Source organism: Paenibacillus hodogayensis (assembly GCF_039536325.1).
In the GTDB taxonomy this organism is placed as follows: Bacteria; Bacillota; Bacilli; order Paenibacillales; family NBRC-103111; genus Paenibacillus_AB; species Paenibacillus_AB hodogayensis.
This window is the reverse complement of record NZ_BAAAYO010000002.1, coordinates 403,226-460,896: the sequence shown is the minus strand read 5'-3', so window position 1 is coordinate 460,896 and position 57,671 is coordinate 403,226. Positions and strand designations below refer to the sequence as shown.

The window sequence follows — 57,671 nt, the reverse complement described above, 5'->3', positions numbered from 1 at the left end:
AGCTAGCTCCATACTAGGGGATAAAGAGCTTCGCGTAAAGATAAATATGGGTGGCGAAAATCGCTCCCCGGATGCGCTCGAGCACTGCTGCACATCATGAGAAAAACCCGGCAAATTATGGTATTGCAATCAGGCGGGAACACCTTTATAATCGGTCTTGTAGAAAAGCTTACACGAGTAAGTTTATTTTATAAAAGGGAGTGTTGGCCTTGAGAAAGTTACAGGTTCCATTGTTAGGGCTTTGCATGGTGGCGGCTTTGTCTCTTGCCGGCTGCGGAAACGAGAAGGTTCAAACCACCCCGTCTCCGAACGACAAGTCCGCGGCACCGAACGACAAGCCGCCGCCCAAGATCAGCAGCGATCCGGTCAAGCTGACGCTTTCGACAAGCGGGGTCGGACTCGATCAGAAGATCGGGGATATGCTGGTCGAGCACGTCAAGAAGAAATACCCGAACATTACGCTGGAGATTATGCCGCCGGGCAAGGACAATACCGTCGAAGGCATGGTCGCCGGCGGCACGACCCCCGACATCATGTTCACGTACAGCGGCAACATCAACGCGCTTAGAGCGATGAATGTGCTGTACGATTTGACGCCGCTCGTCAAATCGCAGATGATCGATTTGAGCCGCATCGAGCCCGGCCATATTGCGGACGTAAAAGTAAGAAGCGCGGAGAAGGACGAATTGTACGGAATTCCGTTTCTGACCGATTTTCACGGGCTGTACTACAATAAAGATCTGTTCGACAAGTTCGGCGTTCCTTACCCGCAGGACGGGATGGTTTGGGACGACGCCCTGAACGTAGCCCGCAAAGTAACCCGGATGGACGGCGGCACGCAGTACCGGGGACTTGAATCGCAAAACTCCATCTGGGTTACCCAAGGGTTGTCCCTGTTTCCTGTGGATGCGGCTACGAATAAGGCGACCGTTATTAACGACCAGTATAAACTGGCCTTCGAGCTGCTTAAGTCCATCTACTCGATTCCCGGCAACCAGCAGATCGCGAAGCCGGCGAAAAACCAGTTCATTCAAGACCGGACGCTGGCGATGCTGCTGGACTTGAACAGCGTCATCGCGCTGCAGGACCCCAAAAACCTAGACTTGAACTGGGATATGGCGCAATACCCGAGTTTTCCGGATAAACCGAATATTCACGGCGGCATCAGCGTACGGGTGCTTATGATCTCGGCCATCAGCAAGCATAAGGAACAGGCGATGCAGGTGCTCGACGTCGCTTCGTCCGAAGAGTTCCAGACCGCGATGAGCAGGCAGGCGACCATGCCGATTTTGAAGAGCGACGCCGTCAAGCAAGTGTTCGGGGCAGACTACCCGGCGTTGAAAAACAAAAGACTGCAAAGTATTTTTAAAAGCAAGCCAGCCCAGACGACTACCGTCGCTTCCATCTATAAAGCGAAAGCCGAGGCAATCGTCTTGAACAAAATTAACGAATACATTAAAGGCAATGTGGATGTGAATACGGCTTTACAGCAGGCGGACGAGGAAATCAACAAGATGGTCGAAACGGAACGAATCAAATGAACACGCTTACAAAATCGAACAGTTCGGGGTGATTCCAGATGCTTCCTATCCGGATCGACTGCCATTATGCAGGCGGCAATATTCGCATCGTTTCTGCGGAGGAAGGGCTCATTCGATTGGAGCAAGATATTCGGGATACGACGGAATGGTGGTTTTACTGGAACTTCCGCGCGACTGTCGTGTCCCGAAGCGAGCAGGAGACCGTGTTCGAGTTTGTGAACGGAGAAGTCGTCGGCCCATGGGGCCCGGCAGTAAGCGACGACGGCATAAGCTGGAGCTGGCTCGGAAGCGATTCGCTGCTGTCGCGCACGACGTTCCGGTTCCGGTTTACAGAGACGATGAAGCAGGTTTACTTTGCCTTCTCTTTGCCGTATCAGGAGCATCATTTCGAACGGTTCTATTCGGGCATTGCCGCCGATCCCCGGGTGCGCCGCGATGTCTTGACGCAGTCCGAGCAGCTGCGCAGCGTGCCGCTGCTTCGGGTCGGCAGCCCGAGCGCGAGCCAACATATTCTTGTGACCTGCCGGCACCATGCTTGCGAATCGACACCCTCCTATTTAATGGAAGGATTGCTGAACTATTACTTGGCGCAGCCCGAATCGCAGGTATTGAACGAGTACTTGTTTCACTATATTCCGTTCGTGGATATCGATGGGGTGGAGAACGGCGATCAGGGCAAGTCGAGGTCTCCGCACGATCATAACCGCGATTATACCGAAGCGCCCGTTTACCGCTCCACGACGGCTATTATCGAGTATGCGCGGCAGTTGCGGCCGACGGCGGGTATCGATCTGCACGGGCCTTACAAGTGGGGGGGCCGCAACGACGTTCCTTTCCTTGTCAAACAAGACCCGCCGGTGCAGGGAGAGATCGAAAGATTGAGCCTACATCTCGAGCGGATCACCGCGGCGCGTTCGACTCCCGACGCCATCCGGCATCGCTCTGCCGACGATATCGATATGGGAGTGGAATGGAACCAGCCTCACGGCAAAAATGCCAGCGCCGCCTTTCGGAGAGCCGGCGCCAGGTTAGCGTTTACTCTGGAGTTCCCTTATTTCGGTAAAGGGGAAATCGCGATTACCATCGAAAACAGCCGGCAATTCGGAGAGGATACGGCAAAGGCGCTTGAAGCCTACCTGCTGGAATCTCCATAACCGTCGCCGCCGGGCCGCCGCCGAACGACGGCTTACGGACAGGTGGAAGGCCGGATAATGAGGTCGGCATCAAGGGCGACCGCCGCCTCCTCCGGGGCATCTATGTGCTGAACGAGCAGATCGATGGCTTGTACGGCAACCTGCTTCCGGGGGTAGTCGATCACCGTAATGCCAGGCGTCGTCTGCGACGTCATCAGAATATTCTCGCAGCCGGCAACCGCCAGCTCCTGCGGAACCTGCATGCCGACCTCCCGAGCCGCGCTCAGCAAGCCTGCGGCCATCAAGTCGGAGGCGGCTGCGATGGCGGTATATTCGTTCCGCGCGGGGGAGGCGAGGCGCAGCTTCATCGTCTCGAATGCGGATTCCAGCCTCCCGTCTCCCTTCAGCGTCTGCTCCGGCAAGAACGGTAAACCGGCCTCCTTCATTGCTTGTTGAAAGGTATCCTCGCGTACGTTCAAATAGTGGTCCGGCATGTCCACGCCGATAAACCCGATCCGCGTATGTCCCTTTTCCTTCAAATGTCCAATCAATTTGCGCATCGCCTCCGTCCAGTCGATGTCGACGTACGGAACGGGCGATTCGCCGCCGGCCGGCTTCATAATGGAGACGACCGGGAGGTTCAGTCTGTCCAACTGTTCAAGAGATTCGGGCTTCAGCCGCTGGCCGAGCAGGACGACGCCGTCGGCGCGGCCGGCGGTAAACCGGACGAATTCGTCTTCCGTCTCGGGCGAATACGTCTGGAATACAATATAGTAACCGTGCTCGCGCGCCCGGGCTTCCAGATGCAACAAAATCCCGGCCTCGAACGAGTTGCCGAGATAGTTGACGAGAACCGCAAGCTGGTTCGTCTTTTTTGTTTTCAAGCTTCGCGCCACAAAATTCGGCTGGTAGCCGAGCTCCTTGATCGCCTCTAGCACTTTTTGCCGCGTCGCCTCGCCGACCCCGCTTTTGTTGTTCACCACGTAAGAAACGGCGGCAACGGATACACCGGCGTGCTCTGCAACTTGTTTGCGCGTAATCATATCCGGTCTCCTCGATAACGTTCTTTCGAGTAAGAATATCGTATATCCTTGCTGAAATCAATCGCTCGGGCCGCCGGATTAGCGCAGGAAAGCGGCAGGAAAGCCGGCGCTTGTTGCATCTTTTCGCCATTTTGCATATAATACGTTACATATATCCAAAAATGCGTTGACGGAGAAAAGTAAGCAGTGCCTCCTTACAGGGAGGGAGCGCCATGGATTGAGAGCGCTCCTAACGGAACAGGCTGCCGAAGTTCGCTCCCGAGCAGTCTCTTGAAACCGGAAACGCCGGACCGGCAAGCCTTCGGGCCCCGTCTCGTCCCCGCCCCGGCAAGTAGAGAGAACCGGTTCCGAGCCGTTAACTTTCGGCAAAGCGAAGACTGTCTTGCCATCGCTCGTTTCGCCTGAGGCGAAGCGGATTTTCCAACGTTCGTTCAACGGACGGATGCGGGGAGGACGTCTTAACAAGGGTGGTACCGCGGCACATTCGTCCCTTATCGGGAGGAGGGTGCCTTTTTTGCGTTGTGGGCTGGAAATCGAAGCAGGAGGGATTACGATGAAGGAACGTCTGCTTGCGCTTCAAGCGGAAGCGCTGCAAGAGCTGGAGCGGGTGGAGAACGCCCAGCAGCTGAACGACCTGCGGGTCAAATATTTGGGCAAAAAAGGACCGCTTACCGAAATTTTGCGCGGCATGGGCGCATTGAGCGCGGAGGAGCGTCCGGTCATCGGCCAGGTAGCCAACGATGTGCGCGCCGCGATCGAGTCCGTGATCGAGGCGAAGCAGAACGGCTACGCGCAGGCCGAGACGGAAAACCGGCTGAAGGCGGAGACGATCGACGTGACGCTTCCGGGCCGTCCCGCGTCTCACGGCGCGATTCATCCGCTGAACAAGGTCATTCAGGAGATCGAGGATATTTTTATCGGCATGGGCTATACGGTGGCGGAAGGACCGGAGGTCGAGAAAGACTACTACAACTTCGAAGCGCTCAATTTGCCGAGAAATCATCCGGCCCGCGACATGCAGGACTCGTTCTACATTACCGAGGAGCTGCTCATGCGGACGCATACGTCGCCGGTACAGGTTCGGACGATGGAGAAGAAGCAGGGCGAAGTGCCGGTCAAGATCATCTGCCCGGGCCGTGTGTACCGCCGGGACGACGACGACGCGACGCATTCGCATGTATTCACGCAGATCGAAGGACTGGTCATCGACCGCCATATCCGTATGAGCGATCTGAAAGGGACCTTGCTGCAATTCGTGCAGGAAATGTTCGGCAAGCAGACAAGCATCCGCATGCGCCCAAGCTTCTTTCCGTTCACGGAGCCCAGCGCCGAGGTCGACGTTTCCTGTATGATGTGCGGCGGCAAAGGCTGCCGGACGTGCAAGCATACCGGCTGGCTGGAAATTCTCGGGTCCGGGATGGTGCATCCCCGCGTGCTGGAAATGTCTGGCTATGATCCGGCCGAATACAGCGGATTCGCTTTCGGCATGGGCGTGGAGCGGATTGCCATGCTGAAGTACGGCATTGACGACATCCGTCATTTTTATACGAACGACGTGCGGTTTCTGAAGCAGTTTGCGCATATTTAACGCGAGAAAGGAAGTGAGCGGGACGTGAAGGTCTCTTATCAATGGTTGTCGCAATACATCGATCTGAAAGGCTATACCGCCTCCGAGCTGGCGGAGAAGCTGACCCGCAGCGGGATTGAAGTGGACGTCGTGGAAAAACGCAACAAAGGCGTTACCCAGGTGGTCGTGGGCTTCGTTAAAGCGCGCGAGAAGCACCCCGATGCCGACAAGCTGAACGTCTGCACCGTCGATGCCGGTCAAGGCGAGGACCTGCAAATCGTATGCGGAGCGCCCAATGTGGCGGCCGGGCAGAAGGTGCCTGTAGCACTCGTCGGAGCGGAATTGCCCGGAGGGTTGAAAATCAAACGGGCCAAGCTGCGCGGCGTTGAATCGATGGGCATGATCTGTTCCGCCAAGGAGCTGGGCCTGAACGACAAGCTGCTGCCCAAGGAGCAGCAGGAAGGGATCCTCGTCCTTCCGGAGGACACGGCTGTGGGGGCTTCCATATTGGACGTGCTGGGCATCGACGACGAGGTGCTGGAGCTGGATTTGACGCCCAACCGTTCGGATTGCTTGAGTATGATCGGAACGGCCTACGAGATGGCCGCGATTCTCGGCCGCGATGTGCTGCTGCCGGAGGACGAGGTTGCCCTGCATCCATCGCAGACGAAAGCGGCCGATCATCTGAGCGTCACGATCAGCGCGCCCGGACAGTGCAGCATCTATGCGGCGAGACGCATCTCCGGCGTGAAGGTCGGTCCGTCCCCGTTATGGCTGCAAAATCGTCTGATGGCTGCGGGCGTTCGTCCGATCAACAATATCGTCGACGTTACCAATTTCGTTATGCTCGAATACGGACAGCCTTTGCATGCTTTTGATGCCGATCGGCTTGCGGGCGGACGAATCGACGTACGGCTCGCGGAAGAAGGCGAGAAGCTGGTGACGCTCGACGATGCGGAGCGGACGTTGGAGCCGCATATGCTGCTCATTACGGATGCGGAGAAGCCGATCGCGTTGGCCGGCGTGATGGGGGGGGCCAACTCGGAGGTCACAGCCGAGACGACGACGATCGTGCTCGAGTCGGCCAAGTTCGACGGGGGCACGGTGCGCAAAGCTTCGCGGCAGCTCGGTCTGCGTTCGGAAGCTTCGCTTCGCTTCGAGAAGGAAGTGAACGCCGATGCGGTCATTCCGGCTCTCGACCGCGCCGCATCGCTGATCGCCAAGCTGGCCGGAGGCGGCATTAACGAGGGGATCGTGGAGAGCGTAACGCAGAGAGCCGAGCCCGCCGTCATCGCGGTTACGACGGACAAGATCAACCGTTACCTGGGCACCGAGCTGTCTTCGCTGGAGATCAAGGTCATTTTGAGCCGATTGCATTTCCCTTACGAAGACAAGACAGGCGGCGAATGGCTCGTTCATGTGCCGCTCCGCCGGGGAGATATTACGCGCGATGTCGATCTGATCGAAGAAATCGCCCGGTTGTACGGCTACGACAATATTCCGGTAACCCCGATTCTCGGCGCGACGACGCCAGGCTCGCTGACCCGCGAGCAGTCTATCCGCCGCACGCTGCGCGGGCTGCTGACGGAATCCGGTCTGAACGAGGTCGTGACCTATTCGTTCACGCATCCGGACCAGATTGCCGGCTTCCGCGGCATGTATCCCGAGGCGAAGCCGATCGCGCTGTCGATGCCGATGAGCGAGGAGCGCAGCGTGCTGCGGACGAGTCTGGTGCCGCATTTGCTGGACACGGCTTTGTACAACCGCAACCGCAATCAGGACGATGTAGCTATCTTTGAAATAGGCAAAGTGTTTGTAACTTCGGAAGAACCGGTGACGGCGCTGCCTCAGGAAAAGCTGATGCTCGGCATCGTCTGGACCGGCAAAAGGACGTCCGAGCACTGGGCAGGCAAGCCGGAGAAGGTCGATTTCTACGATGTGAAGGGCATTTTCGAGAAAGTGACGAGCGTGCTGGGCGTAGCCGACGTCCGTTATTCGGCCGCGGGTCCGGAAGGGTTCCACCCCGGGCGTACCGCCGCCATCTCGTTAGGCGAAGGCGTCATCGGCCGTCTGGGCCAGCTGCATCCCGCTTTGCAGCAAGCGAAGGATCTTGAGGATACGTATGTGCTGGAGGTCGAGCTGGAGCCGTTGCTTGAGCAAGCCAGCTTCCGCATCGAATACAAGCCGCTGCCGAAATATCCGGCGAGCGGACGGGACATGGCGGTCGTGGTGGACACGGGCGTGCCGGTCGGCGATATTCGCCGTGTAGCCGAGGAGACCGCGGGCTCGCTGCTCGAATCGATTGAAGTCTTCGATATTTATACGGGCGAAAGGCTGGGCAGCGGCAAGAAGAGCGTCGCGTTCGCCCTCGTCTACCGTCATCCCGAGCGGACGCTGACGGACGAAGAGGTTGCGGGACTGCACGGAAAAGTCGTCGCCGCGCTTGAACAAACATTCGCCGCAGAGTTGCGCAAATAGAAGGAAAAAAGACCGGTCACATCGAATGTATTAGGCGATGGAGCCGGTCTTTTTGGTTATAAGAGCCCATGCTGCGAAATATGGACGAGATTCGACAGCAAACGTTTTTTTTCGTGGGAATACGCCGCCGGAGCCTTCCAAAGTTACGACATGTTCCGCGAGTCGGAATGGAAAGGAAGTGCTGATATGAGCAACGGAGATAAAATAAAAGTTACAGTCGACATATATGGCATGGAATACAAATTGATGGGTTCTTCCAGCGCGGGGTACACGAAGCAGGTGGCCGAGTACGTCAACGACCAGATGCTGCAGACGGCCAAGCTGTTCCCGAGGCTGGATACGCCGCGTTTGGCTGTGCTGGCGTCGGTCAATATGGCCGATGAGTTTTTCAAGATGAAGGATCAGATCAGCCAAGTGCAGCAGCAACTGCAGAGAGGGCGCGAGCTGGAAGTGCTCCAAGCCCAACTGGAGGAACGGCTGAAGCTGCTCCAGCAATCGGCGGAGGAGGAAATTGCCCGTCATCATGAGCGCGAGAGGATGCTGGAGGACGAGGCCGAGCGCACGCGCGAACAGCTGGGGCTAAGACAGCAGGAGCTGGAAGCGGAACGCAGCAGCCGGGAGGAGCAGGATGCCCGGCATACCGAGGAGCATAGCAAGCAGCGGGAAGCATATGAGCAGCTCGAGCAGGAGAAAAACCGCGAAGAAACGGAACGGAAGCGTCTGGAAGCGGCCAGAACGGCGCTCGAGCAGCAGCATAAGCAGCTGCAGCAGCAAAGCGCGCAGGTTAAGGAGAGCAATCGCCAGTTGGAAGCGGCCCACGCCCAACTGCGTAAGGTTCATGCCGAGCTGCAGGAGGCGAACGGCAAGCAGCAGGAAGCGCACAAGCTTCAGCTTGAGCAACAGCAGGCTTCGGCCAAGGCGTCCGTGGAAGAGGAGCGGCGCAAAGCCCAACAAGCATTGGAGGAAGAAAAGCGCAAAGCCCGGCAGGCGCTGGAGGAGGAGCAAAGCAACAGCGCCCGGATTCTGGAGGAGGAACGCAGCGAGAAGACGCGCTTGCTGGAAGAAGAACGGCTTTTGTGGCAGCGGTCGCTGGAGGAAAACCGGATCAAGGCCGAGCAGGCGTTGGAGGCCGTCGAGCTTTCCAAGGAACGCGCTCTGGAAGAAGAACGGCTGGAACGGGCGTTGCTGGAAGAGGACTACTCGCTTCGGGTGAAGAAGCTGGAAGAGGATAGCCATAAGCAGCTGCAAAGCATCGCTCGTCTGGAATCGCTGCTGCAGCAGTCCGAACAGCTGCGTATCGATACGGAAGCACAGCTGAAGGAAACGGAGCAGCGCCGGAGCGAGACGGAAGCGCAGCTGAAGGAAACGGAGCAGCGCCGGAGCGAGACGGAAGCGCAGCTGAAGGAAACGGAGCAGCGCCGCAGCGAGACGGAAGCGCAGCTGAAGGAAACGGAGCAGCGCCGGAGCGAGACGGAAGCGCAGCTGAGGGAAACAGAGCAGCGTCGCAGCGAGACGGAAGCGCAGCTGAGGGAAACAGAGCAGCGTCGCAGCGAGACGGAAGCGCAGCTGAAGGAAACGGAGCAGCGCCGGGGCGAGACGGAAGCGCAGTTGAAGGAAACGGAGCAGCGCCGGAGCGAGACGGAAGCGCAGCTGAAGGAAACGGAGCAGCGCCGGGGTGAGACGGAAGCGCAGCTGAAAGAAACGGAGCAGCGCCGGAGCGAGACGGAAGCGCAGCTGAAAGCGGTGGAGTTACAGCGCCTTGAAACGGCAACGCTTTTGGAAGAAATGGAGCAGCAGTGGACGCAGAGCGAGACCCAGCTGAAAGAAACGGAGCAGCGCCGCAACGAGTTGGAATCGCAATTGAAGGAAACGGAGCAGCGCCGAAGCGAGACGGAAGCGCAGCTGAAGGAAACAGAACAACGCCGCAGTGAGACGGAAGCGCGGCTAAAAGCGGTGGAGTTACAGCGCCTTGAAACGGCAACGCTTTTGGAAGAAATGGAGCAGCAGTGGACGCAGAGCGAGACGCAGCTGAAGGAAACGGAGCAGCGCCGCAACGAGTTGGAATCGCAATTGAAGGAAACGGAGCAACGTCGCAGCGAAACGGAAGCGCAGCTGAAAGAAACGGAGCAGCGTCGCAGCGAGACGGAAGCGCGGCTGAAGGAAACGGAGCAGCGTCGCAGCGAGACGGAAGCTCGGCTGAAGGAAACGGAGCAGCGCCGCAACGAGTTGGAATCGCAATTGAAGGAAACGGAGCAGCGTCGCAGCGAGACGGAAGCGCAGCTGAAGGAAACGGAGCAGCGCCGAAGCGAGACGGAATCGCAGTTGAAGGAAACCGAGCAGCGCCGCAACGAGCTGGAAGCTCTGTTAAAGGAGCTGGAGCGTCAGCGGATCGAAGCGGCTACACTGTTGGAAGAAATGGAACAACAGTGGACGGAGACGGAGGTTCGTTTGCAGCATAAGGAACGGCAGCACGGCGAAACAGAAGCGCAGCTCAAAGGCACGGAGCAGCGCTGCCTGGAGACGGAGACGCAACTGCGGGAGACGGAGCAGCAGTGCAGCAAAGCGGAGGCGCTGTTAAAGGAGACCGAACAACGCTGTGCTGACACGGAAGGTCGCTTGAGGGGAGCCGAGCAGCAATACAGAACGACCTCGGATATGTTGAAAGAAACGGAGCAGCAGTTGCTGGCAACCAAGACGCTTCTGGACGAGAAGACTCAGCAGTATGCCGAAGAGCTGGGAGCGGAACAGTCCAGGCGTCAAGAGGCTGAACGGCTGCATGCCGAACAGCTGAACAGACTGGAGCAAGCGTACCGCGATCTGGAAGATTCCAACCGCAAGCTGGCCGAAGCCGCAAGTGTGCAAGAAGAGAACTGCAATCGTCTGACCAAAGAAAACCAATTGTTGGACAAAAGCAACCGCCAGCTGGGAGAATCCAATGTCCAACTGATCGAGGAATTCCGCCAGCTTCAGGCGGCTCATACGCAGTTGGTCGAGGCGCACGCTCGGGTGCAATCGGGTCTTGAACTGAAACGGAAGCAATTGAAGGATCAAGAAGGCAAGCTGCGTCTGGAGATTGGCTCCCGCCAAGAGGCCCATAGACGAAAGATCGAGGAGCTGCGTACGAAGGCAAGGCAAACCATCGAAGCGGAACGCCGACAGGCGGAAGAAGTATTGGAAGCCGAGCGCCGACAGGCGGCAGAGGCGCTGGAACTGGAGAAACGCCAAGCGGCAGAAGCGTTGGAAGCGGAACGGCGCCAAGGGGTAGAGGCACTCGCGTCCGAACGCGACCGTCTGGAGAAACTGGTGCAAGAGGCGTCCGAAGAAGCAGAGCGCAAGTCGGAGCATTCGATCGAAGCCGAGCGCCGACAGGCAGCAGAAGCGCTGGAGCTGGAGAGACGTCAAGCGGCAGAAGCATTGGAGGCAGAGCGTCGCCAAGCGGCAGAGGCACTCGCGGCTGAACGCGCCTATCTGGAGAAGCTGGTGCGAGAGGCGTCCGAAGAAGCAGAGCGCAAGTCGGAGCAGTTGATCGAAGCCGAACGCCGACAGGCGGCAGAAGCGCTGGAGCTGGAGAAACGCCAAGCGGCAGAAGCGTTGGAGGCAGAGCGTCGCCGAGCGGCAGAGGCTCTAGCGACCGAGCGTGCCCGTCTGGAGAAGCAGCTGCAAGAGGCGTCCCGGGAAGCGGCCTACAAGTCGGAGCAGTCTATCCAAGCCGAGCGCCGACAGGCAGTAGAAGCGCTGGAGTCGGAAAAGCGTATATCCGCAGAGGCGTTGGAAACGGAGCGTCGCCGAGCGGCAGAAGCGATCGCGACCGAGCGCGCCCGTCTGGAGAAGCTTGTGCAAGAGGCTTCCCAAGAGGCGGAGCGCAAATCGGAGCAGTCGATCGAATCGGAGCGGCGTCATGCCTTAGAAGCATTAGAGTCGGAAAAGCGCCGCGCTGCGGAGCGGACTGAAGAGGAGCGGCGTCAAGCGGCAGAAGCACTCGATGCCGAGCGTGCCCGTTTGGAGCAACTGCTGCAGAAAGCCTCTGAAGAAGCGGCTCGCAAATCGGAGCAGTCGATCGAAGCGGAGCGCAGCCGTGCGGACCGGCTTGTTCGGGAAGCCAGGCTGGAGGCGGAACGTACCGTTACCGCCAAGCAAGCCGAAATCGCCTTGCTGCAAGGCAGGCTGGAGGCCGCCGTCTCCGCCGAAGCGGCGCTAGGGCAGGAAAATGATCGTTTAGCCGAGCTGGAAAAAGCTCTGGAGGCGGAGCGCGAATCTTTTGCCGCCGAGCGCGCCGATCTGATCGAAACGTTCGATAGGGAGCGGAACTCGCTTCGGCACGAGCTGGAGGAGATGCAGAACGAGCAGCGCGATCAAGCCGAGCTCCAGACGAACTACCGCAAGCTCCAGCAAGAATACGCCAAGCTTCAGACCGAGTTCAACGAATGGATTCAACTGGTTGAGGATAAGTAAGCGGCCGGACAACGAATATGGATCATCGGAACATACTGGATATCGTCGCCGCCGTCCTGGTGGTAGCCGCTCTGGCGATCGGGTACCACCGGGGTTTTATCTCGCAGCTGGTTTCTCTCATTGGGCTGGTCGCCGCTCTGGCGGCCGCCTACTGGTTTTATGACGATGTCGCTCCACTGGTCGCCGCCCTGCTGCCGCTGGATAAGTTCGCAGCATACGACCGTTATGCACCTTGGCTGGAAGGGCTGAAAATCGACGTGTACGCGTACAACGCCGTGGCGTTCGCGCTTATCTTTTTTCTGGCCAAGATCGGCTTATCGCTAGCCGGGCGGGTGCTGCACCTGATCGCCCAAGCTCCTGGCCTGAAATTCGTCAACAAGTGGAGCGGAGCTCTCTTGTCGCTTGTGGAAGCCGTGGTGCTGTTCGCGATTGCCGTCCACGTCATGAGCGTAATCCCTTCCGACCCGCTCCAGCAAACGATGCGAAGCTCCATTGCAGCCGGATATGTGATCGAGCAGACGCCCCAATTGACGCTTAGGCTGCGCGAGTGGTGGGACGAGGGGCATCGGTAAAAGCCGGATGGTTCATAGCTTTGCCAATAAAACCGTTTCTCTTCCAGAGAACGGTTTTTTGGCATGGAGCTCCCCCTATGTAAATAAAACCAGCCTGTCTGAACTTTAAAGCGATTTCTTCAGAAGCGGTCAGAACGGATCGGACAACAGCCGGTTCATTGCCTACCGAATAAGGTCCCCTCTCGCCCCCCGATTCATGCTCCGCGACCTGATGGGGTGTCCGTTCGCAACACCGTGCATTCGGTCCAAACCGTTCGGGCGCAACGGTTTCGCAGTTTGTCCCCCGAATGCAAAAGCCAGATGGCGAAGATTCTGTTTGTCCCATTGCTTCATTAAAGCGATTCATGATTAATGCGACTTCTTATTAATGCGGATATTCGTTAATGCGGTTTACCTTCACCGCTTTTGTGTAATAAAATTTCATTAAATATACTAAAATAAGAAAAAAAATTTAATGACAATCAGGTGCAAAATAAGTAAAATAGTTTTTGTCGCAGTTTTTATAGCTATGAATTGGCGACCGTGTCAGGAGTGGGGGGGATGAAGTGCAGGAGCCCATATTAGAGGTGAAAACGCTTAAAACGTCATTTAAGTCTAAAAATAGAGCCACTACGGTTGTAGACGGCATTGATTTTCAGATCGGCCCCAATGAAGTGGTGGCTTTGGTCGGGGAGTCCGGCTGCGGCAAAAGCATGACGTCTTTGTCGATTATGCAGCTGCTGCCCCGCTCCGGAGAAATATCCGGTGGCGAAATCCGCTTTCGCGGAAAAAACCTGCTAAATCTGAGCAAAAAGGAAATGGCCGACGTTCGCGGACGGAAAATTTCGATGATTTTCCAAGAGCCGATGACCTCGCTGAATCCGGTACTGACGATCGGTCTGCAAATGACCGAAGCGATCGTCCGTCACCTGGGAGTCGGCAAGGAGCAGGCCACTCAGACCGCGGACGAATGGCTGCGCCGGGTAGGCTTTCCGGAGCCGACGCGCACGCGCAGGCAATTCCCGCATCAGCTTTCGGGCGGTATGCGGCAAAGAGTAATGCTCGCCATGGCAATGGTCTGTAAGCCCGATCTGCTGATCGCCGACGAGCCGACGACCGCCCTTGACGTTACGATTCAAGCGCAGGTGCTCGACCTGATGCGCGATCTGTTGAAGGAAACCGGCATGTCGGTCTTGTTCATTACGCATGATCTGGGCGTTGTGGCGGAAATGGCGAATCGCGTCATCGTCATGTATGCCGGTCAAATCGTGGAAACCGCCGACGTCCGAACCTTGTTCACCCAATCGGCCCATCCGTATACGAAGGGACTGCTTCAGTCGACGCCGCGCATGAAGGGCAGCATCGAGAAGCTGGTGCCGATTCCCGGCGCCGTTCCGCCGGCCGGTTCCATCCTGCCGGGCTGCCGTTTCGCGGATCGGTGTCCGCTTGCTACCGAGCAATGCCGTGAGCGTCCGCCCGAGCTGCGGGAGATCAGCCCCGGTCACAGCGTCCGCTGCATCCTCGCCTGAGGAAGTTTTGAGCAAAGGAGGGATTGCGACTTGAACGAGCCGCTACTCGAAATCAAAGGCCTTAAAAAATATTTCCCTATCGGAAGAAACGCAAAGGGCGGCTCCGTCAAAGCGGTGGACGACGTCAACCTGACTTTGTACGAGGGCGAAACGCTAGGCATCGTTGGCGAATCCGGCTGCGGCAAATCGACGGTCGGCCGTCTGGTGCTGCGGCTGCTCGATCCGACTGCCGGGGATATCCGCTTCGGCGGCGTCTCGATCGGCCATCTGAGCCAGAGACAGCTTCGTCCGCTGCGCAAGGATATGCAATGCGTGTTCCAGGACCCGTACGCTTCGCTTAACCCGCGCATGTCGGTAGGCAGCGCGATTGCCGAGCCGCTCGTCATCCAGGGCGGCAGAAGCCGCAAGGAAGCGATGAAGGAAGCCGAATCGCTGTTGGAAACGGTAGGCTTGAGCGCTCAGGCGGCGCAGCTGTACCCGCACGAATTTTCCGGCGGACAGCGTCAACGTATCGCTATCGCCCGCGCCATCTCGCTCGATCCGAAAATGATCGTAGCCGATGAAGCCGTATCGGCGCTCGACGTCTCCATCCAGGCGCAAATCGTCAACCTGCTTGGCAGTTTGCAAAAGCGTACCCGGGTATCCTATTTATTCGTTTCGCATAACTTGAGCATCGTTCGGAACATCTCCGACAGGGTTGCGGTCATGTATCTGGGCCGGATCGTGGAGATGGGGAGCCGAGACAGCCTGTTCGCAGAGCCGCTCCATCCGTACACGCAGGCGCTGTTGTCCTCCGTGCCCGAGCCGGACGTGGACAGTAAACGGGAACGAATTGTGCTCAAGGGCGAAGTGCCCAACGCCGCCAATCCGCCTGCAGGCTGTCCGTTCCATCCCCGCTGCCCGTACGCCACCGAGCGCTGCGCGGTCGAGCGGCCCGAATTCAGAGAAGTGAAGCCGGGGCATTTCGCCTCGTGTCATTTCGCATAAATCGAACGAGTTTTATCCAGAGAGGGGATTACGAATAATGAAATTCATGCCTTATCGCAAATTCGCAACGATGGCGCTTGTCGCCACTATGGGAGCCTCCGTGCTGCTGGCCGGGTGCTCTTCCGGTTCGGGCAGCAGTGCAGATCCGGCAGGTACGTCGCCCAATACGAATACGTCTCAGAAAGAGAAGGTAGACGGTGGGGAAATTACGACCGCCTATCTCGGTGATCCGCAAGGCTTTATTCGTTTCTGGGCGACGACGACGACTTCCGCCGAACTGATCGAGCTCGTTACCAGCAGCTTGTACCGGTTTGACGAGAAGCAGGATATCGTTCCGGACCTGGCCGTCGGCCAGCCCGTCTTCTCCGACGACAAGCTGACCATGACGATCAAAATCCGCAACGACGCCAAATTCACCGACGGTCAACCGGTAACGGCCGACGACGTCGTGTTTACGTACAATATTCCGATCAACGCCGACTACACGGGCCCGCGCAAAGGCACGTTCGAGAAAATGCAAAAGATCGAGAAGGTTGACGATACGACCGTTAAAATCACGTTCAAGGAACCGCATGCCGGCTATATCGACATGATGGTTTACAACATCCTGCCGCAGCATCTGCTCAAGGACGTGCCGGTGAAGGAGATGGACAAATCCCCGTATTTTAAAAATCCGGTCGGCTCCGGCCCTTACAAGCTGGCCGAATGGAAGCAAGGCCAATACTTGAGCTTCGTGCGCAATGAGAACTATTACGGCGGCAAGCCGGCCATTGAGAAAATTACGGCCAAAATCGTACCGGACGCCAACGCGATGATGGCGCAGCTGCAAACGGGCGAGATCAACGTCATCGCCGTGCCTGCCGATAACTTGGCGGCAATCGAGCAATTCGCCAAAACGAACGGCAAGATCAAGCTGCAAAAAGGCATCGTCGCAGGGCAATATTTGTTCGTCGGCTGGAATTTGACCAACCCGCTGTTCCAAGATAAAAAAGTGCGTCAAGCGCTGACCATGGCGATCGACCGCAAAGGAATCGTGGAAAGCGTCGTGGAAGGCCAAGGCCAGGTCGTGAACAGCCAGACGAGTCCTTCCTACTGGACGTATACGGACAATGTGCCGAAATTCGAATTCAACGTGGAAAAAGCGAAGCAGTTGTTGGCGGAAGCCGGCTGGAAAGATACGAACGGCGACGGCATTCTGGACAAGGACGGCAAAAACTTCGAGTTCGAAATGCAAGTCAACCAAGGCAACAAGGTTCGCGAAAAAGGCGTCACCGTCGTTCAGCAGCAGTTGAAAAAGGTTGGCATTAATGTAACGCCGCGCGTAGTCGAATCCTCGGCGTTCACGAAAAACTTCCAGGGCAAAAACTTCGAATCGATCTACTACGGCTGGGCCATCTCCGGAGACCCTAACCCGAAAGGGATCTGGCATTCGTCGGAAATCGCCAAAGGGCTCAATACAGTATCTTACAGCAATCCGGAAGTGGACAAGCTGATCGACGAAGACTTGAATACGTTCGACAAAGCGAAGCGCAAAGAAATTTTGAACAAGGTGGACGCGCTGATCGCCGAAGACCAGCCTTACACGTTCCTGTACTCGCCGACGGTCACGATGGCGTATCCGAGCAATCTCGAAGGCTTCAGCCCGAACCGCGACAGTTTGAAGGACGTAGCGAAATGGTATTTCACGAAATAATGAATTTGGAACGAAAGGGGTGACTTCCGGTGGCTCTGTACGCGCTGCGGCGTCTGTTGAACGCTATTCCCATATTGATCGGGATCACGATCATCTCGTTTGCGATCATCCACATGGCGCCCGGGAGCCCGATATCCGCGTTCATCGAGGATCCGACCATCAAAGCGGTAGACAAAGAAAATATGATCAAAGCCTACGGGCTGGACAAGCCGCTTTACGAGCAATATTGGGATTGGGTCAGCGGAATGGCGCAGGGAGACCTCGGAACCTCCTTTTTGAAAAGCGAGCCGGTTACGAAGCTGATCAAGGACCGTCTGCCTACGACGCTGCTGCTGACGGTGAGCAGCTTCGTGCTGGCGCTGATTATCGCGATACCGCTCGGAATCGCCTGCGCGCTTAGGGCCCATTCGCGGCTCGACCAGATTGTGACGGCCATCTCGAACGTCGGCATCTCCATTCCCGGGTTCTGGCTCGGGCTCGTGCTGATGATGCTGTTCGCGGTTAAGCTCGGCTGGCTCCCCTCGGGGGGCTTGCAGACGATCAACGCTCCATTCAGCCTGATCGACCGAATCAAGCATTTGATTTTGCCGATCGGCACGATGGCGGCGGCCGAGGTGGCCATCTGGACGCGCTACATCCGCTCCAGCATGCTGGAGGTCATTCATCAGGACTATATGCGTACGGCCAAAGCCAAAGGTCTTAGAGGCGGCCGGGTTATTACGGTGCATGGCTTGCGCAACGCGCTGATGCCGATCGTGACCTTGCTCGGCCTGATGCTTCCTTCGTTTTTCGGCGGTGCGGTTATTATCGAGTCAATATTCAGCATCCCCGGGATCGGCCGTCTGTTTCTCGAAGCGGCCTTCCAACGGGATTATCCGATTATTTTCGCCATCACGACGGTCGGCGCTTTCCTGACCGTATTGGGCAGCATCCTGGCCGATATTTCGTATGCGGCTTTGGACCCCAGGGTTAGCATTGACGGGAAAGGGGTGAAGGTGTAACCGATGAGTGCGACTGCCGCTACTACAAACGCCGGCGCGCTGCCGGCCTCCCCTTCGCGCAATCGCGCTTGGGGGCGGTTCAAGCAGAACAAGCTTGCCGTTGCGAGCCTGTTCATCATGATTGCCCTGATCCTGCTGGCCTTATTCGCCCCTTGGGTGGCCACTCACGACCCGGCCGAGCAAGATTTGCTCAACCGGTTGAAGGCGCCGAGCGCCGAGCATTTGTTCGGCACGGACGACCTCGGCCGCGATCTGTTCAGCCGGGTGCTTTACGGCGCGAGGGTTTCGCTGTCCGTCGGCATATTCTCCGTCGTCTTCAATGTGATCATCGGCGTTACCGTCGGGGCCATTGCCGGCTATTACGGCGGCAAGACGGACAGCATCCTGATGCGTTTCGTCGACGTCATGCTGGCGTTCCCGCAGTTTTTCCTGCTCATTACCGTCGTGACGCTGCTCAAGCCGAACTTGTTCAACATCATCGTCGTATTCGTTCTGTTCGGCTGGATGGGCAAGGCGAGGCTGCTGCGAGGCCAAGTGTTGTCGCTGAAAAACCGCGAATTTGTCGATGCCGCTCGAACGATGGGCATGTCCGACTTCCGGATTATTTTCGTGCACATTCTGCCCAACGCGCTCGCTCCGGTCATCGTATCGGCGACGCTGCAGATGGGGTCGATGATCTTGACGGAATCCAGCCTGAGCTTCCTCGGCCTGGGCATTCAGCCGCCCGACGCAAGCTGGGGCAACCTGCTGCAAAGCGCCCAAAGCTTGACCATTATGATGAAGGCGCCGTGGTATCCGATTATTCCGGGCTTTATGATCTTCATTACGATCATGTGCTTCAATTTTATCGGCGACGGGCTGCGCAGCGCTCTCGATTCAAGGTAAATAGGCAAAAACGCTTTGGTCTCCCCGCAAGGGATTCCAAAGCGTTTTTTTGTCGGGCCATAGGGAGAAGTTATTACTCGACGATCAGCTTGGCCGTCATTTTGGCATGACCGGCGCCGCAAGGAATGCTGCAAATGATATCGTACGTTCCCGCTTTATCGAAGGTAATGTCCTTCGAGGCGTTCGTGCCGATCGAGACGTTGAGCTTGTCGATCTTCACGCCATGGGCGCCGTCTTTGCTATCGAGCGTAACCTTGAGCGTATCGCCTTTCTTGACCTTATATTCCGCCTGATCGAATTTCCAGTTGGTGGCGGTAATTTTCAGCTCTCCGCTTGCCGCGGCTGTGGGCGTGGAAGGAGCTTCTGGCGCAGGGCTCGTTTCTTTTTTGGCACAAGCGGCCAAAGCGAGCACGACGACGAGAGCGAGCAAATATACGATCGTTTTTTTCATAACGAAACCCTCCGTATGGGATGATTTGGGGAATGCAACATATTTATTATAGCGGATCGGCTGCTGGGAATGGGTGACAGACTGGTGAAGGCTTCGTGAACTTACGGAATTCCGGACGCAAGAAAAACGGCCTGCCGCAAGGGACAGACCGTTTTTCCCGTAAATTCGATTCGCTGCAATTACCGGGCTTCTTCCTTGTTGCGTCCCGCGTCGAACGGGGTGCTGATCGGAATGAACAGGTCGATAATCCCGATGACGAGAGCGGCCAATATCGCCCCGACGACCGTAACCGATACGCCGCCGACGATAAATTGCGCCAGCCAGATGACGGCCGCGCTGGCCAAAAAACCGACGATGCCGCGTCCGAACGGGGTGACCCGCTTGCCGAATATTCCTTCCACGATCCAGCCAAGTACGGCGATGACCAGAGCAAGGAACAAAGCGCTCCAGAATCCGCCGACCGCGAAATTAGGCACGATCCAGCCAACAAACATCAAAACGATGGCTGCTACAATAAAACGGACCACATGGCCAAGAAAACGCATAGTCGCTGCCTCCTTTGGATTGTTCGCGCACGTTGCGGCTGCAAAGTCCGCGATGCCTCGCAATCGTTATTTTTTCCCCGGAGGCGAGCAGTATGTCGACCAATTTTATACAGGGAGACAAGCAGGACAATATTCGTATAACCGTTCGTTCGATAGCTAAAGCGGCAGGCATCGGATATAATATAGACAATCAACCTGGTTTTTGCGGACGGAAGGAGTTTGACTGGTCTTGAATCCGAAAGTGCTGGTAACGCTCGAATATCATAAAATGCGCCAGCGTCTGGCCGAATATGCGTCCACCTCGCTGGGCAAGGCGAGAGCCGAAGCGCTTGCGCCGAGCCCGGATTTCGAAGAAGTAAAGCGGCTGCTGGCGGCGACGGACGAAGCGTTCAAGGTCGATCGGCTGAAGGGGGGCGCCCCGTTCGGAGGGATTCGCGACGTGCGGATGCCTTTGAACCGGGCGCGCATCGGCAGTACGCTCGGGGCTTCCGAGCTGCTCGACATCGCCAATACGATCGGCGGGGGCCGCAAGCTGAAGCGGTTTTTGCTGGCTCTGCACGAGAACGAGCCGATTCCGCTGCTGACCGAGGCCGCCGAGCCGGTGAGCGAAAACCGCGTCGTCGAGGAGAAGATCAAGTCCTGTATCGACGACGTGGCGGACATTGTCGATAGCGCAAGTTCGGAGCTGGCGCGGGTGCGGCACGAGCTGCGGACGAACGAATCGCGGGCGCGCGACAAGCTGGAGCAGATGATCCGCACGCCTTCCATTCAGAAGATGCTGCAGGACTCGCTCATTACGATTCGCGGCGACCGGTATGTCATACCGGTGAAGCAGGAGTACCGCGGACATTTCGGCGGGATGGTCCACGATCAGTCGGCGTCGGGGGCTACGCTGTTTATCGAGCCGGAAGCCGTGGTTACGCTGAACAACAAGCTGCGGGAGCTGAAGTTTGCCGAAGAGCGGGAGATCGAGAAAATTTTGATTATGCTGTCCGGCTACGTAGCGGAAGCGACGGACGAATTAAGCGTATCGGTCGAGGCGCTTGGCGAGCTCGACTTTATTTTTGCCAGAGCGAGCCTCGCCCGCGTGCTGAAGGCGACGCTGCCGATCATGAACGACCGCGGCTTCCTGAAGCTGAAAAAAGGGCGTCATCCGCTGCTGAGTCCCGAGGCGGTCGTTCCTTTGGACGTGGAGCTGGGCAACCAGTTCTCCACGATCATCGTAACCGGCCCCAATACCGGCGGCAAAACGGTGTCGCTGAAGACGATCGGACTGCTCAGCCTGATGGCGATGTCCGGCTTGTTCATTCCCGCCGAGGAAGGCAGCCAGCTGTGCGTGTTTGACGCCATCTACGCGGATATCGGCGACGAGCAGAGCATCGAGCAAAACTTGAGTACCTTTTCCAGCCATCTAACCAATATTATTTCCATTCTGAAAGGAATGACTCCGAAAAGCTTGGTGCTGCTCGACGAGCTGGGAGCGGGCACCGACCCGTCCGAAGGCTCGGCGCTGGCTATCGCCATGCTGGAGTATATTCACCGGATCGGCTGCCGAGTCGTGGCGACGACCCACTATAGCGAGCTGAAGGCATATGCGTTCGAGCGCAAAGGCGTCATTAACGCAAGCATGGAATTCAACGTACAGACGCTCAGCCCGACATACCGGCTGCTCGTCGGCGTTCCCGGCCGAAGCAATGCGTTCGCGATCGCCGAGCGGCTCGGCTTGCCGCGCCCCATCTTGGAGATGGCCCGCGGCCATGTGGACGAGGACGACAAGCGCGTCGAGACGATGATCGCCTCGCTGGAGACGAACCGGGCCGCTGCGGAGGCCGAGCGGTTGAATGCGGAGCGCCTGCGCGTCGAGGCCGAAGGGCTGCGCGCGCAGTTGGAGGATGAGCGCGAGAAGTTCCGCGAGCAGCGCGACAAGCTGCTGCTCAAGGCCGAACAGGACGCCCGGTCTGCCGTGGCAAATGCGCGGCACGAAGCGGACGAAGTCATCCGCGAGCTGCGGCGAATGGCGCTGGAGGAGCGCGGAGCGGTCAAGGAGCATAAGCTGATCGAGGCCAAGAGGCGCCTCGATACGGCTGCTCCGGAGCTGCGGGACAAGCGAGATGCCGCCCGAACGGCGAAGAAAGGTGCAGCGTCGATCGAGGTCGGCGACGAGGTGCGCGTCGTCTCGCTCGGGCAGAAAGGCCATGTCGTGGACCTGTCCGGCGCTTCCGAAGCGACGGTTCAGCTCGGCATCATGAAGATGAAGGTCAACAAATCCGATCTGGAGCTGATCAAGTCCGCTCCGGAGGTTAAGCAGGTGCAACAGCCGACGGCCAGCGTCAAGCGCAGCCGGGACGACAACGTGCGTACAGAGCTCGATCTGCGCGGAAGCAATCTGGAGGAAGCGATCATCGAAACCGACCGTTTTCTCGATGAAAGCTTTCTGAACGGCTTCGGCCAAGTTTATGTCATTCACGGCAAAGGGACGGGCGTGCTGCGCGCCGGCTTGCAGGACTATTTCCGCCGCCACAAGCATATCAAGAGCTACCGGCTCGGCAATTACGGCGAGGGTGGCGCCGGCGTGACCGTAGTGGAACTGAAGTAGGGAAAAACGCATAGTACCGACGGAAAGGTCCGGCAGCTTCGGCTGCGCGGGCCTCTTTGCCTTTAAAAAGAGTTTACTAATTTTCACTTTGTAAAATGATAAGGATGATATCGGGGGCTGTACGTTCCGCTAAGTCGGCCATCGTAGCATATTTGCTTAAACAGAACCTAAACGGCAGCAGCAAAAAATTTAGCTGGTTTTCATCCATTTGTTTAGCTTCTGTTTAAATTGGTCTACTAGAATTGTAAGTGAGGGGGCAAGAGACGCAAAGGAAACTTCGCCAATGGGAGTCGTAGTCCGTCAAGGTATTCTAATGGTTGCTGTCAGCGGAACAGCAATCATTATCTAATAAATATCCGTATATTAGGAATTAACAGTTGGAATCTTAAGAAAACAAGAGTAAATGAAAGAAAATACTAATTTATAGTGGGAGTGTTGATGATGTCAATCAATAGGGACATGCTGCAAGGATCTTTGGATTCTGCCCTTCGAGTTCGTCCCCGCGTTCGATGGGGTGTTCTCGGCTATTTCCTCTACATTGCAGTCTTCTACGGTATCTTCGTGCTCAACGGCGTCGACTACCCGCGAATAGGCGAGAGTGAGCAGACCCTTCTGCTCTGGTACGTAGCACCAACGTTCGGCGGTGCTGTGTTGGCCTTCACAATAGTCACGATCTACGGATGGTGGCGCCCCAGCCTAGTTGAAAAGCGGAGTCTTTCTCGATGGGCGATGACTCTCCCGATCATCATGACAGTCATCGCGATCGTGAACATGCTGATCGCCGATTTCACCCGTGTCACGCCCCTCATGTGGCTGTATCTTTTCGTCGGCAGCATCCTGGTCGGCTTCAATGAGGAGATAATCCACCGAGGTCAATTGATAGTCGCTCTGCGCAGCCGATTCGGTGAAACCGGGGTCTGGCTGCTATCAACAGCGATGTTCGCAGTATTCCACCTGCCGGGCATGTTCCTGGGCCTCGGGGCGGGTGTCCTGTTCCAGGTAATGATGGCTTGCGGCCTTGGTTCGATCTTCTACCTTGCCCGGCGCTCTACCGGATCGCTCGTGGCCTCCATGATCCTGCACGGACTCTGGGACTTGAGCATCTTCTCGCATGGCACGTCGTCGTTTCCTATCGCTGGTATACTAGCTCCGCTGTTGGCGATCGCTGCAGTGATCACGGTTCCGATCATCCTCCGCCGTGAAAAGCGACGCGATAGCGCCCATAGCGTGTCACGACGAGTCAGCTGAATCATCCGTGCGGTCGTCATGATCATCGTTGGTGCATAGGTCATGATGACATTGGCCCATTGGCTTTTGATCAATCATAGTAGAAATCAACATCCCGCCCTTAAGATCAGAGGCGGGATGTTTGGCATCCGCAGTTAAATTTATGCGACGGCGTTTTTGACTGCTTGAAGACAGCATCTAGAATGTGTAAAACGACCGTGTAGCTGAAGCCGTACAGAAACGCGTCGCGCAGCTTGATAACGGTTGTCTCGGTCAACTGGGCTTTCCCTTTTCGAAAACTCTAAGCGTTTGGTAGAACAAGGGAAAAAATCGTTTGCACTAGCCAACTATCGTTATGGTACGATGGATATAACGACACTAAGGGTGGAGTCAGCAGATGGATTCGTTATTGACGTTGTACATTACGCTTGTTTGCGTATCGGGTGTATTCAACGTGTTTCTCAGCGTTTACGCATTCTCCAAGAGAAGCGAAATTCCGGGAGCGGGCATCTTCATCCTATACACGGCAGCGCTATCGATTTACTGCTTCGGTTATGCATTCGGGCTCGCCAGTACCACGTTAACGGAAGTCAAGATATGGACGACGGTGGAGTATATCGGCATGCCGTTCTCCGCGGCGCTTGGTTTGATGCTTGTGTTGAATTACCTCGGCAGAAACGTATCGCCGAAGACGGCTGCGGCGATGTTCATCATTCCGTCGATCACCCTTGCTATGGTGGCGACCAACGACTATCATCATCTGTTCTACAAGGCGATGTACTTGCGGGAAGGGATGCCGGCTTCGCTGGTGAAGCTGGAGATCGGGGAATGGTACATCGTTCATGGCATCTATACGTTCAGCTGTCTGCTGGCTGCCGTCGTGCTGTTAATCGGCCGTTGGAGGCAGACGAGCAAGACGTACCGGCTGCAGCTGGTAACCCTGATCTGTGGACAATTCGTTCCGATGACCGCGGCTTTTCTCTATTTGTTGGGAGCGGCGCCGGGCGGGCTCGATCCCGTGCCGATCGTCATGTGCATCACCTCCGCCCTATACATTTGGGCAATGGTGTCCGCTCGCATGCTGACTGTCGTACCGATCGCCAAAGAAACGATTTTCGAAAGCATGGGGGAAGGGGTTATCGTGCTTGACCCTGCGGAACGGTTGATCGAATTCAACCGGGCTGCCGCAATCATGATTCCTTCGCTACGGCATTCCCGGATTGGCAGCACGCTGGATGAGGTGTGGGTCAGTCTGACCGGATCTCCGTTTCCCGTCGCCCGTCATCCCGACGGCATGCAGGGGGAATTGGCGTGGATGGCCGGAGGAGAGGAGCGCTGCTACCAGGTTCGCGTCTCCGTCGTCCGGCACCGCAATGGCGGTCTGGCGGGCAGCCTGCTTCTACTGATCGATGTAACGGAGCTTAAGCGGCTGCAGCGTCATCTGGAGCATATGGCCTTCTATGACGGGCTCACTCAGATATACAATCGCACGCAGTTCATCCACCGAAGCCGGGAGATGCTGAAGGAATCCCTCGCCGAAGGACAGCCGTTCTCCGTCGTGCTGTTCGATATCGATCATTTCAAGCGGGTTAACGACAGCTTCGGTCACGAGACCGGCGATCGGCTTATCGTTCACGTCGTCTCTCTGTGCAAACCGATGCTCTCTGCGGATATGCTGTTCGGCCGGTATGGCGGCGAGGAATTCGTGCTCGCCCTTCCGTCCTTTTCGTGGCCGGAGGCTGCCGAGCTGGCCGAGCGCTTGCGCGCGGCGCTGGAAGCCGAGCCGCTGGTGACGGCAAGCGGTCCGATCGCCGTCACCTCCAGCTTCGGAGCGGCGCAGGCCGAACAAACCGGCGATACGTTGGAATCGCTCCTGCGGGCCGCCGACGAAGCTTTGTATGTGTCCAAGCGCGGCGGCCGCAACAGGGTCAGCGTGCACCAGCCTGCAAAGTCCAAGGACAGCTAACGCACTTAAGGGCGGCGTGCCGTCAAGCCTGCGCTGGTTCGCCCATGACGGTTTGGAAGCTGTCGCCGATTTAGGCACTCCCAATAAGACGAATAAGGAAGCGGATTTCCATCTTCATGTATAGGTGTAACGGCTCGGGTATGGTAAAATGGAGGCGGAGGTGAAGAGTTGAGCAAATTTTTTCTGTTTGCCCTGATCTGGTGGCTGGTGGGAAATCCGTTCTTGGCTCTTCTGGTGATGCTCGTGCTGCTTTATATGCTGGACCGCCGCTTTATCGGACTGTCGCCCAGCTTGGTGAAGCCGTTCCGCCGCAATCGGAAGCTTTCGCGGCTGAAGCGGGAGCTAGCTTTGTCTCCCCATCATGCCGGGAACAAGCTGGAGGCGGCCCGTCTCTATATCGAGAAACAAAAGTACGCAGAAGCGCTCGACCTGCTCGAGCAAGTTCGCCCCATCTACGATTCCGCCGACGTCGTTTACGAAATCGGCTTATGCCGGTTAAAGCTGGGCGAGCTGGAGGAAGGCCGCAGGCTGATCGAGGAAAGTCTGGACATGAATCCGCGCGTCAAGTACGGGGAGCCTTATTTGCGATTGGGGGAAGCGTTCGCCTCGATTAGCCCCGAGGAAGCGATCGGCTATCTGGAGCGGTTCCGGCAAGCGAATTCCTCGTCTTGCGAGGGCTGCTACAAGCTTGGCCGCATCTATGAACGACTCGGAAACCGGGCGGAGGCGAAGCGAGCTTACGCCGATGCTCTACAGCTCTATCGCGGCTTGCCCCGCTATAAGAGACGTGTCGAACGGCGCTGGGCGATCTTGTCGAAATGGCGGCAGCTTTTTTGAAAAAAGCGAATCCCGTTTTGAAACTTCTTGGTTCGGTCTGCGTATGAAATGGATGTGAACACAACAAAGCGTTGGTTATCCAATTGGAAGTTATGAACGAACCCAATACCGAGGAGGAACCTGACAATGGGAATTTTCAAAAGACTTCGCGACCTGACTGTGGCTTCGATCAACGATCTGCTTGACAAAGCCGAAGATCCGGTTAAAATGCTGAACCAGTTTTTGCGCGATATGGAAGAGGACATTCTGGAAGCCGAAAGCGCGGTAGCGAAGCAAATCGCTATTGAGAAAAAATTCAAGCAGCAAACGGAAGAAGCCGAGGATATGGTCAACCGCCGCGGCGAGCAAGCGATGAAGGCGCTGGAGCAAGGCAACGAGGAATTGGCCCGCAAGGCGCTGCAGGATAAGAAAGAGCAGCAAACCCGTTACGACGAATACAAGCGTCAATACGACATCGCCAAGGCAAACGCCGACCAGCTTCGCGGTCAGCTGAGCGAGATGAAAGACGAGTTCGGCAAGATGAAGAACAAGAAGGACTTGCTGATCGCCCGCGCCGAGTCGGCGAAAGCGCAAAAGCAAATCAACCAGGCGATGAGCGGCTTCGGTACGGACAATGCGACCAAAGGCTTCGACCGCATGACGGAAAAAGTGCTGCAAATGGAAGCCGAAGCGGAAGCGAGCAAGGATATTCGCAGCTCGAACCGTACGCTCGACGACGAACTGGCCCAACTGGACAAAAACGGCGGCGGCGTGGAAGACGAGCTCGCGGTGATGAAAGCCCAATTGGCTGCCAAAAAACAGCGCGTTTTGGACTAATCAGGAAACAAAGAGACGGCGGAATTGGAACAGAAGCGGGATCGGCCCGAACCGGGCCGATCTTCGCCATGTTCGGCGGTCTCTTTCAGCCATTTTCCCGTAAAGGAGGCTGAATCAGATGAATGAAGAGGTGGATGTACTGTTGTCGAACCCTTATTTGGAAACGCTCGCTTTTTTCTCGATCGCCATCTTGGCGCTTATTGTTTTTTTGGCGATATTCGAGTTTGTCACCCGCTACAACGATTGGGCGGAAATCAAGAAAGGCAACATCTCCGTGGCGATGGCTATAGGCGGTAAAATATTCGGTATCTGCAACATTTTCCGTTTCTCTATCTTGAACAACGATACCATTTTGCATTCGATCTTGTGGGCGAGCTTTGGTTTCGTGCTGCTGCTGGTGGCTTATTTTATTTTCGAATTTTTGACCCCGGTATTCAAAATCGACGAAGAAATTCAGAAGGACAACAAGGCTGTCGGGCTGCTGTCCATGGTGTTGTCCGTATCGATTTCATACGTGGTCGGAGCGAGCGTGACCTGATATGAAATATTTATGGGGAACGCTGCTGATCGTCGCGCTTGCGTTTCTGGCTGTGGGCGTTTATTATTTCGTTAATAACGCTTGAACGGAGGAATGGTCATGAGCGACAAGGAATCGGCCACGGTTTGTCCGTGGTGCCAGACGGAAATTGTATGGGACGAGGAGATCGGGCCCGAGGACTCCTGCCCGCACTGCTTTAATGAATTGAACGATTACCGCAGCCTGCGCGTTCATCTGGAAGGCGACGAGCTGGAGCTAACCGAGGACGGCGACGAACTAACGGAGCTGAACAGCTACGGGCTGGCGATCAAGAAAAGGCTGGAGCAGCAAGAGGACAGCATGGAATGCGCCCGCTGCCAGGAAGAAATGGTGCTGGCCGGGAACGTTCTGGTCGAGGACGAGCGCTTCACGCCGTTCATTCCAAACGGACCGGCTCCCGCTTTTATTAAACCGCCGTTCCGCCTGCATATGTTTGTATGTCCTTCCTGCTTCCAGGTTCATCACTCCTTGTCCGACGAAGATCGGATGCGGCTGGTCAGCGAATGGTCGCGCCCGCATAACGAGGAAGGCTGAGTATTTGCGTGCTTGGCAAATTCCAATGGTTTTGTTTCACCCCTGAGGCTTGTTTTACGGCTTCGGGGGTTTTTGGCATTTTTCGCGGGAAGTGGGGAACGTTAAGAAGGCTTGCGACTTTACAACCATTGGAGTTTGCGGCATGAACCGTATCTCGGTGGCAAATTCAGCATACAGGTGAGGGACATGCAGCAGGACAAACAACGTTTCGGGAATGCGGCTGTCCGCGGAGCGCGAACGGGCTTCGGAGGCCTCTCTGCGCGGGAATCGGCTGAAGGCGAAGGCGATCGACGTACCGGAGGCGGTCACCCTGCCCGCTTCGATGCGCAGACGTGGCTTCTGTTGTTGGTCAACGGCCTGTTCGCCGCAGCCAATGCGTTATCCGGAACATTCGTGAACGTGTATTTATGGAAAGCAAAAAATGATTTCGCCCTGATCGGCTGGTTCGCCTTCGCCCATCAGGTGACGATGGGGCTGACGTTCTGGCTCGCCGGGAAATGGGTGAAGGAGCACAACAAAATGGTCAGCCTGCGGCTGGGGGTAGCCGTCGCCGCATTGTTCTACATGCTCGTGCTGCTGCTTCAGCAGCAGGCGGTCTATTACGTATGGCTGCTAGGCATCGTGCAGGGCATTTCGTCCGGGCTATTCTGGTTATCGTTTAATGTGGTTTATTTCGAAGTAACGTCGGCGGATAACCGTGACCGGTTCAACGGCTGGTCCGGCTTGCTCGGCTCGGGGGCAGGCATGATCGCCCCGTGGATCTCCGGCTGGCTGATTACCCGGATGCCGGATACGAGCGGGTACCGGCTCATCTTCGCCATCTCGCTCGGCATTTTTGTCGGCGGAGTCATCGTGAGCTTTTTTCTGCGCAAGCGGAAAGTGTCGGGCCGGTACGAATGGACGCATGGCTACCGGATGCTGCTGAAGGCAGGCAGCCCGTGGAGGCCGGTTTTCCTGGCGTTGATGGCCCAGGGCGTGCGGGAAGGCGTATTCGGCTTCTTAATCGGGTTAATGGTTTATATCGCTACTCAAAGCGAGCTGCGGATCGGCACCTTTTCCTTCGTCAGCTCGGCGGTTGCGCTCGTCAGTTTTTATGCGGCCGGCAAGTGGTTGAAGCCGGCTTACCGAAGCTGGGGCATGCTCGTCGGCGTTGCCGCGATGATCGTCGTGATCGTGCCCTTTTTCTGGAGCGTCAGCTACCCCACTCTGCTGCTGTTCGGCATTGGGACGGCATTGTTCATCCCATTGTTCATCGTGCCGATGACCTCTTCGGTATTCGATCTGATCGGCCGGGACCGTGAGAGCGCGGAGCATCGCGTGGAGTATGTCGTGCTGCGCGAGCTGGGTCTGAACGTCGGTCGGATGGTCGGCACGATCGTATTTATCGCGGTCGTCACCCGTACGACCGCTCCCGCCGCGATTAGCTGGCTGCTGCTCGGAATCGGCAGTTCCCCTTTGCTCGCTTGGGCGTTTATGCGCCGCAGACTTAACCCGGTCGCTGTCCAATCGGATAAAATCCGATAACGTTACCATGAATTTATGGTATAATGGACGTACATCAAGGCAAAGGGGTACGTGAGCGAAATGAGCAAAAAGATGGTGCAGAGCGTCACCGAGCTGATCGGAGACACTCCGGCGGTACGAATAAACCGGCTGGTCGGAGAAAACGATGCCGAAGTTTACGTCAAGCTGGAATACTTCAATCCGAGCCGCAGCGTCAAGGACCGGGCGGCATTCAATTTGATCGAACAGGCGGAGAAGGACGGCCGGCTGCTTCCGGGCGCGACCATTATCGAACCGACAAGCGGCAATACCGGTATCGGGCTGGCGATGAACGCGGCGGCCAAGGGCTATCGTGCCATCCTGATCATGCCGGACAACATGTCCAAGGAACGGATCAATATTTTGAAGGCATACGGGGCCGAAGTCGTGCTGACTCCCGCCGCTCAGCGGATGCCAGGAGCAATCGCCAAGGCGGTCGAGCTTCAAGCGCAAATCCCGGGCAGCTTTATTCCTCAGCAGTTCGAAAATCCGGCCAACCCGGATATCCATCGGGTCACGACGGCGCTTGAGATCCTCGAGCAGACGGAAGGCCGGCTCGACGCTTTTGTTGCATCGTCCGGAACGGGCGGGACGATTACCGGAACCGGCGAAGCGCTGCGCGAGCATCTTCCGGACCTGCGCATTTACGTCGTCGAGCCGAAGGGCTCGCCGGTGCTGTCCGGCGGACAACCGGGCCCGCATAAGCTGGTCGGAACAAGCCCTGGCTTCATTCCGAAGATTCTCAATACGGACATCTACGACGAGATCGTCCAGGTGGCCGACGAGGATGCGATTCGCACGACTCAGGAGTTGGCCGCCCGCGAGGGCATTCTGGTCGGGCCTTCGGCTGGTGCTACGGTATGGACGGCGCTGCAGGTCGCCAAGAAGTTGGGCAAAGGCAAGCGCGTACTGTGCATCGCCCCGGATACGGGCGAACGGTATTTGAGCATGAACATATTCGGCTAGTACAAAGTCAGATCTTAACCCGATTCCTGAAGGGCCCAAACCTTTGCAACGCAAAAGGTCGTACCTTTCCGAATGTGCAGAATTGGTTCTGGCTTTGTACAAACCCTGAAGCTTGATCTCGGAAACCGGTTCTTCGTGAGCCGGTTTTTTTAATGCTTGCAACTAAGGGGAATCTCGACTAGACTTATTCATATATGTGAATTTATTTTCGAAAGGTTTGGATGCTTTGGACAATAAGGTGCATAAAGTCAAGTCGGCCGACCGCGTATTGGATATTTTGGAGCTGTTTGCCGATGAACTGGACGGCTACAATATTACGGATATCGCCAACAAACTGGACATGCCGACGAGCAGCGCCTATATGCTGGTGCAGAATATGCTTGCCCGCGGCTACCTGGAGACGGATCGTTCGGGGAAGCTGTTTCGGCTGGGCTACAAAATATTTGAAATCCGCACGCGCTACATGGGCAGCACAAGCCTGATTTCGGAGTTTTACCGGGTCGCCGATAAAATCGTCGACAATCTGAACGAGACGGTATTTCTGGGCGTGCGCGGAGGCGATCAATTGATCTACATCGCGGAGAAGCAAATTCCCGCGCCGCTGCGCTTTACCACGCAGTTTGCCAAGACGCTGCCGCTGTACGCCAGCGCTTCAGGGAAAATGCTGCTGTGCAACTGCACGGAAGCGGAAATCCGCGAGATGTACCCGTCGGGCGAGTTAAAGCCGCTGACGCCGAATACGATAGCGTCGGTCGACGCGCTGCTGGCCCAGTTGGAGGAGGCGCGCAAGGATGGCGTCGCGTTCAATATGGGCGAGACGGTTAGCGACGTGCACTGTATCGCCGGTCCGATCTACGACCCGGAAGGAAACATCGTGGCGTCGATCAGCATTTCCATTCCGACTGGGCGTATTTCCGCTGAAAGTTGGAGCCGCGCCAAGGAATGGGTCCGGCAAGGATGTCGGGAGCTGACTTATCGGGTATATTGTCAAAATTGAAGAGGTTTCTTTCTATATCGGATTTGGTTTTTGTACGCAAGCGCTTTGCTGCTGGCCATATCATTCGTGAGAATGGGATGGATGGTGCTGTATTTGCGGCGGTGCGAATGGGAAGCTCCCATAAAAATCCCGGTTCCTTCGCACCTCAGTTTTTGTCGGATTTAGTCGTTTTTAAGCGGAGTCTAAAAAAGTCAAGTTTGGATTTATGTTTGTTTTCGATTGATTCTCTTGATACTTGTTATTTTTCATGCGAATTAGGCATTGATGTGACCTTTTTCGCTGTCGCACTCCGTATGGAATGCCTGGATTGAAACGTTTGTACCACATTGTCATTGATGGTACGGGCGCTCCGGTCGCACTCCGTATGGAATGCCTGGATTGAAACACGAACCAGTTCGACAAGATCGCGACGGAGCTCGTCGCACTCCGTATGGAGTGCGTGGATTGAAACTTTTGGGAAGGAAAGCTACCGTCATATTCCGGTGTCGCACTCCGTATGGAGTGCGTGGATTGAAACCCATATGGCGGGGCCGATCCGCTCGCGATGATCGTCGCACTCCGTATGGAGTGCGTGGATTGAAACAAAACACTTTACTGAAGACAATAAGTTACGTTAAGAGCACTCCGTATGGAGTGAGTGAACTTATGGCGACGTTTGGAGGCAGGAAGACCATGGCGTTCACGTCATCGCCGGCTAGTATCACAATGCGGCCAGACTGGACAAGGTAAAGGAATCCTTCGGGCTGGAGCCGTACGCTACGGCTGAGAGGCGGCGTCGGATTGAAACGGTTCGATCCGGACCGAGACGGTTGGATAGCAAGCGAATGGGCCAGACCGCCGAACCAGCGGTTTCGCATCGGCGGTCTGACCGCTCCTTTGGCGCGTTTCTTACGCAGCGAGGACGAAGCTGGCCACGGCGGAAGAAGACCGCACCTCGCTGCGCATGGTATTGGCTTGTTACGTCTCCGCTCGCGAAGGACGCCGGGTATCGTTGGACGATCCGGCCATATCTGGTATAAAGGATGTTTGTGAGCGTTCCTGCTCCTTCCGTTATTTATGGTGGGGGCTTTTTGACGTCCCTTTTAAAAAGCTTGAGATTCGGTTTCGATCCGAGAGGAGTTACGGGAATAGGAGGAATCATTTTCGTATATACAAATAAGATTTATAAATATGAAAAATATGTTGAAATATTCGACCTTCCGCGTTACCATGGAGTCGTGAGCGGACGATCCGTGCAGCCGCTCGTATGGGTGAAGCGGATCCGGCGAACCGATTCGGGACGATCCGGGGATCGGGCGCCAAGCAGTAGAAGGAACAATAGAAGCGTGGATAGGGGTGGAGCGAAGCATGCTTCAAGAGAAAACGATTCTCATCACCGGAGCGCTCGGCCAGCTAGGGCGTTCCGCCGTACCGATGTTTCTCGGACTGGGGGCGAACGTGATGGCGAGCGATGTCGTTCCGATTGAACAAGCGCCTCGCGTTGCGGCTTTAAAGGAACAATACGGAGAAGACCGGTTTCGGTTCATTCAGTCCGATGCGGCGGACGAGAATCAGGTGAAAGCGCTTATGGAGGAGACCGAGCGCAGCTTCGGACGGCTGGACGGTCTGTATTGCAATGCGTACAAGAACGTATGGAAGCCCATTCTGCAGCTGTCGCTCGAAGAATGGGAAGAAACGATGACCGGAACGTTGACCAGTACGTTTTTATGCTGCAAATACGCGTTACCGCTAATGATTCGCTCTGGAGGCGGCTCTATCGTCAATACGTCGTCGGTGCTCAGCCATATACCGAAGAGCGGCTGCGCCAGCTACGGGGCGGCCAAGGCGGGCGTCAATCAACTGACGCGTGTCATCGCCAAGGATTACGCAGACTCCAACATTCGGGCGAACGCGTTGCTGCCGGGAGATTTCAAGTCCGATGAGCGGCTCGCGTCGATGTCGGACGCCCAGCGGGAATCGATCGGCAAGGAGACGCTGCTCGGCCGCAGTGGCAGAGCCGACGAGATTAATCAGGTGGCGGCTTTCCTGCTTTCCGACGCCGCTTCTTATGTGACGGGATCGCTTTATACCGTCGACGGGGGGTTCCACTTATGAAATCGATTTGGATGCATGAACATACGCGCGAGGAAATCGGCGAATTTGCCCGGAACGGGGGAGCGGTCCTCGTTGCGCTGGCTGCCACCGAACAGCACGGTCCGCATCTTCCGGTGCATACCGACACGCTGATTGCCGGCCGCGTGGCGGAACTAGCGGTCCGCGGCGCCGGGGCCGAGGTGCCGCTGCTGCTGGCGCCGGTCCTGCCGATTGGCTGCTCCGAGCATCATTTATCGTTCGGAGGCACGATCTCGCTCTCTCCGATGACATACTTCCAGGTGCTGAGGGATATCGGGGAAAGCCTGGTGAAGGACGGCTTCCGCAAAATCATTTTCCTGAACGGCCATGGCGGCAACGAACCGATGATGCAGCAGGTCGCTAACGATCTGGCCGTCCGTCATCCGATCTGGACGGCAGCTGCATCGTATTGGTCGCTGGCGCGCGAAAGCCTCCAGCATATCGAGGCAAGCGAGGTAGGACCAGTGCCGGGCCATGCCGGCGGGTTCGAAACCTCGGCGGTGATGGCGCTGGCTCCGGAGCTCGTGCGCGAAGACCGGATCGGTACGTCCCATCCGGAACGGGATTGGATCTTCGCCGGTCCTGCCGGGGCGTTTGTAGGAAGGCACGGCGAGCTGACCGGCTGTGACGGCTTCACGGACGCGCCTGTGCGGGCGACTGCGGACAAGGGGCGCTTGTATGTGCAGACGATCGCGGATAGCGTATCCGGCTGGCTCGTGCGCACGGTTCAGGCGATGGAGAGAGGGGAACAAAGCGTATGAGTTATCGCGAGGGACGGAAGCGGGTAGCGGTTATTGTGACGGAGTACCGGTTCAACGCCCATGCCGATGTCATTCTTGGCAGGCTGCTGGGGGATTTCGACTATACGCCGCAAGTGGAGGTCGTCTCAATCTACACGGACCAAGTGCCCGACAACGATATGAGCCGGGAGATGGCGGCGAAGCGGGGCGTGCCGATTTATCCGACGATTGAGGAAACGGTCCGGGCGCCCCATATCGACGGAACGATCGACGGAATCATTATTATCGGGGAGCATGGCGATTATCCCGTGAACGAGAAGCGGCAGAAGCAGTATCCTCGTTACCGGCTGCTGAAGGAAACGCTGGAGGCGTTGGATGGGCTTGCGTTGACGGTGCCCATCTTCTCCGACAAGCATCTGTCCTACGACATGGGCGAGGCGAAATGGATGTACGACGAGCTGAAGCGCAGGCGGATTCCGTTTATGGCAGGCTCCTCGATTCCCCATACGGACCCGGTCCCGGCATACGATCCGGAGCTGCTCGTGTCGGCCAGCGAATGGTTGATCATCAGCTTCTCGACCTCGATCGAGGCATACGGCTACCACGGGCTGGAGGTGCTTCAATCGCTTGCCGAGAAACGGCGCGGAGGGGAAAGCGGCGTGCGATCCGTTTGGGCGTTGGAGGGAGCGGACGTATGGGAGGCGATGGACCGCGGCGAATGGCCGGAGCAGCTGATGCTTCAGGCGCTCGGGGCCTACCCTGACGTCCCCGGCGGTCATCCGCGCGTGCAGCAAGCCGATCCGGTGCTGTTCGCCGCCGACTATGCGGACGGTACGAAAGGGTATGTGATCCAGTTCAAGGATCTCGTCGATCAGTGGGGCTATGCCTTCCGCACGGAGAACGGGGGGGTGACCGCAGCCCGCTGCGACAGCGAGAAAGGCCGTCCGTTTGGCCATTTCGAGAGGCTGACCAGGCTGGTGGAAAACTTTATCATAAGCGGCAAGGAGCCGTTTCCGATGGAACGCGTCTATATGAGTACCGGTCTGATCGACTACGGGATGGAGTCGCTGTATACCCGCAACCGGGTCGATACGCCGCTGCTCGATATTCAATACGATGTGGAGAAAGGGAGTTGATCGGACGAACATGAGCAGCAGGGGAGAGCAGCACGCGAATCAGGCCTCGCCGGAAAACATTTTGCAGCGACCGCCTTTCTCGATGGCGGTGCGCAGCGGCTCGACCGTGTACGTATCCGGTCAGGCGGGGATCGATCTTCAGGCCAGGAGGGTGGCTGGTCCGGACCTGGAGACGCAGATGGAGTTTACGATGCGCAATATTGCGGATATCCTGGCCAAGGCCGGGTTAACGCTGGACAATATCGTTCAGATGACGGTGTACTTATCCGACCGCAGCTTGTATATTCGCTTTAACGAGCTGTACCGGCATTACTTTCAGCCCCCTTATCCGGCGCGTACTGTCGTTTATTGCGAACTGAACTATGATCTGCTGCTGGAGATCGACGCCATCGCGACGACGGAAGCCGACAAAACTTATTATTAGTAGGGTGCCTTGAAAAAAGGAGCATCCGACGACGCTGCCGCCCCCGGCTAACTCCGGGGGCGGCGCTTGCGTTTGCCCGCTTAGGTGGAGTGTCCGCTGCCGAACAGCTCGTTCAGCATTTTATCCCGGTTGTTGAGAAACTGCTTCGTAATGATATAGGGGTCGGTTTCCTCGTAGGCTTTCAACTCGATGCCGTCCGCCGTCAGTTGATAGATCGTCGCTCCCGGATAGGCCATCAAGATCGGGGAATGCGTCGAGATGATAAATTGCGAGCTTGCCTCCACCAGCTCACGCATGCGGGCGAGCATGGCCATCTGCCGCAGCGGGGACAGAGCCGCTTCCGGCTCGTCGAGAATGTACAGCCCTTGTCCGCCGAACCGGTGCAGGAACGCGGCAAAAAACGATTCCCCGTGGGACTGCTCGTGCAGCGATTGGCCTCCGTACGAATCGCGGATCGGCGGGCCGAACGAAAAGTCGTTGTCCAGTTCCTCCATATGCGTCGCCAGATTGTAGTAGCTTTCCGCCCGGAAGAAAAAACCGTCGCGAGGCTTGCGGCTTCCCCGCACCAGCCGGATATGCTCGTGCAGCGCGGAATGGGAGGGGCGCGTGGCGAAGCTGAAGTTTTTCGTACCGCCTTCCGGGTTGAACCCCCAGGCAACGGCGATCGCTTCCATCAAAGTGGATTTACCCGCTCCGTTATCGCCGACGATGTAGGTCACCTGGGGATGCAGCTCCAATCGGTGCAGGCTGCGAATGGCACCCAGGTGAAACGGGTATTGCCGGAAGGAAGGAATGCCCGTCCTGTCGAGTTCGACCCCTCTGAGGTAAGGATCGCGTAAATCCATCGTGATCAGCTCCTGTCGCGCCCCTTGGGCTTTGCCCGAACGCCCTGCGTATTTTCCATAGTATACTATGAACCCGATCCGGCTGCCTATCGGCATTCGGAGGGCCGACAGAGCTTTCTAAAGCGGTTGCCATGGACGGAACATGCCGGGAGACGCGCGCGCGCAGCCGAATCGTCCGGTGTTCATCCAGCTGTGGTACGCATCGTTACGGGCGCTTCCGCCTTAGCGCGAAGAGCAGGACGGCGGCTACAGCGGCGGCGGCCACGCCGGCTGCGATGGAAACCGGCACGATGGATCGCGAACGGTCCTCCGGTCCGCTGCCCGCGACCGGAGCGTATCCGGCACCCAAGGCGGCAAGCTCCTCGGTTGCGGCGGCAAGCGGCTTCGTCCGTTCGCACAGTCCAGTCTTCAGTTTTCCGTCGGCTTCATAAGCGAAGACGATAAACCGTTCATTGGCGGCAAATCCTTCGTACCCGCAGCTCGGCGAAGCGGATGCCGTGTAGACGACTGTTTCGGCACTAACCTGTCCTTTCCATACGTCCTCCACTTGCAATTTCACGGCCACCAAATCGGCGGTAGACACGTTCAGGCCTTTCGGCTTAGCCACCGAAACGACCTTGCCGCTAAAAATGGCCGATTTGCGAACGAGCTCCTCCGCTACCGGTCTTGGACCGGCGCAGGAGCAGGCCGATGCCTGATCCGGTACAACGAACAGCCACATGCCTAGAGCGAGCATTCCACAGACTGCCCAGAACAGCGTTTTTTTTGCCATGGCGATCACCCCCCCTAACAGACGCGGCAGAGGTCCAAAATGTTCCAGAGCGTATATTTTTTGTTCAGTTCCGTTCTCTATACTAAAGCGGGACTCATACCCATATACGAGGAGGGATCGTATGTATTCATTAGGGAAAAAGGTAACGGCCGAGATGATCGGCACATTCGTTCTTGTGCTGTTCGGCTGCGGCAGCGCGGCTACGGCGGGAGGGGAGCTGGGGTACACGGGCATCGCCCTGGCGTTTGGCTTGTCGATCGTGGCGCTTGCGTATGTAATCGGCCCGATCTCCGGCTGCCATGTGAATCCGGCCGTATCGCTGGCCATGCTGATTGGAGGAAAGCTGTCCGGCCGCGATTTTATTGCGTATCTTGTTGCGCAAGCCGCAGGAGCCGTGGCAGGTTCGGCGCTGCTGTACGCCATCTTCCACTCCGCCGGCAAGACGGCCGCCAACCTTGGACAGAACGGCTACGGAGACGGTTACGGCATCGGCATCTCTGCTCTGATGGCTGTCATCGTGGAGATAGTGCTGACCTTCGTGTTCGTCTACGCGATCATGGGGGTTACGTCCGAGCCGGCGAACGGGAAGGTGGCGGGATTGGTCATCGGGCTTACGCTGACGCTCGTCCATCTGCTCGGCATCGGTCTGACCGGCACGTCGGTCAACCCGGCGCGCAGCTTCGGACCTGCCATTCTGCTTGGCGGGGAGGCACTCTCCGAGCTGTGGGTGTTCGTGACGGCGCCTTTCGTTGGAGCGGCGCTCGCCGCTATCGCGTTCCGGACACTGAACGTCCGCAAAGCGGGCTAACTCCGCTCTGCGGATCGTCGCGGCTGCACGTCGGCTCGCAAAGCAGGCGTGTTTTATTCCGCGGAAACGGTTTTCATTGATGCAAGTGAAACGCGGATGGCCAGACCGTATCGGGCAAGGCCATCCGACCGGGCGGATGGGCCGGGATGAAAGACGCAGGGGAAGCACTGCTCTCGCATACAGGGCAGACTTCGGCCATCCATCCGATAGCCGTGCCGCCCCCGGTTGGCGGCCTTACAGCTCGACGATCGTCAATGCTCCGCTATCGGAAACTTTCAGCTTGAATTTGCTTCCGTTGGGCGAAGTGAGCACGACGCCATGACCGCTTTGGATAAAGGTCAAATCTCCGGCAACGTAATCGCCGCTATTGGCCAAATATTTGTTCCCGCCGATCGAGTAGGAATGACCGAATACCCGGCCTAGCCGTACGTCCACGGCATATTGCCCGGTAAACGTAAACTTGATTTTGCGCACTCCTTTCATCAATCCGTTCAACACATTGCTTCTTAGCGTGTAAGCGGGCAAATACCGCATATGCTGCATATCTTGTACGGTTGTGTAAAGCACCCCGTCCAAATCGGTTACATCCAGCCGGATTTGTTCGGGGCATCGATTGTACATGAAGTAAATCCCCACATTTTCAATGCCGCCGGTGACATAATCGTTGGCGTTTCCGTAATAATGGTTGCCGTTAAAGACGACCTCAAATGCAAAGACGGCACCCCCCGCCAAATTCAGCCTCAAGTATTGATTGGTTTTTCCTTGAAAAACATGGTCCAGATTCCCTTCGACAATCTTATCCGCCCCGCTTACGATCGATACTTGATGAAGGACGGGCGCGGCGTGAAATATATCTTCGTAATCCCCGTTGTATTTCCGGTAATCGCCGCTCGGCAAATACGTCAATTTTTCTTTATACGGGATTTTGTGGCCGTTCAGGTCGCGCAAACTCAAATAATTGTATTGCCCCGCGTCTATATAGTTGCTGCCGTCCAAAAAGTTTAAAAAGATCTGGTTTTGCCGGGTCGACGGCGTCAGGTTGACCATCAGGCAATTTTTATTGATGGCGTCCCAAATAAAAGCGTTCACGATATTGCCCCGGCCTTCCAAATGGATCATTTCTTTACACCGGTTATTGTACTGAAGCTGCACGTTGTTGAACGTATTGCCGTCTACCTGATTGAGCGCCGTATGATCGCCTGTCCCGTAAATATAATAATCGCAATCGCTGATCACCACATTGTTGAGAATGTTCCCGGTGATGTAATTATAATTAACCGTATCGCCGACATGGGGAGGAGCGTCCATGAAAATCCCTTTGCCGAAGCCTCTGATCCGCAAATTGTTGAACCTCACGAAACTGAGTCTGGACGGAGCGGAGGCGGCATCCAAATGAATGCCGTTTCCCGTATTGTTCAGCACATTCCCTTCTATGCGGAGCGTTTCGATATACGTATATTGATAGGATACACCGGTGACGAGAGCGGCGTTGAGGTACAAGGCGGATTCCGTATAGCCGTTTACGTCGACATACAGATACGCTTTTCCGAGGAGAGCCGTATCCTGCTGCATATTCAATCCTTTTGTATTCGCTTTCAAATGCAGCCTGGACCCTTCGACAAAATACAAAGCGACCTGCCTCTTTAAATCGAGCATATGCGTAATAAGATGAATGCCGGTTAGCACCAAAGTCCCTCCGCCACTTGCCGCGATAGCATCGATTCCCGCCTGGATCGCTGACGTGTCGTCGGTTGTCCCGTCGCCCGCCGCCCCGAAGTCGATAGCAAGCAGCCCGCGCTCCTCTACGTCCCTCTTCAACTTGGTAATCTGCTCTTCCAGCCCGTCGCAAGTCCCGTACACGCTTTCCGTAACGCTCGAATCGGCGAAACTCGTCGGCAGCCAAGATTGCGTTCCCAGTATCGCCCCGGAGATGCCCATCGCCGCCAATAGCTTTCTTCGGCTCCATTGTTGATCCGTACCCTGCTGCTCCGGTTCCGTCTGTTTCGAATTATGCATCCTATTTCCCTCCTTGTCGTAAAGGCGGCTTGGCGACGACAGACCATTCGCGCGGACAATCCGCCTCTCTTCCTTTATCATCGGACAAAGGGCGCCCGGCCGTATACTTGCAATTTGTCTTTCGGATATTCAAAAAGTTACAGTACCCCGTTCATGCATAATCCATTACGATAAGGCATAAGAGGCTTTCTTGTCGGGATAATGCCCGGAACGGCGCGCCAAGCCGGATCGCGGAAGGCCGATTCCCGGCGCATGGCTATATAAGAATGAGGACAAGCGAAATCTTCGTTACAACGGGGAACGTAACAAATTGAAAGTACCAAATACAAATTGCGACTATACTCCCGGACGCCGGAACGGTCATTATGGAATCGGGGATTCCGTCCGTACCGGGCCGTTTGGGAGGAGAAGGGGAGAAGCGTATGAGAAGCGGAACAAGCGGCAGGGAGAAAGGAGGGCAGGGGGGCGAACGGTTGAAGAAGCGCTTGAACGCGGGGCTGCTAACGGGACTCGCATGTTTGGTGCTGGTCGTGCTGCTCGCCGCATGCGAGGAGAAGGAGGAGGCCCAGGGGGCTTCTCCGTCAGGCGAAGCGGTGGCCGGCGTGCCGGATGGAGCCGCGGCGGCGCAGCCGTTGCCGGTAACGGTTGGCTTTTACCCGGCGATGCCGCTCACCGATGCCGATTTCGACAAAATTATCGTACAGCCGGTCCTTCGCAAATATCCGCACATTACGGTCAAGCGGATGGGCGGCAATTTGACCAATATATTCGCTGCGGGCGATATACCCGATCTGATCCAGACGCATAACGGATTGTTGCAGGAATTGTACGATAAGGCCATTGTCGGGGATATCAATGCTCTCGTTCGCAAGCATGGCATCGATCTGAACCGGTTCGACCGCGCTATTCTCGATTCGTTGCGCACGGACCGGGGAGAGCTGCTCGGTCTTCCCTATGCGGTTAATTTTACGGCCTTGTATTACAACAAAGGGCTGTTCGACAAGTTCGGCGTCCCCTACCCGCTGGACGGCATGACCTGGTACGACGCGATCGAGATCGCGAAGAAGCTTTCCCGTCGGGAGGGGGGCGTTGCCTATCGCGGACTGGACCCGGAAGGCATGAGCCGGATCGCTCGCCAGGCGGCTCTTGATTACGCCGATCGGACAACGATGAGATCCAATATGATGAATCCGGGCTGGAGAACCGTTTTCGAAATCGCCAAAACGATTTATACGATTCCCGGCAATGAAGTGAAGGACGTCAACGCGAGCAACGGAATCGCCGACTTTCTGCAAGGCGCCGTAGCGATGATGGCCACCGTCAACTTGTTCGACCAGCTCGGAGACGCGACGGCGCAAGGACTCGATTGGGATGTTGCGGAATACCCCGGCATACCGGGAGCTCCGCATGTCAATACCGATGTGGACGCGCATATACTCGTCATCCCCCCAACGGCGAGAAACAAAGATGCCGCGATGCTTGTGGCGGAAGCGGTTACTTCGGACGAGACGCAGCTGATTATGACCAAGGAAACGGCCCGCTTGTCGCCGCTTCGGGACCCGGCGCTCCAGAAGGCGTTCGCATCGGACATGGACTTCGTCAAGGACAAGCGTATCGGAAGCATTTTCAAAAGCAACAGGATTCCTTCGCCAATTCGAACGAATTATTATTCGGACACGAAGGCATTCGGACTGAACAACTTCAAGGACTATGCAAGCGGCGCGAAAGACTTGAATACGGCTTTGCGCGACGCCGACGAGCAAATCGACAGTTATCTGGGCACGCAGCTCGGAAAAAAATAAACAGCAGGGGGAATGGCAATGTACAGAAAATCCGGTTTAGCTTTATCCGTATTGGTGGCGGCGGCAGCCGCGATGGGAGGGTGCGGCACAGAACAGGCAAGCGCTCCGTCGGAACGTCCTTCCGCTCCGGAAGCGGCGGCTCAAGCGGAGCCGGTTACGGTTACGATCCTGAGCACGGGAGGACTGCCGGAAGCCGAGTTGGATATGATGTACGCCTTGGCGATGAAGCAGTACCCGCACATTACGATCCAAAAACTAACCGGAAAAATCGAAAACCTGATCACCACGGGCGATACGCCGGACATTATTATTACGCATACGGGAAACATCGACTCGTATCTCGATTTCGGTCTGCTGACTGACATTACCCCGTTGGTCAAAAAGCACAAGGTGGATTTGAGCAAGCTCGATCAGGTTGCACTGAACGCCCATCGCGTGACCAAGGCGGACGAACTGAACGGTCTTCCGTTCTGGGAAAATTTTATCGCTTTATATTACAACAAAGATATTTTCGATAAATTCGGGGTGGAATACCCCCGGGACGGGATGACCTGGCAAGAGACGATCGAGCTGGCGCGCAAAGTGTCCCGGACAGACGGTGGAACCAAGTATCAAGGACTGGCGCAGTATGCCATTCAGCGGTTCGGACGCATTATGGGAGCTTCCTTGTACGACCCCCGGAACAAGAAGGGCACGTTCGAAACGCCGGAATGGCGGTCGGCTTTCGAGCTGATGAACAGCATTCATTCGATCCCGGGCAACGAGGCGCCCGTTCCGTTTACAACGGTGAGAAACGACAGCTTCCTCAAAGAACGGAATTTGGCCATGTACGCTACGGTCAATCTGCTGACGCTGCTGGCCGACGCCGGCAAATCGGGCATGAACTGGGATGTCGTCCAATACCCGAGCTTGCCCGGACATAAGGACGTGTTCGACGAGGTCAACGCCGGATCGCTCGCCATTACGAGCACGAGCAAGCATAAGGATGCGGCGATGCAAGTATTGGCGGCTTTCGTGTCGGACGAGATGCAGTCCATGATCGCCAGGAAGCTGGCCCGGCAAACGGCCATGCAGGACCCGGCATTCAATAACCAGCTAGGCGCCGATATTCCGGAGCTGAAGGGCAAAAACATGACCGGCATTTTCAAAAGCCATGCCGTCGATTTGAAAAACCGCGGGAAATACGTCGGACAAGTAGGGACCATACTGGAAAAGCATTTTGTCAATTACTACAACAAGCAGGTCGATGTCAATACGGCGCTGCGGGGGGCAAACGAAGAAGTGAATAAACTGCTGGACGGGCTCCAATAGCAAGCCGGCAAAAGCGTTATCCGTCCCGATAACAGTCGACGGGCCCTATGTACAAGCCTTCATCGATCCCTTACAATAGGGGTGACGTTCGTTGGACGGACTGGAGGCGGAGCATGAAGTCGACAACCAGGAGGATGGGATTGGCGGCGACGGCGGCCGTTGTGCTCGTCGGAGTTTGCTGCGCGCTTGGCCTAACGGCGGCACGGCTTGTGGAACAAAACGATAACAAAGAGCAATCGATTACCATAAAAGCGTTTGCCGGCTACTCTCCGGCCGTTGCCTCGGACTGGAACCGGATGCCGCTGTGGCTGCAATATGAGAGGTTGAGCGGCATTCATATCGACTGGCAAACCGTACCGGCTTCGGAAGTTGCGGACCGGCGCAACCTGCTGCTGTCCCGCAGCCCGGGGGAGTGGCCGGACATCTTGTACGGCACGCAGCTGTCCCCGCTCGAGCTGGTCGGTTACGGCGCTTCGGGCGTTTTGATTCCGCTGGAAAACCTGATCGACCGAGAAGCCCCGCATTTGAAAGCGCTGTTGGACCGTTATCCGGACGTGCGCCGGGGGCTGACGATGCCGGACGGCCATATTTATTCGCTCCCGATGCTGTACGATCCGGAATTCGGCTCCATGCTGACCGGAGAGAAGCTGTGGCTGAGCCGGTCCTGGCTCGCGGCGCTCGGCGAGAGACCGCCGGAAACGACGGAAGAGCTGTACCGCTTGCTGAAGCGATTCGCCTCGAGCGACAGGAACGGCAATTACAAGCATGATGAAACCGCCCTGCTCGTCCAGGATATCGATTCCTTGGAGCTTGTACTGAAAGGGGCCTGGGGTTTGGGTAATCGCGGTGCCGAGCACCCGTTTGTGGACGTCAACCCGAGATCGGGGGCGTTGAGGTTTATTCCGACGAGTCCCGAATACAAGGAGATGCTTCAATTCATGCGTCGCCTGTACGAAGAAGGGCTTCTCGACAATCGCCTGTTCGCGATCAACGAGAGCGAATTTTTGCGTCTGATCCGCGAAGAACCCGTCGGGGCTTTCGTCGGCAACGGTCCGCCGTCCTCCGTTGAAGGCGAATACGCGGCAGGGGCCGCTCTCGCCGGTCCCCGCGGAGACCGGCTGTTTGCCGGGGTGCATCATCCGCTGCATCGCGCAGGGGCTTTCGCCGTTACTTCTGCGAATCGTTATCCGGAAGCGGCGATCCGCTGGGCCGATTATTTCTATAGCGAGGAAGGGAACCGGCTGTTTTTCCTCGGCTCCCCCGATGAAACGTACCGTCCGGCGGCCGAAAGGGCCTCCGCTTTTTCCGATTCTACAGCAGCCGTGATCGGACAAGGCGAAGACGCCAAGTCGGAACGGAGAATCGGCCAATTCCTGATCTGGCCGCGCGCCGAATATCCGGGCATCGTGCGGAAAACCACGTTTCCGGGAGCCGAGTCGTCGGCGTCGGCGCAGGCAGGGGCGAGCCGGCTCCAGCCGGCGCTCCCCGCCGAGGTGTGGCCGGGCTTTACGTACACGCCGGACGAGAACGATTTAATGATCGCTTACAGCGCGGATATTCAAGGCTATGTCGCCGAGATGCGCAATCGTTTCATAACCGGCGAGGTAACGTTCGAAGCGTGGGACGATTATGTGGTATCGTTACGCCGCAAAGGTCTGACCGGCTACATGGCGATTTATGCATCCGCTTACAAACGGTTTGCCATGCCTTGATTCGAGGAGAGAATAGCCATGATTCGTTATGCCGGAAGGGGGCTCGCCGGTTATGTGCTGTCTTACATCGCGCTCGTATGCGTCGCGCTGTTTATCGTAGGGCTCGCTGTATACGGGACGTTCTTCCGCTCCATGGAGCGGGAAATCGCCGGGACGTCCGTCTCCATGCTGAAGCAGGTGCGGGATGTGACGGATGCGCGCATGATGGATATGAACCGTATCGCCCAGTTGATTGCCGGAGATCCGGATCTCGTCTCCGACGTACCGGCCAGCGAAGGCTACCGGATGGGCCAGAAAGTGCGAAGCTTGGCCAAATTCAAGGCGGCCAACGGCTTTGCCGGCGAGATCGCGGTTTATTTTCGGGGCAAGTCCGGGGACCGTATTTATACCGCAAGCGGTATGTACGACCTAAACTCTTTTTTCGGAGAAGCCTATCGGTATGCCAACTGGGACAGCGATATGTTTCAGGCGGAGTTCGCGCAGCTGCGCCAGCCCTTTCTCCGTCCGTTGGAGCCGGTTACGCTGAACGGCGTCGAGACGCGCAACCGGGCAACCTATCTGTACCCGCTCCCGTTGAACGCAAGCCGTCCTTACGGAGTGATCCTGTTTCAGATCGACGAGCGCGAATGGAGCGGCATGATCCGCAATGTGCTCAAAAACGAAGCGGGTTATGCCTATATCGCCGACGATCGCGGACGGCTGATCGCTTATGCGGCGGAACTCGGCAAGGAAGAAGAGGCGGCTCCGCTGCTCGAGCGGCTGCCCGGCGACTTGCCGCGGGATAGCGTGCGGACCGTTACGCTTGACGGGGAGAAGCTATTCGTGACTCGCATCGTATCCGGATATAACGGCTGGTCGTTCGTTAGCATTTTGCCGGCGGAACGGGTGCTCGGCTCCGTCATTCGAAGCCGCGCCGTATTCGCGGTTTCCGTGCTCGGCGTGCTGCTCGTCAGCGTCATGCTGTCGTTCGTGCTTGGAGCGCGCCAGTACCGGACCGAGCGCAGGCTGCATACCGTCATCAAGAGCCAGTCGCGGATCGTCATGGAAAAGGAGCTGCTCGATTTGATTCGCGGCAAATCGAAGGAACCTGACGAAACGTCGCCGGCCTTGTCGGCCATGCCCGATTTCCCGCACGAGCGCTTTGTCGTCGCGCAGCTGCTGATCGATCGTTTCGGACCAGTCTCCGTCGGCGGCATCCGTTCCGGTACGGCTGTCATGCTGTTCAGCTTGAAAAACGTGCTGGAGGAGCTTGCCGGCGATCTCGGCCAGGGCTGGACGCTGGAAGGGGTGGAGCCGGGCAGCATCGTGCTGGTGCTGAGCTTGAAGGAGGACTGCGGCGCAGAGCAGGTGAAGGAACTGGCGGACAAGGCGAACGTCTTCCTCGAGCGCCACTTCCGCTTTACGTTCACGGCCGGAATCGGCTGCGTATATGGGGGCCCCGATCTGATCTACAAATCGTTTCTCGAAGCCAACTACGCGGCGCGCAGCCGTTATCTGCTCGGCGGGGGGAAAACGTTCGTCTACGCGAGCCTGCGGGAAAAGGAGCCAGATCATTACCGTTATCCGTTCGACCTTCACCCGCTCCTTTCGGCAGCGATCCGCAAAGGAGACAAGGACGAAGCCAGCTCGCGAATTCGCGAAATCGTCGCGAGTCTATCCGGGCAGCCGCTCGATGTCGATATGGGAGAACGCCTTTCCTTCGATCTCATTCATACGATTATGAAGACGATTGCCGAGTCGGGCATCGAGCTGCCGGAAGAAGCCGCGGCAAGCTTGACGGAGCTGTTCGCGACCCGGTTCGAGACGATCGCCGAGCTGGAGACTGCGGTCGTCCGGTTTTGCGGGGGCGTATGCGACGATATCGCGTCGCGCAAGGAGAGTAAAAATGCCGAACTGCTGGAGCAGGCGCTGGCTTTAATCGACCAGCATTACACCGACGGGAGCTTGTCTTCCGAAGGCATCGCCGACACGCTTGGCGTCTCGCGCTCCTATTTATCCCGATACTTCAAGGATCAGACCGGAAGCCCGCTCATGCAATATGTAGACGGCGTTCGCATGACAAAAGCAAAGGAGCTGCTGGTCGGAACCGACTTGAGAATCAAAGACATCGTCGAGCGAGTCGGGCTCACCGATCCGAACAATTTCTTCCGCAAATTCAAAAAACGCGAAGGCGTCACGCCACTGGAATACCGTGGCGCGAGAGGAAGGAGCAGAACGGAAGCTGCCAGAGAAGGAGTCGGAACGATCCGTTCTTAGTCGGCACATCATGCCCGCCACGTGCGGAATTTCCGTTTGACCCGTTCGCCTATGCCGTTCTGTGGTATGATGAAGATCAGGGTTTGCATGACCACATGACGGCGGAAGCGAGGGTGCGGATTTATGAAAGCGGATAACAAACGGCAGCCGCTGACAGAGACGAGCGGACTTCCGGAGCCTCGAGCGGAAGCGGCAGCAATGGAAGCCGTGACGGGAGCCGGCGTGACGGAAACGGGAGCGGATCCGGCTGTGGAGGCGGGATTCGGCGCGAGCCGGAAGACGGAAACGGAAATGAAAGGAAACGAGGCGTTTCTTGTCGATCCGAGCGACAAAAAAGCCGTCCGGCAATCGATTTTCCGCTTGGCCGGTCCGTCTCTCGTCGAGATGATGCTGACCAACTTCACGCAAATGCTCAGTATGATTATGGTCGGGCGATTAAGTCCCGAAGCGGTGGCTACGGTCGGCTTGACGAACCAGCCTTTTTTTCTTTTATTGGCCCTTTTCTCCACGCTTAATGTCGGAACGACGGTCATCGTGGCCCGTTCGATCGGATCGGGACGTCTGGATGAGGCCGACCGGGCGGCAGGACAGGCGTTCTTGCTCAATATCGTCTTGTCCGTCGTGCTAATCGCGCTGAGCTATACGTTTGCCGGCGATTTCCTGAGGCTGATGGGCGGAGCGGAGGATGTCGTGGCCCATGGGCTGGCTTATGCTAAGCTCGTCTTTCTGTCGCTAGGGTTTACGACGATATCGATGGCGTTCACCGCTACGCTGCGGGGGGCCGGAGATACGCGGACGCCGATGAAGATCAATGTAGTTGCCAACATTCTGGTCGTGCTGATCGGCTATCCGCTCATTTACGGCTTTGCTGGCTTTGAAGGCATCGGCATTACAGGCGCTGCGGCTGCGACAATCATTGCCCAATTCGTGTCGATGGCATGGGTGACGGCCGTTATGTTCAGCGGCAAATACAAAGTCCGGCTTTCGTTTCGCCATCTGTTCCGCATCGACCGGGCGATGATCGCCCGTATCGGCAAGATCGGCTTCCCGTCCGCGATCGAGCAGATCGTCATGCGGCTCGGCATGCTTGTTTTTTTCAAGGTTGCGGCCAGTCTCGGGACGATGGCCATTGCGGCGACCCAGATCGCGTTCAGCATATTCGGGCTGTCCTTCATGCCCGGCATGGCGTTCGCGATCGCCGCCTCCACCTTGGTCGGTCAGGCGCTGGGCGCGCATAAGCCCGAGCTCGCCGAGCGTTACGGATGGCAGGTTCGTAAAATCGGCATCATCGTCGCCGGAGCGATCGGCGTCGGCTTCATTTTGTTCGCGCCGCAAATTATGCTGCTGTATACGACCGAGCCGGCTATTATCGAGAAGGGCTCGTTGTCGATCCGCATTATGGGCTTTATCCAGATTTCCCAAGCGACGCAGTTCATCCTGAGCGGAGCGCTGCGGGGAGCCGGGGACACGCGTTACCCGCTTTACTCTACCTTTATCGGCGTATGGGGCTTTCGGGTCGTGCTGAGCTTGCTGTTCGTGTACGGCATCGGTATGGACTTGTACGGCATATGGCTGGCCGCGGCGGCGGATCAATTCGTCCGCTCGTTTCTAATTATGCGCCGGTTCAAGAAAGGGGCCTGGAAGACGGTGCGGGTTTGATTTGCATAAACTTTAAAAGCCGGACGACCTTAGCGGGTTGTTCCGGCTTTTTTGGCAACCAGTCATATTTTGCCGCGCCCTCTCGTATGGTTAGAAGTAGCTTAAGGAAAGGAAGGGGAACGATTGCCGCAATCGATGTTGGAGGGCTACGAGACGCCCGGCGCATTCGGCAAAGACATGCTGCGTCTGCTTGTACGGGATGCGCATGCGGTCTATGCGTATTGGGAAATCTCGAACCGCAAAAAATGGCTGGCCTCGCAGCATTTCGGGTGCGATTACGGACAGCTGTCGAAGGTGCTGCGGCTGTATGACATCACCTATATAAGGTTCGACGGCCGCAATGCCAACCGCACGACCGATATCGAGCTGACGCCCGAAGCCGACAACTGGTACATAACCGGCTTGAATGGGGATGCGGCTTATGCCGTCGATTTTGGCGTTTACAGTTGGGAAAGGCAATTTATTCCTTTCATCCGTTCTAATGTCGTACAGACCCCGCGCGCCGGTTCGACGGACCGGGACGCATCGTCTGCGGACATCGTTCCGGTAGCGTCTGCGGACGGCCAGGCGGTCTACTTGCCTCGAGCCGGTTTGGAGCACTTCGGTTCCGGATAACGGCGAGCATACCAAACCAGTGCAAGAGCGGGAGACAGATAGAACCGAATGATGAACGTTCATTCCATTGGGGGTAGCGATGTACAAAAGATGGAAAGCGAAGGCCGAGCCGCAAGGATATTTGGCTTTGGTGCTGCATGCGCATTTGCCATACGTCCGTCATGCCGAGCGCGACGACGTCATGGAGGAAAGATGGTTTTACGAGGCGATGACAGAGACGTACTTGCCGCTGCTCGACGTGTTCGAGAGGCTGGTTCGGGACGGCATCGGATACCGCATCACGTTCTCGGTGACCCCGACGCTGCTGGCGCTGTGGACCGATCCGCTGATGCAAGCCCGGTATGCGGCGTATTTGGACCGCATTATCGGACTGGCGGATAAGGAAACCGAGCGTCTGAGCGATGACGCCCGGCTGCGTCCGCTGGCGGTTATGTACGCGGAGCGGTTTCGAGGCTTGAAGGCGTTGTACGAAGGCTGCGGCCGGAATGTGGCGGCGGCGTTCGGCCGTCTGCAGGAACGCGGCGTTCTCGACTTATGGACGTCGGCGGCGACGCACGGGTATTTGCCGTTGATGAAGACCGAAGAGGCGATTCGTGCGCAGCTTCGCACCGGTATCCGCGAGCACGAGCGGCATTTTGGGCAAAAGCCAGCCGGACTTTGGCTGCCGGAGTGCGCGTATACGCCAGGCATTGACAGATTGCTGAGGATGGAGGGCGTCCCTTGCTTTGTCGGCGACGCATCCGCCGTGGAATATGCTTCGCCGGCTCCGGGCCGGGGACTGTTGGCTCCGCTGACGACGCCTTACGGCTTATCCGTATTCCCGCGCGACCGGGAATCGTCGGAGCAGGTGTGGAGCGCCGCCGACGGCTACCCCGGGCACGTCGACTACCGCGAATTTTACCGCGATATCGGCTGGGACCTCGGCTGGAACGACGCGGACGAATGGGAGTACATCCGCCCGTATGTGCTGTCGACCCACGAACGCGTCAATACCGGGATGAAATATTACCGCATTACCGGCAACGGCCAGCATCGGGAGCCCTATAATCCCGAGTGGGCCCGGGGGGCCGCCGCCGAGCAAGCCTCGCATTTCCTCTCCTGCCGTGCCAGACAGGTGGAAGCCGGAAGCGGCTGGCTGGATCGCCGCCCGATCATCGTGTCGCCTTACGACGCCGAGCTGTTCGGCCATTGGTGGTACGAAGGCCCGATCTGGCTGGAAATGCTGTGCCGGCAGGCCTACCACGATCAGCACCGTGTGAAGCTGATGACGCCGGGCGACTATTTGCGGCAATACCCTACGTCCGATGTCGGCTGCATCAACGAGTCGAGCTGGGGGCGCAGCGGGACTTCCGAAGTATGGCTCCAGCCGGCCAATGATTGGATTTATCGGCATCTTCATCAAGCCGAGGACCGCATGGTCGCGCTGGCTGCCCGTTACGCCGAACTGGCGCAGCAGGGCGACGCTGCACCGGGGGAGCTGGGGGCCGAGTCCGGGCCGCTGTCGCTGTCGCGGGCGCTGAACCAAGCCGCCCGGGAGCTGCTGCTGGCGCAAAGCAGCGACTGGGCGTTCATCATGGACAGTCGTACGGTCGTCGACTACGCGGTCCGCCGGACGAAGGATCATCTCGGGCGTTTTAACCGGCTGTGCGGCATGATCGAGGACGGAGGAATCGACGACGCGTACGTCGCGGCCTTGGAAAGCCGTCATCCTTGCTTTCCAAGCGTCGACTACCGGGATTACGTTCCCGCGCAGCCTTCCCCGGCACCCGTTCATGTCGCCCTGCGGGCTTCCTCCGAACCGCTCGATGACGGCTCGGAGCCGCCGCCGGCCACCTTCATGCTGGCGTGGGAATACCCGCCCCAATCTGTCGGCGGCTTGTCGCGGGCCGTGGCCGACCTGGCCGAGGCGCTGGCGGCGCGCGGGGAAGCGGTTCACGTAGTCACGACGGAAGCGGCCGGCGCCCCTGCTTACGAGATGCGCAACGGCGTGCATGTGCACCGTCTGCCGGTGCTTTGTTCCGGCGACACGGACTTTTACCATTGGACGTTCGAGATGAACATGGCGATGGTCGACTACGTGGTCGCTTGGAAGGAGCGCGGAGGCCGGCTCGATCTGCTGCACGCCCATGACTGGATGGTCTTTCACGCTGCCCGGGAGCTGAAGCACAGCTACGGCGTGCCGCTGGTCGCCACGATCCATGCGACGGAATGGGGCCGCGGGCAGGGGCGGCTGCACAGCGAGCTGTCGCACCGGATTCATGAGCTGGAGTGGAAGCTGACGTACGAGGCGAGCCGCGTATTCGTATGCAGCCGGCATATGAAGGAAGAGGTCGTCCGCCTATTCGGGCTGGACGGGGAGAAGGTCGATATAGTTCCGAACGGCATCCGTACGGCCGCCGGGCCGGATCGGCGCGAAGCGAACCCCGAAAGCGTAGAGCGGGTGGAATGGGAGGCCGGAAACGCGGAGCCGTCGTTCGGCGGGGCGAATGCCTCCGAACATGCCGGGTCGGCGGATTCTTGGGCCCGTTCGCATTGGTTTGCTCCCCACGACCGGATCATGCTGTTTGTCGGCCGGCTCGTCTACGAGAAGGGCGTTCAGGTGCTGCTCTCCGCCATGCCGTCGATCCTGTCCCGGGTTCCTGGCGCCCGGCTAGTTGCGGTCGGGGCGGGACCGATGCGGGAGCAGTTAGAGCGGCAGGCCGCCGAGCTCGGACTGGGCGAACGCGCCTCGTTCTGGGGCTTTGTGGATGACGAGACGAAGGCTCGTCTGTATGCCGCCGCCGATCTGTGCGTGTTCCCGAGCCTGTACGAACCGTTCGGCATCGTGGCGCTGGAGGCGATGGCGGCACGCAGACCGCTCGTCGTCTCGGACACCGGAGGACTTGCCGAGCTGGTGGAGCACGGCCGGGACGGCTTCAAGGCGCTTCCCGGACACGTCGAATCGCTGTACTGGCACATCACCGAGCTGCTGCTCGATCCGGCCGCAGGCTCGGAAATGGCGGAGCGGGCTTATGCCAAGCTGGAGGAACAGTACAACCCCGCGAAAATCGCGGACCGGGTCCAGTCGCTTTACGATTCGTTGACGCACCGGGTCCGCAGGCTGCCGCAGACCGCGGCCGAGAACGCGGTACAGACGATATAGAGGAATACGATATAAAGGAATACCAAAGCTATTTTAAGCGAAAACAGGGGGGAAACGTTTGAAGGCTATCATCATGGCAGGCGGTAAAGGAACGCGGCTGCGCCCGCTAACTTGCCACATTCCGAAACCGATGGTTCCGCTGTTGAACCGTCCGTGCATGGAATATATCATCGATCTGCTCCGCAAGCACGGCATTACGCAAATCGGCGTCACGATGCAGTATATGCCGGAGGTGATCCGCAACTATTTCGGAGACGGGAGCGACTTCGGCGTCGAGCTGCACTATTTCGAGGAGGAATCGCCGCTCGGAACGGCGGGCAGCGTGAAGAATGCCGCCGCTTTTCTGGACGAACGCTTTCTTGTCATCAGCGGGGACGCCCTGACCGATTTCGACCTGAGTCGGATCGTCGAGAGCCATGTACGCCGGGAGGCGCTGGCGACCGTCGTGCTGACGCGCGTCGAGCGTCCGCTCGAATACGGCGTCGTCATGACCGACGAGGCGGGACGAATCGTCCGCTTTCTGGAGAAGCCGGACTGGAGCGAGGTGTTCAGCGATACGGTAAATACCGGCATCTATGTGCTGGAGCCGGAGGCGCTGCAAGGGATCGAGGAAGGCAAAGAGCAGGATTTCAGCAACGATCTGTTTCCGCTGATGATGAAGCGCGGACAGCCGCTGTACGGATACGTCAGCGAAGGATATTGGTCGGATATCGGCAATATGGAGCAGTACCGGCAAGCCCAGTTCGATATGCTGGACAGTCGGGTGGAGGCGACGATACGCGGCGAGGAGCGGATGCCGGGTATATACGTCGGACGCAATGTAACGCTGCCGTCCGGAAGCCGCGATTGGCAGGGGCCTGCCTATATCGGAGAGGATACGGTCATCGAGGAGACGGCGCATATCGGACCGTACTGCGTGATCGGCGCGGGCAACCGCGTGGCGAGGGGGAGCGAGCTGAGCCGGACGATTATGTGGGACGGCAACCGGATCGGGGAAAACAATGAAATTGCCGGGGCTACGCTGTGCAGCCGGATTCGCAGCTATCCGGAGTCGGTTATTTCCGACGAGGCGGTCGTCGGCTGCCACTGCACGATCGGGCCGAAGACGCATGTACTGCCCCGGGTGAAAATATGGCCGCACAAACGGCTGCGCGAGTACGCGACGGTGAACGCCTCCGTCATCTGGGGCGAGAGCGCGGCCAAGCCGCTGTTCGCCGAGGGGACGGTTTCCGGCTGCGCCAACGAGGAGTTGACGCCGGAATTCGCCGCCCGCTTCGCCGGGGCGTACGGCGCGAGTCTGGCCAAGGGCAAGCGGCTCGCCGTCAGCTCCTCCGGGCACGGCTTCGCCCGGCTGATCCGCTCGGTGATCGGACCCGCTCTGCAGGCGGTGGGCGTGAACGTCACCGACGCGGGGGAAAGCTCTTCCGCGGTGGCGAGGTTCGGGGTCAGCGCCATGGCCGACGTCGACGGAGGCATTCATGTGCAATGCTACCAGTCGGGGGGGCGGACCGTGTGCCGGCTGGAATGCATGGATGCCTCCGGCCTGCCGATCGGCAAAAGCGCCGAGCGAAAGGTGGATAACGCGTTCGCTCTGGAGGATTACGGCCGGATCGAGGCCAGCGGCATCGTCGAGGCGCGATCGGTCAAAGGCATCGTCTCTTCCTACGGCAGCAAGCTGATCGCCGAGCTAGGCTACAAGGGACGCAGGCCGCTTCGCCTTGTCGTCGCGACGGAGGACCCGGTGCTGCGCCGGCTGCTGGGCTTTATGGCCGAGGCGTTCCGCTGGACCGTCATTCCCCTCGATCCGGCGCTTCCCGACAGCAGTCTGGAGACCGCCGTCGCCGAGCAGCGGGCCGACTTCGGCGTTCGGTTCGGTCCGAGCGGCGAGACGCTTCGCCTGTTCGACGAGACCGGCGCGCCCGTTCCGCAGGAGCGGATCGACGTGCTTCTATACGTCTCCTACTTTCAGTGTCTGCGCGGCCGTACGACGGGTGTGCCGCTAAGCGCGCCTAGCTTCCTCGATTCGGCTGCGGAAGCGCTGGGCCATACCGTCGTGCGAACGAAGCGCAGCGCGCGCGCCGTGCTGGAAGCGTCGACGGCCCATCCGTTCCACCCGGTGCACGATGCCTTGTTCGGCATCGGGCTGCTTGCCCGCAACCTGATCGAGAATGAGCTGACCGTGACTGGGCTGCTGCGGTTTATGCCGGCTTTCTCGCTCCACAGCACGTTTGTCGAGGTGCCCTGGGACGAGAAGGGCAAGCTGATGCGGCTGCTGACGGAACATGTCAAGCACCGCCGGGCCGATCTGCTGGACGGTGTCAAGGTGTACGACGAAGCCGGCTGGGTGCTGCTGCTGCCCGATACCGGAGAGCCGCGATTTACCGTGATTGCCCATGGCGAACGGAAGGAGGCGGCGCTGGAGCTTGCCGAACGGTATCGTCAGCAATTGATCCGCCATTTCCAATGAGCCGTCCGAATGGAACGTGCACCGTTTTATCGCAAAGGGGAGGAATGCGGCGAATGAACGTAATCCCGATCGAGTCCAAACAAATCGGCTACGTCGAATACGATCTAGAGCGCTCGTGCATGATCGCTCATTTCATGACCGGGGAAATTCGCGTCTACCCGGTGTCGCGCGAGGAATACGCCAAGCTGGCGGCGTCATCGGACAAATACGATTGCTTCGTCCGGATGACGAACGTTTGCGCCGCTCGGGCGGCGCCCTCCTCCGGGCGCCCCTTGGCGGGCGCGGCCGATATCTCCTAAGAACAGGCAACAGGAAAGGGTGACCCCTAACGATGCCCCGCCATTACGCTATCGGCAACGGCACGATGCTCATCAATCTCGATCGGTTTACGCGCATTCGCGATTTGTACTATCCTTTCGTCGGCCAGTTGAACCATGTCGGCGGTTATCCGTGCCGGATCGGCCTGTGGGCGGACGGCGAATTCCGCTGGCTGAACGACGACGGCTGGCGCTGGACGTCCGGCTATGTGCCGGATTCTCTCGTTACGCGGGTGACGGCCGAGCATGACGGGTTGGGGCTGCGGCTTGAGATTAACGACGGCGTTCATCAGCGGGACAACATTTACTTGAAACGAATCCGCGTCGTCGACCGGAGCGGACGGGACAGGAACGTCCGGCTGTTCTTTACGCAGGACTTCTCCATCAATGAAACCGAGGTCGGGGACACCGCAGCATTCTATCCGCACAACCGGACCGTGTTTCATTACAAAAAAAACCGCTATTTCATGGTTAACGGCAGCGCGGGAGGAAACGGCATCGACCAGTACGCGATGGGGGTCAAGCGGTTCCACCTCGCCGAAGGGACGTGGCGGGATGCCGAGGACGGCCATCTGATGGGCAACTCCATCGCTCAGGGTTCGGTGGATAGCACGATCGGCTTGCGTCTGCGGCTGCCGGCTAACGGCTCGGAAACGTGCCACTACTGGCTGTCCGTCGGCGATACGCTCGAGGAGGCGAACCGGCTGGACCGGTACGTGCGGGACAATGAGCCGGGCAAGCTGCTCGACCGGGTACAGATTTATTGGCAGCGGTGGTCGAACAAGGTCGAGCGGGATTACGCGGATCTGCCGGACCCCGTCGTCGCCATGTTCAAGCAAAGCCTGCTGATCGTCCGGACCCAGACCGACGCGCGCGGGGCGATTATCGCCGCCAACGACACCGACATTATGAACTACAACCGCGATCATTACAGCTACATGTGGCCGCGAGACGGCGCGCTGATCGCCTATGCGATGTCCATGGCGGGCTATCATGAAACCGTCGTGCCGTTCTATCTGTTCTGCGCCGAGGCGATCTCGCCAGAAGGCTACCTGCATCACAAGTACAATCCGGACGGAACGGTCGGTTCGAGCTGGCATCCGTTCATAGCGGACGGAGAGCCGCAGCTGCCGATTCAGGAGGACGAGACGGCGCTCGTCCTGTTCTCGCTCTGGCACATGTATCAGCAGTCCGGCAATATCGAGCTGTGCCAATCGCTCTATGGCAGTCTCATCCGCCGGGCCGGGAAATTTATGCGCGATTACATCGACCCGCAGCTGCAGCTGCCGAAGCCGAGTTACGACCTGTGGGAGGAGCGGTACGGCATCTATACGTTTACCGCCTCCGCGGTGTACGGGGGATTGCGGGCGGCCGCCGACTTCTGCGAATTGTTCGGGGACCGGGATCGCAGCGAGCGGTACAAAGACGTAGCCGACAGTGTCAAGGCAGGCATATTGCAGCACCTGTGGGACGAGGAGAGCGGCATGTTCGCGCGGGGACTCGTCCGTCAGGACGGCTCCTGGGTCAAGGATATGACGCCAGAGAGCAGCATCTACGGCATATTCGAGTTTGGCGTACTGCCCGCCGACGATCCGCGCGTCGCCAGCACGATGCGCGGCTTGA

General features: G+C 57.6%; 42 protein-coding genes and 1 CRISPR repeat array (1 of these 43 cut by a window edge). Of the genes, 36 read left to right on the top strand and 6 right to left on the bottom strand.

Going from position 1 to position 57,671, the window contains the following annotated elements; genetic code table 11:
* Window positions 1-209: 209 nt before the first annotated feature.
* Both ABD796_RS07495 and ABD796_RS07490 read left to right on the top strand, forming a co-directional pair.
* Window positions 210-1,541 (top strand): ABC transporter substrate-binding protein, encoded by a 1,332-nt coding sequence (locus ABD796_RS07495; RefSeq protein ID WP_344905318.1) that lies wholly within the window; start codon window positions 210-212, stop codon window positions 1,539-1,541.
* Window positions 1,542-1,579: 38 nt separating this feature from the next.
* The gene (locus ABD796_RS07490; protein ID WP_344905315.1) at window positions 1,580-2,695 is read left to right on the top strand and encodes a M14 family zinc carboxypeptidase; all 1,116 of its coding nucleotides are present in this window, start codon (window positions 1,580-1,582) and stop codon (window positions 2,693-2,695) included.
* A 32-nt stretch (window positions 2,696-2,727) separates the two neighbouring features.
* Here ABD796_RS07490 and ABD796_RS07485 read toward each other — a convergent pair whose 3' ends face one another.
* On the bottom strand, window positions 2,728-3,717 hold the full coding sequence (locus tag ABD796_RS07485) for a LacI family DNA-binding transcriptional regulator (RefSeq protein WP_344905312.1): 990 nt from the start codon (window positions 3,715-3,717) through the stop codon (window positions 2,728-2,730).
* A gap of 553 nt (window positions 3,718-4,270) precedes the next feature.
* Between ABD796_RS07485 and pheS the strand changes: the two genes are divergently transcribed.
* From pheS to opp4C, 9 genes are all read left to right on the top strand, one after another.
* Window positions 4,271-5,305: a phenylalanine--tRNA ligase subunit alpha gene (gene pheS / locus ABD796_RS07480; protein WP_344905310.1), complete on the top strand. Its 1,035-nt coding sequence runs from the start codon at window positions 4,271-4,273 to the stop codon at window positions 5,303-5,305.
* A gap of 24 nt (window positions 5,306-5,329) precedes the next feature.
* On the top strand, window positions 5,330-7,762 hold the full coding sequence (pheT, locus tag ABD796_RS07475) for a phenylalanine--tRNA ligase subunit beta (RefSeq protein WP_344905307.1): 2,433 nt from the start codon (window positions 5,330-5,332) through the stop codon (window positions 7,760-7,762).
* Window positions 7,763-7,948: 186 nt separating this feature from the next.
* Window positions 7,949-12,214: a hypothetical protein gene (locus ABD796_RS07470; protein ID WP_344905305.1), complete on the top strand. Its 4,266-nt coding sequence runs from the start codon at window positions 7,949-7,951 to the stop codon at window positions 12,212-12,214.
* Window positions 12,215-12,231: 17 nt separating this feature from the next.
* On the top strand, window positions 12,232-12,786 hold the full coding sequence (locus tag ABD796_RS07465) for a CvpA family protein (RefSeq protein WP_344905302.1): 555 nt from the start codon (window positions 12,232-12,234) through the stop codon (window positions 12,784-12,786).
* 545 nt (window positions 12,787-13,331) lie between these two features.
* On the top strand, window positions 13,332-14,294 hold the full coding sequence (locus ABD796_RS07460; protein ID WP_344905300.1) for an ABC transporter ATP-binding protein: 963 nt from the start codon (window positions 13,332-13,334) through the stop codon (window positions 14,292-14,294).
* Window positions 14,295-14,324: 30 nt separating this feature from the next.
* On the top strand, window positions 14,325-15,281 hold the full coding sequence (locus ABD796_RS07455; RefSeq protein WP_344905297.1) for an ABC transporter ATP-binding protein: 957 nt from the start codon (window positions 14,325-14,327) through the stop codon (window positions 15,279-15,281).
* A 37-nt stretch (window positions 15,282-15,318) separates the two neighbouring features.
* Window positions 15,319-16,974, top strand: coding sequence for a peptide-binding protein (locus ABD796_RS07450; protein ID WP_344905294.1), 1,656 nt, complete (start codon window positions 15,319-15,321; stop codon window positions 16,972-16,974).
* Between the two features lie 29 nt (window positions 16,975-17,003).
* Window positions 17,004-17,975, top strand: coding sequence for an ABC transporter permease (locus ABD796_RS07445; RefSeq protein WP_344905292.1), 972 nt, complete (start codon window positions 17,004-17,006; stop codon window positions 17,973-17,975).
* A gap of 3 nt (window positions 17,976-17,978) precedes the next feature.
* Window positions 17,979-18,860, top strand: coding sequence for an oligopeptide ABC transporter permease (gene opp4C, locus ABD796_RS07440; protein ID WP_344905289.1), 882 nt, complete (start codon window positions 17,979-17,981; stop codon window positions 18,858-18,860).
* A 73-nt stretch (window positions 18,861-18,933) separates the two neighbouring features.
* Here the strand turns inward: opp4C and ABD796_RS07435 are convergent, their stop codons facing one another.
* Both ABD796_RS07435 and ABD796_RS07430 read right to left on the bottom strand, forming a co-directional pair.
* Window positions 18,934-19,311, bottom strand: a complete 378-nt coding sequence (locus ABD796_RS07435; RefSeq protein ID WP_344905286.1) for a cupredoxin domain-containing protein — start codon at window positions 19,309-19,311, stop codon at window positions 18,934-18,936.
* A 179-nt stretch (window positions 19,312-19,490) separates the two neighbouring features.
* Complete coding sequence (locus tag ABD796_RS07430) at window positions 19,491-19,856, bottom strand: phage holin family protein (RefSeq protein WP_344905284.1); 366 nt, start codon at window positions 19,854-19,856, stop codon at window positions 19,491-19,493.
* A gap of 229 nt (window positions 19,857-20,085) precedes the next feature.
* Between ABD796_RS07430 and ABD796_RS07425 the strand changes: the two genes are divergently transcribed.
* From ABD796_RS07425 to ABD796_RS07360, 14 genes are all read left to right on the top strand, one after another.
* Entirely contained in the window at window positions 20,086-22,452 is a 2,367-nt protein-coding gene (locus ABD796_RS07425; protein WP_344905281.1) for an endonuclease MutS2, read from the top strand.
* Window positions 22,453-22,890: 438 nt separating this feature from the next.
* Complete coding sequence (locus ABD796_RS07420) at window positions 22,891-23,700, top strand: CPBP family intramembrane glutamic endopeptidase (RefSeq protein WP_344905279.1); 810 nt, start codon at window positions 22,891-22,893, stop codon at window positions 23,698-23,700.
* 376 nt (window positions 23,701-24,076) lie between these two features.
* Window positions 24,077-25,645 (top strand): histidine kinase N-terminal 7TM domain-containing diguanylate cyclase, encoded by a 1,569-nt coding sequence (locus ABD796_RS07415; RefSeq protein WP_344905277.1) that lies wholly within the window; start codon window positions 24,077-24,079, stop codon window positions 25,643-25,645.
* 168 nt (window positions 25,646-25,813) lie between these two features.
* Window positions 25,814-26,482, top strand: coding sequence for a tetratricopeptide repeat protein (locus tag ABD796_RS07410; protein ID WP_344905274.1), 669 nt, complete (start codon window positions 25,814-25,816; stop codon window positions 26,480-26,482).
* A gap of 126 nt (window positions 26,483-26,608) precedes the next feature.
* Window positions 26,609-27,298: a PspA/IM30 family protein gene (locus ABD796_RS07405; RefSeq protein WP_344905272.1), complete on the top strand. Its 690-nt coding sequence runs from the start codon at window positions 26,609-26,611 to the stop codon at window positions 27,296-27,298.
* A gap of 118 nt (window positions 27,299-27,416) precedes the next feature.
* On the top strand, window positions 27,417-27,836 hold the full coding sequence (locus tag ABD796_RS07400) for a DUF350 domain-containing protein (protein ID WP_344905269.1): 420 nt from the start codon (window positions 27,417-27,419) through the stop codon (window positions 27,834-27,836).
* Between the two features lie 99 nt (window positions 27,837-27,935).
* On the top strand, window positions 27,936-28,409 hold the full coding sequence (locus ABD796_RS07395) for a hypothetical protein (protein ID WP_344905267.1): 474 nt from the start codon (window positions 27,936-27,938) through the stop codon (window positions 28,407-28,409).
* 186 nt (window positions 28,410-28,595) lie between these two features.
* Window positions 28,596-29,933, top strand: coding sequence for an MFS transporter (locus ABD796_RS07390; RefSeq protein WP_344905264.1), 1,338 nt, complete (start codon window positions 28,596-28,598; stop codon window positions 29,931-29,933).
* Between the two features lie 60 nt (window positions 29,934-29,993).
* Complete coding sequence (gene cysK / locus ABD796_RS07385) at window positions 29,994-30,917, top strand: cysteine synthase A (protein ID WP_344905261.1); 924 nt, start codon at window positions 29,994-29,996, stop codon at window positions 30,915-30,917.
* Window positions 30,918-31,143: 226 nt separating this feature from the next.
* Window positions 31,144-31,914, top strand: coding sequence for an IclR family transcriptional regulator (locus ABD796_RS07380; protein ID WP_344905258.1), 771 nt, complete (start codon window positions 31,144-31,146; stop codon window positions 31,912-31,914).
* Between the two features lie 281 nt (window positions 31,915-32,195).
* Window positions 32,196-32,497: a CRISPR direct-repeat array (repeat unit 33 nt; unit sequence GTCGCACTCCGTATGGAGTGCGTGGATTGAAAC).
* A gap of 764 nt (window positions 32,498-33,261) precedes the next feature.
* A complete protein-coding gene (locus tag ABD796_RS07375) occupies window positions 33,262-34,008 on the top strand; it encodes an SDR family NAD(P)-dependent oxidoreductase (protein WP_344905255.1) in 747 nt (248 codons plus the stop codon).
* Window positions 34,005-34,787, top strand: coding sequence for a creatininase family protein (locus tag ABD796_RS07370; RefSeq protein ID WP_344905252.1), 783 nt, complete (start codon window positions 34,005-34,007; stop codon window positions 34,785-34,787). Before ABD796_RS07375 ends, ABD796_RS07370 begins: the two co-directional genes overlap by 4 nt.
* Window positions 34,784-35,902, top strand: coding sequence for a hypothetical protein (locus ABD796_RS07365; RefSeq protein ID WP_344905250.1), 1,119 nt, complete (start codon window positions 34,784-34,786; stop codon window positions 35,900-35,902). The genes ABD796_RS07370 and ABD796_RS07365 overlap by 4 nt, the downstream gene beginning before the upstream one ends.
* Window positions 35,903-35,912: 10 nt before the next feature.
* Window positions 35,913-36,326: a RidA family protein gene (locus ABD796_RS07360; protein WP_344905247.1), complete on the top strand. Its 414-nt coding sequence runs from the start codon at window positions 35,913-35,915 to the stop codon at window positions 36,324-36,326.
* 80 nt (window positions 36,327-36,406) lie between these two features.
* Here the strand turns inward: ABD796_RS07360 and ABD796_RS07355 are convergent, their stop codons facing one another.
* The gene (locus ABD796_RS07355) at window positions 36,407-37,171 is read right to left on the bottom strand and encodes an AAA family ATPase (protein ID WP_344905244.1); all 765 of its coding nucleotides are present in this window, start codon (window positions 37,169-37,171) and stop codon (window positions 36,407-36,409) included.
* A 205-nt stretch (window positions 37,172-37,376) separates the two neighbouring features.
* A complete protein-coding gene (locus ABD796_RS07350) occupies window positions 37,377-37,943 on the bottom strand; it encodes a hypothetical protein (RefSeq protein WP_344905241.1) in 567 nt (188 codons plus the stop codon).
* 121 nt (window positions 37,944-38,064) lie between these two features.
* On the opposite strand from ABD796_RS07350, the gene ABD796_RS07345 reads away from it, so the two are divergent.
* Window positions 38,065-38,751, top strand: a complete 687-nt coding sequence (locus tag ABD796_RS07345; protein ID WP_344905238.1) for an MIP/aquaporin family protein — start codon at window positions 38,065-38,067, stop codon at window positions 38,749-38,751.
* A gap of 234 nt (window positions 38,752-38,985) precedes the next feature.
* Here the strand turns inward: ABD796_RS07345 and ABD796_RS07340 are convergent, their stop codons facing one another.
* A complete protein-coding gene (locus ABD796_RS07340) occupies window positions 38,986-40,767 on the bottom strand; it encodes a glycosyl hydrolase family 28-related protein (protein ID WP_344905235.1) in 1,782 nt (593 codons plus the stop codon).
* Between the two features lie 422 nt (window positions 40,768-41,189).
* Between ABD796_RS07340 and ABD796_RS07335 the strand changes: the two genes are divergently transcribed.
* The 10 genes from ABD796_RS07335 to ABD796_RS07290 all read left to right on the top strand — a co-directional run.
* Entirely contained in the window at window positions 41,190-42,569 is a 1,380-nt protein-coding gene (locus ABD796_RS07335) for an ABC transporter substrate-binding protein (RefSeq protein ID WP_344905232.1), read from the top strand.
* An 18-nt stretch (window positions 42,570-42,587) separates the two neighbouring features.
* Entirely contained in the window at window positions 42,588-43,880 is a 1,293-nt protein-coding gene (locus ABD796_RS07330; RefSeq protein ID WP_344905229.1) for an ABC transporter substrate-binding protein, read from the top strand.
* A 113-nt stretch (window positions 43,881-43,993) separates the two neighbouring features.
* A complete protein-coding gene (locus ABD796_RS07325; protein ID WP_344905226.1) occupies window positions 43,994-45,592 on the top strand; it encodes a type 2 periplasmic-binding domain-containing protein in 1,599 nt (532 codons plus the stop codon).
* Window positions 45,593-45,610: 18 nt separating this feature from the next.
* Window positions 45,611-47,848 carry a helix-turn-helix domain-containing protein gene (locus ABD796_RS07320; RefSeq protein ID WP_344905223.1) on the top strand — a complete coding sequence of 746 codons (2,238 nt, stop codon included), beginning with the start codon at window positions 45,611-45,613 and terminating at the stop codon, window positions 47,846-47,848.
* 123 nt (window positions 47,849-47,971) lie between these two features.
* Complete coding sequence (locus ABD796_RS07315) at window positions 47,972-49,507, top strand: MATE family efflux transporter (protein WP_344905220.1); 1,536 nt, start codon at window positions 47,972-47,974, stop codon at window positions 49,505-49,507.
* A gap of 123 nt (window positions 49,508-49,630) precedes the next feature.
* Entirely contained in the window at window positions 49,631-50,122 is a 492-nt protein-coding gene (locus tag ABD796_RS07310; protein ID WP_344905217.1) for a DUF4912 domain-containing protein, read from the top strand.
* Between the two features lie 79 nt (window positions 50,123-50,201).
* Window positions 50,202-53,264, top strand: a complete 3,063-nt coding sequence (locus tag ABD796_RS07305) for a 1,4-alpha-glucan branching protein domain-containing protein (RefSeq protein WP_344905214.1) — start codon at window positions 50,202-50,204, stop codon at window positions 53,262-53,264.
* A gap of 58 nt (window positions 53,265-53,322) precedes the next feature.
* Window positions 53,323-55,731: a sugar phosphate nucleotidyltransferase gene (locus ABD796_RS07300; RefSeq protein ID WP_344905211.1), complete on the top strand. Its 2,409-nt coding sequence runs from the start codon at window positions 53,323-53,325 to the stop codon at window positions 55,729-55,731.
* A 53-nt stretch (window positions 55,732-55,784) separates the two neighbouring features.
* Window positions 55,785-56,030 carry a hypothetical protein gene (locus ABD796_RS07295; protein WP_344905208.1) on the top strand — a complete coding sequence of 82 codons (246 nt, stop codon included), beginning with the start codon at window positions 55,785-55,787 and terminating at the stop codon, window positions 56,028-56,030.
* A gap of 32 nt (window positions 56,031-56,062) precedes the next feature.
* Window positions 56,063-57,671, top strand: the 5' portion of a protein-coding gene (locus ABD796_RS07290; RefSeq protein WP_344905205.1) for a glycoside hydrolase family 15 protein. 362 nt of this gene lie beyond the right edge of the window; the window shows 1,609 of its 1,971 coding nt (coding positions 1-1,609); the start codon lies at window positions 56,063-56,065; its stop codon lies beyond the right edge, outside the window.

Coding starts and splice junctions, on each gene's coding strand:
- ABD796_RS07490 (WP_344905315.1), top strand. CDS start 1,580: ATGCTTCCTATCCGGATCGACTGCCATTATGCAGGCGGCAATATTCGC.
- ABD796_RS07450 (WP_344905294.1), top strand. CDS start 15,319: ATGAAATTCATGCCTTATCGCAAATTCGCAACGATGGCGCTTGTCGCC.
- ABD796_RS07435 (WP_344905286.1), bottom strand. CDS start 19,311: ATGAAAAAAACGATCGTATATTTGCTCGCTCTCGTCGTCGTGCTCGCT.
- ABD796_RS07320 (WP_344905223.1), top strand. CDS start 45,611: ATGATTCGTTATGCCGGAAGGGGGCTCGCCGGTTATGTGCTGTCTTAC.
- ABD796_RS07415 (WP_344905277.1), top strand. CDS start 24,077: ATGGATTCGTTATTGACGTTGTACATTACGCTTGTTTGCGTATCGGGT.
- ABD796_RS07420 (WP_344905279.1), top strand. CDS start 22,891: ATGATGTCAATCAATAGGGACATGCTGCAAGGATCTTTGGATTCTGCC.
- opp4C (WP_344905289.1), top strand. CDS start 17,979: ATGAGTGCGACTGCCGCTACTACAAACGCCGGCGCGCTGCCGGCCTCC.
- ABD796_RS07305 (WP_344905214.1), top strand. CDS start 50,202: ATGTACAAAAGATGGAAAGCGAAGGCCGAGCCGCAAGGATATTTGGCT.
- ABD796_RS07355 (WP_344905244.1), bottom strand. CDS start 37,171: ATGGATTTACGCGATCCTTACCTCAGAGGGGTCGAACTCGACAGGACG.
- ABD796_RS07430 (WP_344905284.1), bottom strand. CDS start 19,856: ATGCGTTTTCTTGGCCATGTGGTCCGTTTTATTGTAGCAGCCATCGTT.
- ABD796_RS07485 (WP_344905312.1), bottom strand. CDS start 3,717: ATGATTACGCGCAAACAAGTTGCAGAGCACGCCGGTGTATCCGTTGCC.
- ABD796_RS07295 (WP_344905208.1), top strand. CDS start 55,785: ATGAACGTAATCCCGATCGAGTCCAAACAAATCGGCTACGTCGAATAC.
- ABD796_RS07470 (WP_344905305.1), top strand. CDS start 7,949: ATGAGCAACGGAGATAAAATAAAAGTTACAGTCGACATATATGGCATG.
- ABD796_RS07400 (WP_344905269.1), top strand. CDS start 27,417: ATGAATGAAGAGGTGGATGTACTGTTGTCGAACCCTTATTTGGAAACG.
- ABD796_RS07350 (WP_344905241.1), bottom strand. CDS start 37,943: ATGGCAAAAAAAACGCTGTTCTGGGCAGTCTGTGGAATGCTCGCTCTA.
- cysK (WP_344905261.1), top strand. CDS start 29,994: ATGAGCAAAAAGATGGTGCAGAGCGTCACCGAGCTGATCGGAGACACT.
- ABD796_RS07395 (WP_344905267.1), top strand. CDS start 27,936: ATGAGCGACAAGGAATCGGCCACGGTTTGTCCGTGGTGCCAGACGGAA.
- ABD796_RS07360 (WP_344905247.1), top strand. CDS start 35,913: ATGAGCAGCAGGGGAGAGCAGCACGCGAATCAGGCCTCGCCGGAAAAC.
- ABD796_RS07405 (WP_344905272.1), top strand. CDS start 26,609: ATGGGAATTTTCAAAAGACTTCGCGACCTGACTGTGGCTTCGATCAAC.
- ABD796_RS07340 (WP_344905235.1), bottom strand. CDS start 40,767: ATGCATAATTCGAAACAGACGGAACCGGAGCAGCAGGGTACGGATCAA.
- pheS (WP_344905310.1), top strand. CDS start 4,271: ATGAAGGAACGTCTGCTTGCGCTTCAAGCGGAAGCGCTGCAAGAGCTG.
- ABD796_RS07325 (WP_344905226.1), top strand. CDS start 43,994: ATGAAGTCGACAACCAGGAGGATGGGATTGGCGGCGACGGCGGCCGTT.
- ABD796_RS07465 (WP_344905302.1), top strand. CDS start 12,232: ATGGATCATCGGAACATACTGGATATCGTCGCCGCCGTCCTGGTGGTA.
- ABD796_RS07330 (WP_344905229.1), top strand. CDS start 42,588: ATGTACAGAAAATCCGGTTTAGCTTTATCCGTATTGGTGGCGGCGGCA.
- ABD796_RS07390 (WP_344905264.1), top strand. CDS start 28,596: ATGCAGCAGGACAAACAACGTTTCGGGAATGCGGCTGTCCGCGGAGCG.
- ABD796_RS07345 (WP_344905238.1), top strand. CDS start 38,065: ATGTATTCATTAGGGAAAAAGGTAACGGCCGAGATGATCGGCACATTC.
- ABD796_RS07375 (WP_344905255.1), top strand. CDS start 33,262: ATGCTTCAAGAGAAAACGATTCTCATCACCGGAGCGCTCGGCCAGCTA.
- ABD796_RS07370 (WP_344905252.1), top strand. CDS start 34,005: ATGAAATCGATTTGGATGCATGAACATACGCGCGAGGAAATCGGCGAA.
- ABD796_RS07365 (WP_344905250.1), top strand. CDS start 34,784: ATGAGTTATCGCGAGGGACGGAAGCGGGTAGCGGTTATTGTGACGGAG.
- ABD796_RS07315 (WP_344905220.1), top strand. CDS start 47,972: ATGAAAGCGGATAACAAACGGCAGCCGCTGACAGAGACGAGCGGACTT.
- ABD796_RS07335 (WP_344905232.1), top strand. CDS start 41,190: ATGAGAAGCGGAACAAGCGGCAGGGAGAAAGGAGGGCAGGGGGGCGAA.